At 31.0% G+C, this 57,671-nt stretch carries 59 protein-coding genes and 1 other annotated feature (2 of these 60 running past the window's edge); of the genes, 37 read left to right on the plus strand and 22 right to left on the minus strand.

Annotated features, from left to right (window positions below):
- The 3 genes in view from A7L45_RS10590 to A7L45_RS10600 are tightly spaced (at most 45 nt apart) and all read left to right on the plus strand, a layout consistent with a single transcriptional unit that may run on beyond the window.
- A protein-coding gene (locus A7L45_RS10590) for a carbohydrate ABC transporter permease (protein ID WP_071614943.1) crosses the window boundary here: on the plus strand, window positions 1-458 show its final stretch. The gene continues 475 nt to the left of window position 1, outside the view; 458 of the gene's 933 nt are visible here — the last part of the coding sequence; its start codon lies off the left edge, out of view; the stop codon is at window positions 456-458.
- 21 nt (window positions 459-479) lie between these two features.
- Entirely contained in the window at window positions 480-1,307 is an 828-nt protein-coding gene (locus A7L45_RS10595) for a carbohydrate ABC transporter permease (RefSeq protein ID WP_071612739.1), read from the plus strand.
- 45 nt (window positions 1,308-1,352) lie between these two features.
- A complete protein-coding gene (locus A7L45_RS10600) occupies window positions 1,353-3,548 on the plus strand; it encodes an alpha-galactosidase (protein WP_071612740.1) in 2,196 nt (731 codons plus the stop codon).
- A gap of 60 nt (window positions 3,549-3,608) precedes the next feature.
- Here the strand turns inward: A7L45_RS10600 and A7L45_RS10605 are convergent, their stop codons facing one another.
- Window positions 3,609-4,331 carry a phosphatase gene (locus A7L45_RS10605; RefSeq protein WP_071612741.1) on the minus strand — a complete coding sequence of 241 codons (723 nt, stop codon included), beginning with the start codon at window positions 4,329-4,331 and terminating at the stop codon, window positions 3,609-3,611.
- A 226-nt stretch (window positions 4,332-4,557) separates the two neighbouring features.
- On the opposite strand from A7L45_RS10605, the gene A7L45_RS10610 reads away from it, so the two are divergent.
- Entirely contained in the window at window positions 4,558-4,827 is a 270-nt protein-coding gene (locus tag A7L45_RS10610; RefSeq protein ID WP_071612742.1) for a carbohydrate kinase family protein, read from the plus strand.
- Between the two features lie 368 nt (window positions 4,828-5,195).
- On the opposite strand, the gene A7L45_RS10615 is transcribed toward A7L45_RS10610, so the two are convergent.
- The 8 genes from A7L45_RS10615 to A7L45_RS10650 all read right to left on the minus strand — a co-directional run bounded on the left by A7L45_RS10615 (window position 5,196) and on the right by A7L45_RS10650 (window position 14,877).
- Window positions 5,196-6,218, minus strand: a complete 1,023-nt coding sequence (locus A7L45_RS10615; RefSeq protein WP_071612743.1) for a metal-dependent hydrolase — start codon at window positions 6,216-6,218, stop codon at window positions 5,196-5,198.
- 73 nt (window positions 6,219-6,291) lie between these two features.
- Window positions 6,292-6,933 (minus strand): pentapeptide repeat-containing protein, encoded by a 642-nt coding sequence (locus A7L45_RS10620; RefSeq protein ID WP_071612744.1) that lies wholly within the window; start codon window positions 6,931-6,933, stop codon window positions 6,292-6,294.
- A 199-nt stretch (window positions 6,934-7,132) separates the two neighbouring features.
- Window positions 7,133-8,257 (minus strand): Ger(x)C family spore germination protein, encoded by a 1,125-nt coding sequence (locus tag A7L45_RS10625; protein ID WP_071612745.1) that lies wholly within the window; start codon window positions 8,255-8,257, stop codon window positions 7,133-7,135.
- A 53-nt stretch (window positions 8,258-8,310) separates the two neighbouring features.
- Window positions 8,311-9,414: a GerAB/ArcD/ProY family transporter gene (locus tag A7L45_RS10630; protein ID WP_071612746.1), complete on the minus strand. Its 1,104-nt coding sequence runs from the start codon at window positions 9,412-9,414 to the stop codon at window positions 8,311-8,313.
- Window positions 9,407-10,894, minus strand: coding sequence for a spore germination protein (locus A7L45_RS10635; protein WP_071612747.1), 1,488 nt, complete (start codon window positions 10,892-10,894; stop codon window positions 9,407-9,409). The genes A7L45_RS10630 and A7L45_RS10635 overlap by 8 nt, the downstream gene beginning before the upstream one ends.
- A gap of 155 nt (window positions 10,895-11,049) precedes the next feature.
- A complete protein-coding gene (locus A7L45_RS10640) occupies window positions 11,050-12,885 on the minus strand; it encodes an extracellular solute-binding protein (protein WP_071612748.1) in 1,836 nt (611 codons plus the stop codon).
- Window positions 12,886-12,887: 2 nt separating this feature from the next.
- The gene (locus A7L45_RS10645) at window positions 12,888-13,778 is read right to left on the minus strand and encodes an ABC transporter permease (RefSeq protein WP_071612749.1); all 891 of its coding nucleotides are present in this window, start codon (window positions 13,776-13,778) and stop codon (window positions 12,888-12,890) included.
- Between the two features lie 13 nt (window positions 13,779-13,791).
- The gene (locus A7L45_RS10650) at window positions 13,792-14,877 is read right to left on the minus strand and encodes an ABC transporter ATP-binding protein (RefSeq protein ID WP_071612750.1); all 1,086 of its coding nucleotides are present in this window, start codon (window positions 14,875-14,877) and stop codon (window positions 13,792-13,794) included.
- Window positions 14,878-15,283: 406 nt separating this feature from the next.
- On the opposite strand from A7L45_RS10650, the gene A7L45_RS10655 reads away from it, so the two are divergent.
- From A7L45_RS10655 to hisE, 10 genes are read left to right on the plus strand one after another with little or no spacing between them, the layout of a single operon-like run.
- A complete protein-coding gene (locus tag A7L45_RS10655; RefSeq protein ID WP_071612751.1) occupies window positions 15,284-16,573 on the plus strand; it encodes an ATP phosphoribosyltransferase regulatory subunit in 1,290 nt (429 codons plus the stop codon).
- Window positions 16,574-16,575: 2 nt separating this feature from the next.
- The gene (hisG, locus tag A7L45_RS10660; protein ID WP_071612752.1) at window positions 16,576-17,223 is read left to right on the plus strand and encodes an ATP phosphoribosyltransferase; all 648 of its coding nucleotides are present in this window, start codon (window positions 16,576-16,578) and stop codon (window positions 17,221-17,223) included.
- A gap of 44 nt (window positions 17,224-17,267) precedes the next feature.
- Window positions 17,268-18,515, plus strand: coding sequence for a histidinol dehydrogenase (gene hisD / locus A7L45_RS10665; RefSeq protein WP_071614944.1), 1,248 nt, complete (start codon window positions 17,268-17,270; stop codon window positions 18,513-18,515).
- A complete protein-coding gene (hisC, locus tag A7L45_RS10670) occupies window positions 18,515-19,555 on the plus strand; it encodes a histidinol-phosphate transaminase (protein ID WP_071612753.1) in 1,041 nt (346 codons plus the stop codon). Before hisD ends, hisC begins: the two co-directional genes overlap by 1 nt.
- A gap of 21 nt (window positions 19,556-19,576) precedes the next feature.
- On the plus strand, window positions 19,577-20,167 hold the full coding sequence (gene hisB, locus A7L45_RS10675; RefSeq protein ID WP_071612754.1) for an imidazoleglycerol-phosphate dehydratase HisB: 591 nt from the start codon (window positions 19,577-19,579) through the stop codon (window positions 20,165-20,167).
- 11 nt (window positions 20,168-20,178) lie between these two features.
- Window positions 20,179-20,781: an imidazole glycerol phosphate synthase subunit HisH gene (gene hisH / locus A7L45_RS10680; protein ID WP_071612755.1), complete on the plus strand. Its 603-nt coding sequence runs from the start codon at window positions 20,179-20,181 to the stop codon at window positions 20,779-20,781.
- Window positions 20,781-21,497, plus strand: a complete 717-nt coding sequence (hisA, locus tag A7L45_RS10685) for a 1-(5-phosphoribosyl)-5-[(5-phosphoribosylamino)methylideneamino]imidazole-4-carboxamide isomerase (protein WP_071612756.1) — start codon at window positions 20,781-20,783, stop codon at window positions 21,495-21,497. Before hisH ends, hisA begins: the two co-directional genes overlap by 1 nt.
- Before the next feature lie 3 nt (window positions 21,498-21,500).
- Window positions 21,501-22,262: an imidazole glycerol phosphate synthase subunit HisF gene (gene hisF / locus A7L45_RS10690; protein ID WP_071612757.1), complete on the plus strand. Its 762-nt coding sequence runs from the start codon at window positions 21,501-21,503 to the stop codon at window positions 22,260-22,262.
- A gap of 24 nt (window positions 22,263-22,286) precedes the next feature.
- Window positions 22,287-22,625, plus strand: coding sequence for a phosphoribosyl-AMP cyclohydrolase (gene hisI / locus A7L45_RS10695; RefSeq protein WP_071614945.1), 339 nt, complete (start codon window positions 22,287-22,289; stop codon window positions 22,623-22,625).
- A 56-nt stretch (window positions 22,626-22,681) separates the two neighbouring features.
- Window positions 22,682-23,017 (plus strand): phosphoribosyl-ATP diphosphatase, encoded by a 336-nt coding sequence (gene hisE / locus A7L45_RS10700; RefSeq protein ID WP_071612758.1) that lies wholly within the window; start codon window positions 22,682-22,684, stop codon window positions 23,015-23,017.
- A 122-nt stretch (window positions 23,018-23,139) separates the two neighbouring features.
- Here hisE and A7L45_RS10705 read toward each other — a convergent pair whose 3' ends face one another.
- The 5 genes from A7L45_RS10705 to A7L45_RS10725 form a co-directional block, all read right to left on the minus strand.
- A complete protein-coding gene (locus A7L45_RS10705; RefSeq protein ID WP_071612759.1) occupies window positions 23,140-23,847 on the minus strand; it encodes an MIP/aquaporin family protein in 708 nt (235 codons plus the stop codon).
- A gap of 78 nt (window positions 23,848-23,925) precedes the next feature.
- The gene (glpK, locus tag A7L45_RS10710; RefSeq protein WP_071612760.1) at window positions 23,926-25,416 is read right to left on the minus strand and encodes a glycerol kinase GlpK; all 1,491 of its coding nucleotides are present in this window, start codon (window positions 25,414-25,416) and stop codon (window positions 23,926-23,928) included.
- Between the two features lie 131 nt (window positions 25,417-25,547).
- Complete coding sequence (locus A7L45_RS10715; protein ID WP_071612761.1) at window positions 25,548-25,913, minus strand: DUF1667 domain-containing protein; 366 nt, start codon at window positions 25,911-25,913, stop codon at window positions 25,548-25,550.
- Between the two features lie 6 nt (window positions 25,914-25,919).
- Entirely contained in the window at window positions 25,920-27,179 is a 1,260-nt protein-coding gene (locus A7L45_RS10720) for an NAD(P)/FAD-dependent oxidoreductase (RefSeq protein WP_071612762.1), read from the minus strand.
- A 36-nt stretch (window positions 27,180-27,215) separates the two neighbouring features.
- A complete protein-coding gene (locus tag A7L45_RS10725) occupies window positions 27,216-28,655 on the minus strand; it encodes an NAD(P)/FAD-dependent oxidoreductase (RefSeq protein WP_071612763.1) in 1,440 nt (479 codons plus the stop codon).
- A 311-nt stretch (window positions 28,656-28,966) separates the two neighbouring features.
- Here A7L45_RS10725 and A7L45_RS10730 point away from each other — a divergent pair, with 311 nt between their 5' ends.
- From A7L45_RS10730 to A7L45_RS10775, 12 genes are all read left to right on the plus strand, one after another.
- Window positions 28,967-29,536, plus strand: a complete 570-nt coding sequence (locus A7L45_RS10730) for a glycerol-3-phosphate responsive antiterminator (protein ID WP_071614946.1) — start codon at window positions 28,967-28,969, stop codon at window positions 29,534-29,536.
- 129 nt (window positions 29,537-29,665) lie between these two features.
- Window positions 29,666-29,788 (plus strand): hypothetical protein, encoded by a 123-nt coding sequence (locus A7L45_RS24070; protein WP_257786570.1) that lies wholly within the window; start codon window positions 29,666-29,668, stop codon window positions 29,786-29,788.
- 85 nt (window positions 29,789-29,873) lie between these two features.
- A complete protein-coding gene (locus A7L45_RS10735) occupies window positions 29,874-30,512 on the plus strand; it encodes a histidine phosphatase family protein (RefSeq protein WP_071612764.1) in 639 nt (212 codons plus the stop codon).
- A 106-nt stretch (window positions 30,513-30,618) separates the two neighbouring features.
- Window positions 30,619-30,786: a hypothetical protein gene (locus A7L45_RS23205; protein ID WP_162855523.1), complete on the plus strand. Its 168-nt coding sequence runs from the start codon at window positions 30,619-30,621 to the stop codon at window positions 30,784-30,786.
- A 172-nt stretch (window positions 30,787-30,958) separates the two neighbouring features.
- The gene (gene aroF, locus A7L45_RS10740) at window positions 30,959-31,972 is read left to right on the plus strand and encodes a 3-deoxy-7-phosphoheptulonate synthase (RefSeq protein ID WP_071612765.1); all 1,014 of its coding nucleotides are present in this window, start codon (window positions 30,959-30,961) and stop codon (window positions 31,970-31,972) included.
- A 12-nt stretch (window positions 31,973-31,984) separates the two neighbouring features.
- Window positions 31,985-32,845 carry a prephenate dehydrogenase gene (locus tag A7L45_RS10745; RefSeq protein ID WP_071612766.1) on the plus strand — a complete coding sequence of 287 codons (861 nt, stop codon included), beginning with the start codon at window positions 31,985-31,987 and terminating at the stop codon, window positions 32,843-32,845.
- Window positions 32,838-33,914: a 3-dehydroquinate synthase gene (gene aroB / locus A7L45_RS10750; protein WP_071612767.1), complete on the plus strand. Its 1,077-nt coding sequence runs from the start codon at window positions 32,838-32,840 to the stop codon at window positions 33,912-33,914. The genes A7L45_RS10745 and aroB overlap by 8 nt, the downstream gene beginning before the upstream one ends.
- A 29-nt stretch (window positions 33,915-33,943) precedes the next feature.
- On the plus strand, window positions 33,944-35,236 hold the full coding sequence (aroA, locus tag A7L45_RS10755; protein WP_071612768.1) for a 3-phosphoshikimate 1-carboxyvinyltransferase: 1,293 nt from the start codon (window positions 33,944-33,946) through the stop codon (window positions 35,234-35,236).
- On the plus strand, window positions 35,217-36,287 hold the full coding sequence (gene aroC, locus A7L45_RS10760; RefSeq protein ID WP_071612769.1) for a chorismate synthase: 1,071 nt from the start codon (window positions 35,217-35,219) through the stop codon (window positions 36,285-36,287). The genes aroA and aroC overlap by 20 nt, the downstream gene beginning before the upstream one ends.
- Window positions 36,288-36,298: 11 nt before the next feature.
- Window positions 36,299-37,420 (plus strand): prephenate dehydratase, encoded by a 1,122-nt coding sequence (gene pheA, locus A7L45_RS10765; protein WP_071612770.1) that lies wholly within the window; start codon window positions 36,299-36,301, stop codon window positions 37,418-37,420.
- 30 nt (window positions 37,421-37,450) lie between these two features.
- On the plus strand, window positions 37,451-38,275 hold the full coding sequence (gene aroE, locus A7L45_RS10770; protein ID WP_071612771.1) for a shikimate dehydrogenase: 825 nt from the start codon (window positions 37,451-37,453) through the stop codon (window positions 38,273-38,275).
- Between the two features lie 3 nt (window positions 38,276-38,278).
- Window positions 38,279-38,776, plus strand: a complete 498-nt coding sequence (locus A7L45_RS10775) for a shikimate kinase (RefSeq protein WP_071612772.1) — start codon at window positions 38,279-38,281, stop codon at window positions 38,774-38,776.
- A 254-nt stretch (window positions 38,777-39,030) separates the two neighbouring features.
- On the opposite strand, the gene trpA is transcribed toward A7L45_RS10775, so the two are convergent.
- Genes trpA through trpE form a run of 7 tightly spaced genes read right to left on the minus strand, consistent with a single transcriptional unit; the run spans window position 39,031 to window position 45,346 of the window.
- Entirely contained in the window at window positions 39,031-39,822 is a 792-nt protein-coding gene (gene trpA, locus A7L45_RS10780; protein WP_071612773.1) for a tryptophan synthase subunit alpha, read from the minus strand.
- Window positions 39,819-40,994, minus strand: a complete 1,176-nt coding sequence (trpB, locus tag A7L45_RS10785; protein ID WP_071612774.1) for a tryptophan synthase subunit beta — start codon at window positions 40,992-40,994, stop codon at window positions 39,819-39,821. Before trpB ends, trpA begins: the two co-directional genes overlap by 4 nt.
- The gene (locus A7L45_RS10790; RefSeq protein WP_071614947.1) at window positions 40,994-41,590 is read right to left on the minus strand and encodes a phosphoribosylanthranilate isomerase; all 597 of its coding nucleotides are present in this window, start codon (window positions 41,588-41,590) and stop codon (window positions 40,994-40,996) included. Before A7L45_RS10790 ends, trpB begins: the two co-directional genes overlap by 1 nt.
- Window positions 41,583-42,350, minus strand: coding sequence for an indole-3-glycerol phosphate synthase TrpC (trpC, locus tag A7L45_RS10795; protein WP_071612775.1), 768 nt, complete (start codon window positions 42,348-42,350; stop codon window positions 41,583-41,585). The genes A7L45_RS10790 and trpC overlap by 8 nt, the downstream gene beginning before the upstream one ends.
- Window positions 42,347-43,348 (minus strand): anthranilate phosphoribosyltransferase, encoded by a 1,002-nt coding sequence (trpD, locus tag A7L45_RS10800; RefSeq protein WP_071612776.1) that lies wholly within the window; start codon window positions 43,346-43,348, stop codon window positions 42,347-42,349. Before trpD ends, trpC begins: the two co-directional genes overlap by 4 nt.
- Complete coding sequence (locus A7L45_RS10805) at window positions 43,326-43,916, minus strand: anthranilate synthase component II (RefSeq protein ID WP_071612777.1); 591 nt, start codon at window positions 43,914-43,916, stop codon at window positions 43,326-43,328. The genes trpD and A7L45_RS10805 overlap by 23 nt, the downstream gene beginning before the upstream one ends.
- Complete coding sequence (trpE, locus tag A7L45_RS10810; protein ID WP_071612778.1) at window positions 43,916-45,346, minus strand: anthranilate synthase component I; 1,431 nt, start codon at window positions 45,344-45,346, stop codon at window positions 43,916-43,918. Before trpE ends, A7L45_RS10805 begins: the two co-directional genes overlap by 1 nt.
- Window positions 45,347-45,397: 51 nt before the next feature.
- Window positions 45,398-45,703: a binding site (T-box leader), on the minus strand.
- Between the two features lie 354 nt (window positions 45,704-46,057).
- Here trpE and A7L45_RS10815 point away from each other — a divergent pair.
- The 11 genes from A7L45_RS10815 to A7L45_RS24075 all read left to right on the plus strand — a co-directional run bounded on the left by A7L45_RS10815 (window position 46,058) and on the right by A7L45_RS24075 (window position 56,842).
- A complete protein-coding gene (locus tag A7L45_RS10815) occupies window positions 46,058-47,746 on the plus strand; it encodes a DAK2 domain-containing protein (RefSeq protein WP_084647435.1) in 1,689 nt (562 codons plus the stop codon).
- 31 nt (window positions 47,747-47,777) lie between these two features.
- Window positions 47,778-48,545, plus strand: a complete 768-nt coding sequence (locus A7L45_RS10820; protein ID WP_071612780.1) for a DUF1295 domain-containing protein — start codon at window positions 47,778-47,780, stop codon at window positions 48,543-48,545.
- Between the two features lie 45 nt (window positions 48,546-48,590).
- A complete protein-coding gene (locus A7L45_RS10825; RefSeq protein ID WP_071612781.1) occupies window positions 48,591-48,917 on the plus strand; it encodes a DUF1475 family protein in 327 nt (108 codons plus the stop codon).
- A gap of 37 nt (window positions 48,918-48,954) precedes the next feature.
- Complete coding sequence (locus A7L45_RS10830) at window positions 48,955-49,935, plus strand: aromatic ring-hydroxylating oxygenase subunit alpha (RefSeq protein ID WP_071612782.1); 981 nt, start codon at window positions 48,955-48,957, stop codon at window positions 49,933-49,935.
- Between the two features lie 164 nt (window positions 49,936-50,099).
- Complete coding sequence (locus tag A7L45_RS10835) at window positions 50,100-50,492, plus strand: bacteriohemerythrin (RefSeq protein WP_071612783.1); 393 nt, start codon at window positions 50,100-50,102, stop codon at window positions 50,490-50,492.
- Window positions 50,493-50,659: 167 nt separating this feature from the next.
- Window positions 50,660-52,540, plus strand: coding sequence for a molecular chaperone HtpG (gene htpG, locus A7L45_RS10840; RefSeq protein ID WP_071612784.1), 1,881 nt, complete (start codon window positions 50,660-50,662; stop codon window positions 52,538-52,540).
- A gap of 139 nt (window positions 52,541-52,679) precedes the next feature.
- Window positions 52,680-53,462, plus strand: coding sequence for a Cof-type HAD-IIB family hydrolase (locus tag A7L45_RS10845; protein WP_071612785.1), 783 nt, complete (start codon window positions 52,680-52,682; stop codon window positions 53,460-53,462).
- 77 nt (window positions 53,463-53,539) lie between these two features.
- Entirely contained in the window at window positions 53,540-53,827 is a 288-nt protein-coding gene (locus A7L45_RS10850) for a putative quinol monooxygenase (protein WP_071612786.1), read from the plus strand.
- 17 nt (window positions 53,828-53,844) lie between these two features.
- Window positions 53,845-54,609: a type I 3-dehydroquinate dehydratase gene (gene aroD, locus A7L45_RS10855; RefSeq protein ID WP_071612787.1), complete on the plus strand. Its 765-nt coding sequence runs from the start codon at window positions 53,845-53,847 to the stop codon at window positions 54,607-54,609.
- 239 nt (window positions 54,610-54,848) lie between these two features.
- Window positions 54,849-56,624, plus strand: a complete 1,776-nt coding sequence (locus A7L45_RS10860) for a methyl-accepting chemotaxis protein (RefSeq protein WP_071612788.1) — start codon at window positions 54,849-54,851, stop codon at window positions 56,622-56,624.
- Window positions 56,625-56,707: 83 nt separating this feature from the next.
- Complete coding sequence (locus A7L45_RS24075; protein ID WP_257786571.1) at window positions 56,708-56,842, plus strand: hypothetical protein; 135 nt, start codon at window positions 56,708-56,710, stop codon at window positions 56,840-56,842.
- Window positions 56,843-56,879: 37 nt separating this feature from the next.
- Here the strand turns inward: A7L45_RS24075 and hydE are convergent, their stop codons facing one another.
- Window positions 56,880-57,671 carry the 3' portion of a [FeFe] hydrogenase H-cluster radical SAM maturase HydE gene (hydE, locus tag A7L45_RS10865; protein ID WP_071612789.1) on the minus strand. Its footprint extends 252 nt past the window's final position, so the window shows 792 of its 1,044 coding nt (coding positions 253-1,044); its start codon lies off the right edge, out of view; the stop codon is at window positions 56,880-56,882.

Here is a 57,671-nt window from a genome sequence, read left to right on the forward strand (position 1 = left end):
TAAAAGGACCCGATTGGCTTACAAATCCTAAACTTGCACTTTTATCTATAATAGTAGTAGGAATTTGGAGTTATCTAGGTTACAATATGATTATTTTACTTGCAGGGCTTCAGGAAATACCAAAAAGTTTTTATGAGGCAGCTAAAATTGATGGAGCAGGTCCTATTAGGCAGTTTTTCGCTATTACTTTTCCATTAATATCACCAACAATGTTTTTTGTTGTCATTACTTCTATGATAACTGGATTACAAGTATTTGATTTAATATTTATGATGATTAGTAAATCAAATGCGGTTATGGAGTCTACTCAATCTTTAGTGTACTTATTTTATAATTATTCATTCGTAATGAATGACAAAGGTTATGGTTCAACTATAGTAGTACTGTTGTTAGCAATAATTTTAGTGATAACTGTTATTCAACTTAAATTACAGAAAAAATGGGTTCATTATGAATAACTTCAAGGGGAGGTATAACTTATGAAAGGAAAATTAAAATCAAGCAATTTAATTGTTCACATAATTCTTATAATAGGTGCGATTGCAATGCTAATTCCATTTATATGGATGATACTAACTTCGTTAAAAACACTTACAGAGTCAACGTCATTACCAATTACTATTATACCTAAAAGCTTTAAATGGGGAAATTACGTAGATGTATGGAATCAACTACCATTCGCGAAATTTTACATAAATACAATGCTAATGATATTTTTTAGAGTTATAGGTTCAGTTTTCTTTAGTGCAATGGCAGCCTATGCGTTAGCCAGAATTGAATTTCCAGGAAAAAATTTTTTCTTTATGTTAATTCTTATTCAAATGATGATACCAGGACAAATATTTATTATTCCGCAGTACGCTATAATTTCAAAACTTGGATTATTAAATACTGTTACGGCTTTGGTAATACCTGGTATTATAAGTGCTTTTGGTACTTTTCTACTTAGACAATTTTTTATTGGAATTCCGAAGGAACTAGAAGAAGCAGCAATATTAGATGGATGTAACAGATGGCAAGTATTCTGGAAAGTTATGTTACCATTAACTAGATCAGGTCTAGTAGCACTTGGAATATTCACTTCAGTATTTGCTTACAAGGATTTGATGTGGCCTTTAATAGTAAATATGTCATTAGATAAGATGCCGCTGGCGGCTGGAATGGCATCATTACAAGGTCAATATTCAACAAATTTCCCTCAGCTTATGTCAGGTTCAATGATAGCTATATGGCCAATGCTTATAATATTTATTATATTTCAGAAGCAATTTATTGAAGGTGTTGCAAGTACAGGTTCAAAGAGTTAGTGATAAAATAAATTTTTATATTATACCCACTAGGAGGAAGACAAAATGCTAATTTCTTATTTTGAAGAAAATAAAATTTTTCATCTTAAAGCAAAAGACACAAGTTATATAATTCAAATAGTTGAATCAAAATATTTACAACATATTTATTGGGGTAAGAAAATAAGAAATTTTAAATTAGATTATTTGAAACCTTTTAAAGGTGATCAGTTAAACGGATTTATGTTTGCAAAGGATAACATAAATGGTTTTTCTTTAGATATTTTGCCACAAGAGTACCCATCGTTTGGGAATACGGATTTGCGTTCACCAGTATATCAAACACAATTTGAAGATGGATCTACAATTTCTGATTTGCAATATTTAAGTCATGAGATTTTTTCAGGAAAGAAAAAGTTAAAAGGATTGCCTAGCACATATGTAGAAAAAAATGAAGAAGCGCAGACTTTAGAAATAACATTAAAAGATGAATTAAGTGGCTTATTAGTAGTGCTAAGCTATACAGTCTATAAGGACTATGACGTGATTACAAGATCTTCTAAGATAATTAATTCAAGCTCCAAAGATTTAAAGGTGTTGAGGGCATTAAGTGCTAGTGTGGATTTTAGTGATGATAATTTTGATTTACTACAATTATCAGGTGCCTGGTCAAGAGAAAGAAGTATTATTAAAAGAGCTTTAGTTAGTGGAAATCAATCTATTGAAAGTAGAAGAGGTGCTAGTAGTCCACAACAAAATCCATTTATAGCTTTAATGAGAAAAGATGCAGATGAGGATAAGGGAGAAGTTTACGGAATTAATTTGGTGTATAGTGGTAACTTTTTAGCTAATGTAGAGGTTTGTCAATATGGAACCACTAGAGTCCAAATTGGAATTAATCCATTTGATTTTAGTTGGCTTTTAAAACCAGGTGAAGATTTCCAAACACCTGAAGTGGTTATGGTATATTCAGATAGTGGGCTCGGAAAGATGTCACAAACTTTTCACAATTTATATAGAAAACGTCTTTGCAGGGGAAATTATAGAGATAAAGAAAGACCAATTCTTATAAATAATTGGGAAGCAACTTATTTTGATTTTACTGAAGAGAGTATAAAAAATATTGCAAGAGAGGCTAAGAAACTTGGAATAGAGTTATTTGTTTTAGATGATGGTTGGTTTGGAAATAGGAATGATGATACTACTTCCCTTGGTGATTGGTATGTAAATAAAGAAAAGCTACCCAATGGACTCAAAAAGCTATCAAAGGATATAAATGAAATTGGTCTTAAGTTTGGATTATGGTTTGAACCAGAAATGGTTTCACAGAATAGCAATTTATATAGAGCCCATCCAGATTGGTGTATACATGTTAAAGGAAGAGAGAGATCCCTTGGAAGAAATCAATTGGTTTTAGATTTTTCTAGAACAGTAGTATGTGATGCTATAATTGAAATGTTATCAGAAAATCTTTCAACCTATAACATTTCATATGTGAAATGGGATATGAATAGATTTATGTCAGAAGTCGGATCGGCTACATTAGATGCTAATAGACAAAGAGAAACTGCACATAGATATATGCTAGGACTTTATAGAGTAATGGAGGAACTAACAACAAAATTTCCAGAGGTTCTATTTGAAAGTTGTGCTAGTGGTGGTGGTAGATTTGACCCAGGCATGCTTTATTATATGCCTCAAACTTGGACTAGTGATGATACTGATGCAATAGAACGATTAAAAATTCAATATGGTACTAGTTTGGTTTATCCAAGTATAACTATGGGGGCCCATGTATCAGCTGTTCCTAATCATCAAGTACATAGGATTACACCCCTAGAAACAAGAGGTAACGTTGCAATGGGTGGAAATTTTGGATATGAATTAGATGTTATTAAAATGACTGATGAAGAAAAACAAACTGTAAAAAAACAAATTAGTGATTATAAGGAAATTAGGCATATAGTTCAATTTGGAGATTTTTACAGATTAATAAGTCCTTTTGAAAATAATGATGCTGCTTGGATGTTTATTTCAGAAAATAAGGAAGATGTGGTTGTAAGTTATTTTAAAAAACTAGCAGAATGTAATATAAAGTTGAAAGTTTTAAAGTTTAAAGGATTAGATCCAGAAATGAATTATAGAGTAATTGGTACAGATGAAGTATATGGTGGAGATGAGCTAATGTATGCTGGTATGGTTATCCCAGAACTTAAGGGCGATTTCACAAGCTATGTTTGGAGATTAAAAAAAACATTATAATGTTTACATAGAAAAATCAGCAGTTTAATTTAATAAAGCTGCTGATTTTTATGTGCTGTATTATATGTTTTTCCCTTTTTCTTTAAGAAATTTTATCAAACTTTCTTTATTTGTATTAATAACAAGTTCTTCAGGCATATGTATCTCTGCAAGTATTTTTTCTACAGCACTAAAATTTGCAATAGAAAAACAGAAATGAGCATCACTGTTTACAATAATCCTTACTCCCAATTCTTTGCAAAGTATTGCTATTTTAGTGCAATTTTTGTCACTGCCGAGTCTTGAACTTACAAAAGAACTATTATTTAATTCTATTAGTATATTTTTTTCTTTTGCTTTTTTTATTATTTCTTCCTCATGTATAGGGAATTTAGGATTTCCTATATGTCCTAAAATATTAACATATGGATTATCCATAGCTTTTAAAATAGTAGATGTATTTAAATCTGCACTTTTTCCTCCTTCCATTAAAGGTTCATGCATGCTTACTATCATTATGTCAAGACCATTTTGAACTTCTACTGGAATATCAAGATTACCTTCATAATCAATTATATTAGCCTCACATCCGTAAAGCATTTTAACACCGAATAATTCTCTTGGAAGTACTTTAAAATTTCCGAAATACCAAAGATCAGGCGCACCTGGCATATTAGGACCATGATCTGTGGTTCCTAATATTTTAAGACCTATCTCACTAGCATATTTTGCATTTTCCATTAAAGTACTATATGCATGACCACTAACTACAGTATGGGTATGTAAATCAGCTATAAATTTCATAAAATCTCTCCTCTCATTTGTTTCTTTGTATATCTTTAATTGTATACCAAAATTGAGACTTATGGTTAAAAGGATGTTATTTTTATAAATTTATTTAAAGAAAAACTTATTATTAATTAAAGGGGGAGAAAATTGATAAATTTTTACGATACTTTTGAGTTCCAAAATAAAAATATTGATATCTTTACAATAGGGGAATTGCTTGTAGATATGATAGCTTGTAGATATGATATCAAGTGATTATAGTGAAGATTTTAAGTGTAGTAGTTATGTTAAATATTTCGGGGGGTCTCCTGCAAATATTGCAATGAATGTAAAAAGGTTAGGAGCGAATTCTACTATAGCTGCTTCAATAGGAAAAGATGGATTAGGAGATTTTTTAAAGCAACACCTAGAGGAGAATTGTATAGATACAAGTTACATTAGTAGAGTTGATTTTTCTACTAGTATGGTACTTATTACTAAGAGCAAAACAACACCAAAGGATATTCAATAAAAGTGGCTTTGGAGCTTGGATTTGCAGTAAGTGCTTATAAACTTAAGTATGTAGGTGCGGTAGTAAATCTCCCATCTATTGAAGAAATAAAGAATATTTATAACATATAGGAGTGATTTATAATATGGCAGTGAAAAACCAAGTACAGCTCATCACTTATCCCGATTCTCTTGGAGGGGATTTAAAGACTCTTAATAATGTACTTCTAAATAGATTTAAAAAACAATAATTCAGTTATTGAATATATGGACGATTTAAACAATTTAATATTATATAAAATTTAACGACAAAAGACATACAAATAATAAAGAACTAGTGTCAGCTTTTTAATACTGATACTAGTTCTTTATTAAATAGGGATGTTTTGTTTAGATTACTTTGAAATTACCGCCATAAACATTGAAACTCACTACAAATACAATAAATAATATTATAATATATATCACTTCAAATAGATTCCCAGCATCAGAACCTGTGGTAATATGTGGTGGCAATTTTAATTTTAATTTTCCTGTTTTTTCTAGTATATAAACAAATTTATTGTGAATTCCTATTTTTTTTAAAAATTCAGCAATAAACCTTGGTGTTGAGAGTATTGGTACGCCTTCCTTTGTAAATATATCAGCCCAATAGATATGACTTATATACCCAACAAAAAAACAGCCTGTTAAATACCCGTATCCTAATTTATTAAACACATATGATGCTGAAATAGTAAAAACAATAACACCCTCTATTGAGTGCAAAAATGTTCTGTGAGGGAATATTGCGATACATATTAATAAGATACAAATAAGATAAATAGAACTATCGTTCAAATTAGTGACATTGTAAAGCGCTAATATAAGACTCGAACCGATATATGTTAAGAACATGGTTGTTCTTTTGAAATTATTGGATCCCTTACTTATTATATTTGATAATTTCTTATAAACGAACCCAATTACAGGGATATTTTTGTAAATTCGCTCATTAGTAATACCTATAAGTAAAAAAATAAAAGACATAAAATATGTACATATTTTTGCATATTCACCTATAAATTTTATTCTTGATAACTGCGCTATAATAGTTTTGGAATTCCATATGATTAGTGCACATAGCCCAACACCCAAAAGCAATCTTAATAATAATTTTAACAACTTTTCTATGTCGTGGGTTACTTTATTAGTCGTACCTGTAAGTGGGTTCATATGGTTTATCTTACTGTTTTGACTATCAGCATCTACAAGCAATCCTGAAAGACATGCAGTGCCAAGACCTATAAGGCTTATTCCCATTGGAACATGAATATATCTATTATTGAATATTGCCATTGAATTAATTATGGGTACTGTAGCTACTATTGCGTATGATAACATTGCTATCTTTTGATGTGACCGCCCATTCATCTTATGTACTCCTTACTCGCTTAGATGTCATTATAATATAGTTTATTTTAAAAAAATTTGTTTTAATACGTAATTACATATTATTTTTTATATATTTAATTATGTAACTTAATGTATGAAAATCACAATTTAAATCATCACTAACAAGATTTAATCCTTTAATCAAAGTTTCTTCATCAAAGTTTTCTAGTAATATCATTACATTTATTATATTAATATCACCATTTTTTGTATCAAGGACTCTTGCCGCTTTTACATATTTATTTTTCATTACTTTTAAAATTGCGAAACGAAGATCATCACTAATTTCTAATTCTGGTATTTCATCAAAAATTCTTATTTCTGGATTTTTAAGGCTTAGATTTTTAGCTTTATGAACATCGGTTAACAAAAATATAGTGTTTTTAAATTCCGCATCTTTAAAATCTGCTCCATCTAAATTTGTAGAATCAAATAAAGTATTTTCAAATACAGTATTTTGAAAATCGCTGTCCTTTAGATTTGTTCCAATAAATTCGGCACATTTAAATGTACATTCAAGAAAAACACATGATTTAAAGTGAGCTCCTCTAAAGTTAACATAATTAAAATTTGAATCTGAAAAATCACTATTATAACAATTGCTTCTTTCAAGGTTTTTATACATAAAGTTTTTTCCGGTTTTTTCTATATTGTTATAATTAAAATTACCTTTAACACTTCTATTTGTAGCCATTATTTGCCTCCCTTAAATTGATAAACATCAAAAAACTTCTAGCCAATTTCCAAAAGTGGGTAGAAGTTTTTTATTTCACTATAAATACTATACACAATTTTAATAAAAGTCAATCTTTTATTAAAAATTTTATCAACTAAAGTATATGAACATAGGCAAATCCTTTAATTTATAGTTTTTTAGTTTAAAGCTATATCGTTTATTTATTTTTATATAAAAATTGACCTCTTCCAAGACTATCAACCTTAACAGTTACATTAACTGTAATATCCGCATTACAAACAAAGTTATTCCAATCAGTTCTAGGATTTCGCCCAAAAGCAGCTGCAGCATCACGACCAAGTTCTAGGCAATCTGTTTTATACTGATTTTGCATTTTGTATATAAATTTATTACAATTTTTTTTTGTTTCTTCTTCTAATTCATGACTGTACTTTTCTACGGTTTTGGGATTATTCATAAAATCATTATACAAAGTATTATTTACTACCTTACCTTTAAATTCTATATCAATATTAAATTTATATTTACCATTGATTTTTTCACAGTGTACTTTTCTTTTCACTTCCCCATAGGTTGATATCCAGTGTGATGAATCTTTTTTAAGTGTTAGTATTCCTTTAACTTTATTGTTCCTTAAAAAATTCATATATCTTGCTTCTTCCATTGGTATTTTTGTTACCATTTTGTCTTTATTAAAAACGGCCATGCCGCTTATTGTAATTTTTTTGTTTAGTATTTCTAGGTAAGGAATAACTAAATCTCGCCCCTCTGAATTTACTCTTACATACATATCAATAACTTTATAGTCTTTAGACATGAAATTTTGGTTTTTAGAGCTTTCTACCATATCGTTAATATGATCTGCCGAAGTGGGAGCATCATCAACTTTGAATTTTAACATATCAATGGCCTTATCCTTACAGACAACAAGCCATGCAGCATCATTCATTTCTTGATTCGTCATCAATATATCAATAAGGTGGTTTATCCCAGAGGTTGCAAAAGCTTCACTAAAAATAAATACTTTTTGTAATCCAAGAAAGTATAATTTACCACTGATAGTTTGCCTGGTTGACCTGGTATCAGGAATGTTTTTACCGGTACCCTCTAATATTTCACTTGAAATTTCATCTTTTTTATTGAAATTATATATACTTGAAACAATGTTATATTCATTTAACGGACGATTCGTTGTGAGGTCCAATGATATACCTGAGGAAATACCTATATCTTCTATAGGAACACTACCTTCACTTGAATTAAATATGATATATATAATTATACATGAAATAGATATTATTAATAAACTATATCTTTTCATTTACAGGTTTTCCTCCTTTTTTTATAAAGTATATGAAATAGAAGCTAGTATATTTACGGGTTAATTTTTTCAATATGATTAAGTTTTCTCTTATCTATTAAAAGAGTTGTTAATGCAATTATGGTCACATAAGCAATATTATATAAGGTTATCCAAGGCATAACTTTGCCCAAAATTTCTTTCCTGATTACTTCATTTCCAATTAACATTGGAAAAACAAAAATAATTGGTAATAATAAAAAGCAAATTGTTTTTCTTTTTATTTTTGTAATATTATTTAATATTTTTGTTGAGGCGTAAAATTGAATCGATATGGTTTTATATGCCATAATAGCCAATATAATAATGTTTATATATCTAAAATTATTTATCACAGGTATTTTAAAGGACTCAGCTACGAAGGAAAATGGCCATATTTCTTTTGGTATTAAATCAGGCCCAGAAAAATAAATAGATGTAAAAACTACCCAGGTATGAAAGAAAATTATTACAAAAGTGCTCAATAAAGCAGCTTTTAATATATCTTTTTTTTGCTGTACATATGGATATACTATTAATAGTAATTCCATATTTGCATAAGCAAAAGCAGATTTTACGCTTCCTTCTAAAATTTTAGGGAGACCTGCTCCAAAAAAAGGTTTTACATTTAAAATACTAGATGACTTAAAGCTTACTGTGGATGCCACTATTATAAGACATATTAAAAAAAATGTTATAGTAGTAAATCTGGCTAATACTTTTAAACCTTTAATTGATGCATAACAGGCAATAGTTGCGAAAAGTATAACCATCTTAAAATGTGGAATAAAATACATACTATACGCTCTTAATAGATTGCTTGCACCAGAAGTAACTAATACTGCATAGAATAAAAACTGGAGCATAAATAATAAGTTTAAAAAATTGCCTATTATTTTTCCGAAAAATGCTTTACTTAAATTCATTATATTACTATCAGGATATTTTCTTATTATTATTGCGGAAATTAGAACAATATATAATGGATATATCCCACCTATAATGGTAGAAATCCACCCATCTTGTTTTGCAATGCTTACTACATCTGTAGGTAGATTAGTGACCCCTATACCTACGATACACCCAACCAAGATGAAAAAAAGCTCGGTAGAAGTTATCAGTTTGTTTTTTTTATTCATCTTTTTTTCTCCTAAATTTATATCTGAAATTATTTTGTCTTTTATTATTCTGGCCTGAGACTATTGATGGACGAGAATTCATTTTCCATAATGGTGCTCTCGTAAATGTATCCTTTAAATCATCCTTTTTAAAGTCCATATATGGAACACCAAAATTCTCCAAGGAGGATAAATGAATGATAAGAAAAGTAAAGCCTGTAGCAATCCCCATTATACCCATAGCATTTGCTAAAAATAACATTGGAAATCTTAGCAGCCTTATAGAGAGAGACATATCAACAGCGGGCACTACAAAAGAAGCAACAATCGTGATACCAACTACAAGCAGAGTAGTAGGACTTACCATTTTTGATTCTACTATGGCATTTCCTATAATAATGCCTCCAACTATACTTACAGTTTGTGCTATTTTCGAGGGAAGTCTTAATCCTCCTTCTCTTAAGATTTCCATTAGTAGTTCTAGTATAAGTATTTCCATAAAGGGGGTAAGAGATATTCCTATTCTAGATTGTACTATCGGGATAACAAATTGAACGGGTATGAGTTCAGCATTATATTTGATTAATGTTAAATAAACGGAAGGAAGTGTAATTACTAATAAAACTGTTAAGATTCTAAGAAGTCTTATAAAATTCGCAGATATTGTTTTTTCGTTATAATCTTCAACAGTGTGAAAAAATTCAATAAATACAGATGGCACTGTTACCACAAAAGGAGTGCCATTTAAAATCAAAGCAATTCTTCCTTCCATAATATTTGCGGTTACTCTATCTGGTCTCTCTGTGGCCAGAGCCATTGGAAAAATACTGTATGGATTCTCATCTATAAATTCAAGTAATATCCCTATTCCAGTAATAGAATCTACGTTTACTGCATTTATTCTCTTTTTTAGTTCATCTAGAACCTCAGTATCAACTAAATCTTTAATATAAACTAAGGCTAAGTCAGTCTGTGTCCGTCTTCCAACAACAAATTTTTCAATAGAAAGGTTTGAATCTTTTATTTTCCTACGGAGCAAACTTATATTAACTTCTAGGTTTTCCACAAATCCGTCTCTGGATCCCCTAAGTGATATTTCATTGGTTGGATCAGATATTTTTCTGATTTCGCCACCAGTTGTATCAATTATAATGTAATCTTCTATATTTTCAATTATAAATAAAGTATTACCATTTTTAATCTCTTTAGAAACTTGAGTAGTATCATCTTTGATAAAAGAACACTCTGCAGTAATGTAGTTACTACACAAAAATCTGGATGTATTGTTATCTAATGTTATGGAGGTATGTATTTGAAGCATTAAAGGATTAAGAATATCCCTATTAATTACATTTTTATCTACTAGACCATCAATATATATGATAGCGCCTTGTATAGATGGATTTTTGCCAATTGCTATATTTTTGACTTTAATAGGAGCTGATGGCCCTAAGACATTTATCATATTATTTATTTTAGAGTTTATACTTTCATTCTTCATATATATCACCTTTATAGTATATTTTTCACTAAATATAATAATAGTTTATCCCTTGAAAAAAATTATATGCAGACAATATGGAAGGTTATAATTTCGCTTAGAAAATGTTAAATAAGTAAAATGGCTAGGATTTTATAAAATCCTAGCCATTTTACTTATTTAACTTCCGTCCATATCTTATCTAAATCTGTTACTGATTTTCCTATATCCTTTAAGTATTCACCCTTTTTTACAACTTCTTTAGGCGGATAAACTGCTTTATCATCTAGTATTTTTTTATCAATATATTTATATGCGGCGGTGTTAGGATTTCCATAAGGGAACTTATGAGAAATCTCAGCACTTATTTCAGGCTGCATTATAAAATTAATAAAAAGCTGCGCGGCTTTAACATTTTTTGCAGCTTTGGGAATTACAAAATTGTCCTGCTGGAGAAATAGTCCTTCACTCGGGATGACATATTTTATATTTTGGTTTTCAAGGCGTGCTAGATTTCCTTCTGCTCCCCAGGCGAACATTGCTTTTGACTCTCCATTTATAAGGCTTGTTTTGGGACTATCACTATCATAAGATTTTATATTAGGTTGAAGTTTTATAAGTGCTTCTTTTGCTTTTTTTAGAGCTGCGGGTCTAGTTTCATTTAGTGGATAACCAAGCATCTTAAGTGTCATTCCAATTATAACTCTTTCATCATCAAGTACAGTTAAAGAATTTTTAAACTCAGGTTTCCAAAGGTCCTTATATCCTTTTATTGTGCCTTCAGGGATTTTTGAACTATCATAGGAGATTACACCTGCAAGCCACATATAAGGAACACTATATTTATTACCACGATCAAAGGGTAGGTTTAAATATTGAGATCCTATATTGTTTAGATTTGTTAAACTACTTTTATTTATCGGTGTTATAAGTCCTTGTTTACTTAATATTTCAACCATAAAGTCACTAGCTACTGTTAAATCATAATTTCCACCACCTGCCATAAGTTTTGCAAGCATTTCTTCATTAGATGAAAAAGTACTATAATTTACTTTAATATTATATGTTTGTTCAAATTTATCTATAACGGATTGTGGTAAATATTCCGACCAGTTAAAAACATTTAAAACTTCCTCAGGCTGCGCATTGTGGTTAGCATAAGTGAATATTCCACCACCAATACTTCCAAATACAATCAAAATTGAAGTTATTATAGCTCCAATCTTTTTCATATTTATATTTACATTTCGAATAAAAAGAGCAAAACAAATTATAATAATAGTTAAAATTATTAGTATGGTAGATAGGGCGTTAATTTCAGGCGTAACACCAAATTTTACCATGGAAAATACTTTAAGAGGCAAAGTAACACTACCAGGTCCAGCTACAAAAAAACTAATTATTACATCATCAAGCGATAAAGTAAAGGCAAGTAATGCACCTGCAATAACTCCTGGCATAATAATTGGTAGAGTTATATTAAAAAAAGTTTTTATAGGCGTAGCGTAAAGATCCATAGCAACTTCTTCAACAGACCTATCGAAGCCGTCAAGTCTAGTTTTTACAACGGCGACTACATAAGCTATACTGAAAGTAACATGTGCAATAATTAAAGACACTCTACCTAAAGGGATTTTTGCTATGGAGAAAAAAGCAAGCAGGGATATACCCATAACTATTTCAGGTATAACTAAAGGCACATAAAGTATTGCGTCAACTAATTTTTTAGCACGAAATTTATATCTATACATTCCAATGGCGGCTAAAGTTCCTATAATCACAGAAATTATTGTACTAATTATTGCTATAATAAAAGAGTTCTTAACAGCATCTAATATGCCCGCATTATGGAGTAGACTACCATACCATTTAAATGTGAAACCGGTCCAAACTACATTTAATTTTGACTGGTTAAAGGAAAATCCGATAAGTACTATAATTGGTATATATAAAAACATAAATATTAAGATCAAATATAAAAATTTCAGTGAATTTATTTTTTTGCTTTTCATCTTTATAATACCTCCTTAGTTCCTTTAGTTCCAGTTAATTTTGTACTATATAAAATAACGGTTAACATAACAATTATTAAAATAACTGATATAGCTGAACCGAATGGCCAATCTCTTGCAGTAAGGAACTGATTTTTTATTAGATTACTCATAAGGATTACCTTACTACCTCCCATAAGGTCAGTTACAAAGAAAAGTCCAAGGGTAGGAATAAAAACTAAAATAGAACCTGATACAATCCCCCCTTTGGTAAGTGGAAGAATGATTTTGATGAATTTATAAAACGGACCTGCTCCAAGGTCAGATGCGGCATCTAATATTCTCTTGTCGAGTTTTTCTATGGAAGTATATAGAGGAAGAACCATAAATGGAAACATCATGTATAACATACCAATCATAACCGCAAAATTGTTATACATTAAATTAAGAGGTATATTTATTATATGAAAGTGTAATAGTAATGTATTTATTATTCCTTCTGTTTTAAGTAAGACTATTATTGCATAGGTCCTAACTAATGAGTTAGTCCAAAATGGTAGTATTATTAGTAAAAGTAATAGCGGCTTAAATTTTTTATTAAAATTTGCGATTATGTATGCAAAAGGATATCCAAAAATCAAACATAACATAGTAGTATATGTAGCTATTAAGACTGATTTTATGAAGATATTAATATAAAGAGGGTCTAAAAGCCTTATATAGTTTCCTAAAGTAAACTTATATATGATGTTACCAACTTCGCCTCTAGTAGAAAAACTTACAATAACTATAAATAAAAGTGGCATAACAAAAAATACTATCAGCCATATAAGAGCAGGAGAAATTGTTGTTAAATACTTTAGATGTAATGATAAATATTTTTTTATGGAATTTCTTGATTTCTTATTTTTCATGTCTCAACTTCCTTTATTCCTTAATAACTATAGTATGATTAGGATTCCATGTTACAAAATAATTTTTTGTCTCATTTAAAAATATAAAATTTTGTCCTATTGGCTCATTAACTATAATTTCTTTATTATCTTTAAGAAGCATAATAACTTTAATGGTTGAACCTACATAAATCCTTTCCTTGAATTTACAAATCAACCAAACGTCGCCTTCTTCAACGGTTTCTTTTATTTTAATCCTCTCAGGTCTAACCGAAACTATAAATTTATCACCTAAATTATAATTATGGTTAGGTATTCTAATTATATCTTCTTTTTCATAAAGCTTAAGTAAAACTTCATTCTCCTTTAATTTAATAATCTCACCTTCTAAGATGTTTGTTTCTCCTAAAAATGTAGCTACAAATTTAGTTCTAGGGTGCTCATAAAGTTCTTCTGGTGTACCAATTTGCTCAATAACACCACTGTTCATAACAACGATTCGGTCGGACATTGTTAGTGCCTCTTCTTGATCATGGGTCACGAAAACAAAGGTTATTCCAAGTATTTTTTGAAGATGCTTAAGTTCCAATTGCATTTGTTTACGGAGCTTTAAATCAAGTGCACCTAGGGGTTCATCTAAAAGAAGAACTTTTGGTTTGTTTACGATTGCTCTTGCTATAGCAACGCGTTGCATTTGTCCACCACTTAGCATAGAGGGCATTCTATTTTCAAAACCTTCAAGTTGAACCATTTTTAACATCTTACTTACATTGTCTTTTATTTCATTCTTCTTCATTTTCTTCATTTTAAGACCAAAGGCTATATTATCATAGATATTCATATGAGGAAATAATGCATAGTTTTGAAATACTGTGTTAACACACCTAATGTAAGGTGGTTTTTGCGTAATATTTTCTCCATCAATTACAATTTCTCCACTTGTAGGCAATTCAAAACCAGCAATCATTCTTAAGGTAGTGGTTTTTCCACAACCACTTGGTCCGAGTAGGGTTAGAAATTCGCCTTGATGTATGTCAAGGTCTAAGTTTTTAATGATAGGGTCATCTTGATTAAAACTCTTACAAATATTTAACAATTGAACGAAAATACCTTTTGTCACACCGTAACAGCTCCTTTTTAGTAAAATGCTATATTATGTTTTATACTTCTTTATTAAAATTTATAATTATGTATTATTTTGAATAATAATGACTTTATGAATAATAGCATAATAAATTTTAAATATCAATAACTTGATATTATATTGTAGGAAAAATTTTTATACAATGTATGAGGGGTTCGTAAAAAAAGTAGACTGAAGAGTGGGTGAATAATATAATTGCTACATAAACGATTTTTAATTAAAGAAATAATTTAATATATAAACATCAATTGTTATAATTTTTAGAAATTATAGAAATTTTAAAAAATTAAAGGTTGACTTGCCTATAGAAAGATGGTAACATTTTAACAAGATGAAGTGTTAAAGCGATAAAGCAATAAAGTGCAATTAAAGGAGTGAAATTATGAATAATTGGAAAAGACATATACCGGAAGGTTCAAGAGATATACTTTTCGAGGATTGTAATAATAAAATTAAGATTATAGATACACTTAGAAACTTGTATATAAGTACTGGTTATTTAGAAGTAATATCTCCAACACTGGAATTTTATGATGTTTTTCAGGGTGATGACGTATCAATTGAACAAGAAAAAATGTATAAGCTTTTTGATAATGCAGGAAGAATATTAGTGTTAAGGCCAGATATGACTATGCCAATAGCCAGAATTGCTGCCACAAAACTTCGGGATTCAGCATATCCGCTTCGAATATGTTATAGCGGTAATATATTTAGAATAAATGAAAATTGGAATGGAAAGGTTAGTGAAATGACCCAATCGGGAATTGAAATAATAGGAAGTGAAAGTCCAAAATCAGATGCCGAAGTAATTATAACTGCTATTTCATCATTACTTGCTATAGGAGTAAAAAAATTTGAACTTGAAATTGGTCAAGCTGAGTTTTTCAAGGGCCTTATTGAAGATATAGATCTTGATCATGAAGAAATGGAAAGATTACGAGGCCTTGTTGAAAATAAGAACTTTGGAGCATTAAGAGAATTTATAGATGATAAAGAAGTAACCGTTGGTATAGAAAATGTAGAAGCTTTGAAAAAATTGCCAGAGCTGTTTGGTGGGATTGAAATACTTTGCGGTGCAAGAATGTTAACTCAAAATAGGAGAGCACTTGCAGCACTCGATACTATAGAAAAAATCTATGAGCGAATAGTAAGCGTAGGATTTGGTGAATATATTTCTATTGATTTAGGAATGGTACAGCATATTGATTATTATACTGGGATAACATTTAGAGGATATAGTAGTGAAGTTGGAACGACAATAATTAGTGGAGGAAGATATGATAACCTAATATCAAAATTTGGTGCATCAATGCCAGCAGTTGGATTTGCCATAGATGTGGACAATATTCAGTCTGTCCTTTCAAAGCAAGGTAATGATAATGAGAAGGTCAATGAAAAATTCATGATTTATTTCGAAAATACTTTAGTAGCATGTGCATATAAGTTTGCAGAGCAAATTAGAGCCAAAGGTCTTAAGACTGAATTAAGTTTATTTGAAGAAAAAGAAGAAACTCTGCATTATGCTCAGATAAAAGGAATAGATAAAATGATTTGTATACTAGAAGGGAACAAAATTGAATTAATAGATACAAAAAGTAAAAAAAGCTTTAAGACAAGTACTGAGAAATTTATTAATGGTTTAGATATGTATATTAATATTTTGGAGGAATAACTATGAAAGTTATACGTATAGCATTAACAAAAGGAAGATTAGAAAAGTATGCTATTTCTATGTTTGAAGATATAGGAATAGACTGTACAGATCTAAAAAATAAGGGAAGAAAATTAATTCTTAAGGATGTAAAAAACAATATAGAATTTGTTTTAGTTAAGTCTACAGATGTTTTAACTTATGTAGAACATGGCGCAGCAGATATTGGAATTGTTGGGAAAGATACTTTAATGGAGCAAAATAAAGAATTTTATGAAGTAGTAGATTTAAAGGTTGGAAAATGTATGTTTGCAGTTGCAGCATTACCAAGTTTTAAAAGTTATGATGGATATAATCGCAAAAAAATAGCTACTAAATATCCAACAGTTGCAAAAGAATATTTCAAAAAAAATAATGAAGATGTTGAAATTATTAAATTAGATGGGTCAGTGGAACTTGCTCCAATCCTTGAATTATCAGATGCAATTGTGGATTTAGTTGAAACAGGAGATACTCTTCGTGAAAACGGATTGATTATTATAGAAAAAATATGTGATATTAGTGCAAGAATGATAGTAAATAGAGCTAGCATGAAGATGAAAAAGGATGAGATAGGTAATTTAATAGTTAAGGTTCAACAATATGTAGATAAAAATGAGGCGATGATATAGTGATAAAAATTACAGAGGCAAATAGCACTGATGGAATAGAATATATGAAGTTTTTAAAAAAAAGAACGGAGGATGTTCAAAAGGATGTAAATATCATAGTAGATAAAATTTTAGCAGACGTAAGAACTAGAGGCGATGATGCTATAATTGAGTACACTCAGAAATTTGATAGTAAATTTGTTACACTTGCAAATTTTGTTGTAACAGATACAGAAATTAAAAATGCATATAAAATGGTTGACCAAGATTTTTTAGATGCTATAAGACTAGCAAAAGTAAATGTTAAGGAATTTCACGAAAAACAAAAAAGAAATGCTTGGATGATGACAAAAGAAAAGGGTGCTATTTTGGGCCAAACTTTAAGAGGACTTGAAAGTGTTGGAATATATGTGCCTGGTGGCACGGCATCTTACCCGTCATCTGTTATTATGAATGCAATTCCAGCAAAGGTTGCAGGTGTTGAAAATCTAGTTATGGTAACACCACCACTTAATGATGGAACTGTGAATCCTCATATTCTTGTGGCAGCAGATATAGCTGGCGTTGATAAGATTTACAAAATGGGTGGAGCGCAAGCGATTGCCGGACTTGCATATGGAACAGAAAAAATATCTAAAGTAGATAAAATAGTAGGGCCAGGAAATATCTATGTTGCTATGGCAAAAAAGAGTGTGTTTGGCTGCGTTGCCATAGATATGATCGCAGGTCCCAGTGAAATCTTAATTATTGCAGATGAGTTTGCAAATCAGCATTTCATTGCAGCGGATTTAATGTCGCAAGCAGAGCATGATGTTCTTGCGTCTGCTATGCTTATAACTACTTCAAGGGATCTTGCAAATAGGGTAGTCAAGGAGCTAGAAATACAGATAAAAGATATGAGTAGATGCAAAATCATTAAGGAGTCTTTAGAGAAATATGGAGTTATTTTGATAGCTCAAAATATAGATGAAGCTATAGAACTTGCGAATGACATTGCACCCGAGCATCTTGAGGTAATGGTTCGTGACCCATTTAATTATTTGGGTGATATAAAAAATGCGGGTTCCATATTTTTAGGTGAGTATTCTCCAGAACCACTAGGAGATTATATGGCAGGACCTAATCATGTTCTACCAACAAGTGGAACTGCAAGATTCTTTTCACCATTATCTGTAGATGATTTCATCAAAAAATCAAGTTATATATATTATACTAAGGAAGCACTAAGTGAAGTTAAGGAAAAGGTAATAAAATTATCAGATGTTGAAGGGCTTACAGCTCATGGAAATTCTATTAAAGTGAGGTTTAAATAATGATACAAGATATTTTTAGAAAAGATTTAGGTGATTTTGAATCATATAGTGCAGGTAAAACTGATTATAAAGTAAGGTTAAACGCCAATGAAAGTTTTACTAACCTTGATTTTGAAACTAGAAAAGAAATCGGCACGGTAATAGAGAATTCCATTTATAATAGGTATCCAGATCCAGATGCACTGGAGGTATGTGATCTTTATGCTAAATATGCTAATGTTTTAGGTATAAATGTAATGGCTGGAAATGGTTCAGATGAGTGTATTCAAATAATCGCTCATACATTTTTAAATACTGGGGATAAAGTAGCAATGCAAAGTCCGGATTTCTCCATGTATGGATTATATACTAAGGTTGCTGGGGGAATTCCAATTGAATTTCCGCTAGGAGCCGAATTAGAATTGGATGTAGATGGTTTTATTTCCATGGCTAATAGTGAAAAGGTTAAAATCGTATTTTTATCTAACCCTAATAATCCTACTGGTAATATTATTAAAAGAGAGGATATTATTAAAATAATAGAAGGTTGCAAATGTATTGTAGTAATTGATGAGGCATACTTTGAATTTTATGGCGAGAGTATCTTAGATAAAATAGATTTTTATGATAATTTAATTGTACTCAGAACTTGCTCAAAAATTGGTCTTGCAGCTATAAGGCTCGGATTTATGATTACGAATAACGTTTTAATGTCTGAGCTTAAAAAAGTAAAACCACCTTATAATGTGAATTCTATTACTCAAAGTATAGCATGTGTTATATTAAAAAAACCAGAAATAATATATAACAACGTTAAAAACATACTTGCAGAGAGAGTTTACTTATGGGAAAAATTGAGTTGTATTAATGGAATAAAGCTTTATAAAGCTAAAGCAAATTTTATACTAGTTGAGATCCCAAATGCTTTAGAAATTAAAGAAAAACTTTTAAAGCAGAGTATAAATGTGCGAAGTTATACTTCAGGGAAATTACTAAACTGTTTGAGAATAACAATAGGAAGTAGAGAAGAAAATAACTGTTTATTAAAAAATATTATTTAAATTCACAAAGGAGCGAACTATATGATTCAAAGAGAAGCAAAAATATTAAGAAAAAGTAATGAAACTAATATTGAGGCACGTATAAATTTAGATGGAACTGGGAAATTTGAGGGTAATACAGGTATAGGCTTCTTTGATCATATGTTAAACCTTTTTGCAAAACATGGACTTCTAGATTTATATGTTAAGGCTGTGGGAGATTTATTTGTAGATTCTCATCATACTATTGAAGATGTAGGAATAGTGCTTGGACTTGCAATAAAGGAATCACTAAATGGCAAAGATGGGATAAAACGATATGGAACTAGTTTTGTACCTATGGATGAAACATTGGCTACAGTGTCACTAGATTTGAGTGGTAGACCTTACCTTGTATTCGATGCAAATTTTACAGTAGATAAAATTGGAGATTTTGATACCGAAATGGTGGAAGAATTTTTTAGGGCTTTAGCTATGAATAGTGGGATAACACTTCATGCAAGAATAATTTATGGGAAAAATAATCATCATATGGTTGAAGGCTTATTCAAAGCTTTTGGAAAAGCATTAAGTGAGGCCTCAACATATGACAGTAGGATAAAAGGTGTTATGTCTACAAAGGGATCTTTATAAGGAGGAAAACTATGATAGCAATAGTGGATTATGGTGTTGGAAATTTGAATAGCGTTCAAAATGCACTTAAATCATTGAATATTTTGTCGATTATATCATCAAATGCTGAGGAAATATCAAAATGTAGAAGCATTATTGTTCCAGGGGTAGGTGCCTTTCCAGATGCAATGAAGAATATGAAAGAGACTGGAATAGATGAGGTAATTAAACAGGCTGCTAAAGAAGGGAAACCAATACTTGGCATATGTCTTGGTATGCAACTTTTCTTTGATGAAAGTTGTGAGGTAGAGAAATGCCAGGGACTAGGATTATTAAAAGGAAACATCATAAAACTAGAGGGTTCTATAAAAATTCCACATATGGGATGGAATAGTTTATCCTTTGAAAATAATTCTCCCTTGCTTAGAGGTATAGAAGAAAATCAGTATGTATATTTTGTACATTCTTATTATGCAGTAAATTGTGAGGAGGGTATTGTAAATGCATATAGTATATATGAGAAAAAGATACCTGCAATTGTAAGTAAGGGCAATATATTTGGTATGCAGTTTCATCCAGAGAAAAGTGGAGATTTTGGGATGAAATTACTTAAAAACTTCGCGGAGGTAGTGTAATGAAAATATTTCCAGCAATAGATTTAAAAGATGGAAAATGTGTTAGACTTTTTAAGGGTGAATTTATGTCAGCGAAAGTTGTAGGGGAAGATCCACTACAAACTGCCTTAAACTTTATGAATAAGGGAGCAGAATATTTGCATATGGTAGATCTAGATGGAGCATTAAGAGGATCTATTGAAAATTTAAATAGTATAAATAAAATAATAAATGATTTGAAAATCCCTATACAACTTGGCGGTGGAATTAGAAGCATAGATACCATAGACATGTTAATTAATAAAGGATTAAGTAGAGTTATACTAGGTACTGCAGCTTTAAATAATCCATCACTTGTAAAAGAAGCTGTTAAAAAATTTGGAGATAAAATTGCAATTGGAATAGATGCAAGAGAGGGTTTTGTAGCAGTAGAAGGTTGGCAAAAAAGTAGTAAAGTTGAATATATAGATTTTGCAAAACAAATGGAAAACATAGGCATAAAAACTATAATATTTACTGATATAAGTCGTGATGGAACTTTGACTGGACCTAATTTTGAGGCAACCGGGAAAATTAATGACGAGGTTTCTTGCGATATTATTGCATCTGGTGGCATGAAAAACATTGATGATATAAAGAAGCTTAAGGAAATGAATATATATGGAGCAATTATAGGAAAAGCTATTTACAGTGGAAATATATCACTTGAAGAAGCAATACTTGCGGGGAGGGCCTAGTCGATGCTTACTAAAAGAATAATTCCTTGTCTTGATGTAACTAATGGGAGAGTAATGAAAGGAATAAACTTTGTGAACTTAACTGACGTAGGAGATCCTGTTGAAATTGCAGAGTTCTACAACAGCGAAGGTGCAGATGAAATTGTATTTTTAGATATAACAGCCACTCATGAGGGAAGAAAAACAATGATAGATGTTATAAAAAGGACTGCTGAGAAAGTATTTATTCCTCTCACTGTAGGGGGAGGAATTAAAAGCTTAGAGGATTTTAAAGAAATACTTAGAGCAGGAGCTGATAAAATATCTATAAACTCTGCTGCAATTCGTAATCCTAAACTTATAACGCAGGCAGCATCAAAATATGGAAGCCAATGCGTTGTGGTTGCAATAGATGGAAAGAAAAATGAGAATAATATAGGATGGCATGTAGTTATAAATGGTGGAAGAATAAATACAGGGCTCGATGCAGTTAAATGGGCAAAAGAAGTTGAAGAACTAGGCGCAGGTGAAATACTTTTAACAAGTATGGATGCAGATGGAACAAAACAAGGGTATGATATAGAGTTTATAAATGCAATAACAGATATTGTAAATATACCTGTAGTTGCATCAGGTGGATGTGGGAAAATAGATGACTTTTATGATGTTTTTGAAAGGAGTGGAGCAGATGCTGCACTTGCGGCTTCTTTGTTTCATTACAAAGAACTATCAATTAGAGAAGTAAAAGAGTATCTTAAACAGAAAGATGTTGAAATTAGAATTTAGGAATAAAAAAAATAAAGAAATGTGGTGGTTAATTTGGAGAGTATAAACGAAATTCAATTTAATAATGGGTTAATACCTGCAATTATTCAGGAACAGTGTAGTGGAGAAGTTTTAATGCTTGCATATATGAATGAGGAGTCTTTAAAAAAAACAATGGAAACTGGAACTACTTGGTTTTTTAGCAGATCAAGAAATAAGCTGTGGAACAAGGGAGAAACTTCAGGGCATTTTCAATATGTAAAAAGTATAAGTTTCGATTGTGATGGAGATACAATTCTTATTAAAGCAAAGCAAGTAGGAGTTGCTTGTCATACTGGGAATAAAACTTGTTTTTACAGAGAAATATGGAAGCAGAAACCATAACTGAAAAAGCAATAACAATTAATGCTTTAAAATAAATATAAAAGGAGAATTGTAAAATGAGTGAAACTAATGTAGTACAGGAACTTTATAAGATAATTGAGGAAAGAAAAGCTAGCCCTATAGAAGGGTCATACACTAGTTATCTTTTTGAAGAAGGAATTGATAAAATTCTTAAAAAAGTTGGAGAAGAAAGTGCGGAAGTAATAATTAGCAGCAAAAACGATGACGATAATGAGACTGTTGGAGAAATATCAGACTTATTTTATCACACATTAGTACTTATGGTGGCAAAGGGTATAAAAATAGATGATGTTGTAGCTGAACTAGAAAAAAGACGTGGGAAGATATGCAATAAAAAACAAAAGAGAGTAGATATTGAAAGTATACACTAGGCTATTAAAAACTAATCTTAAAAACAAATAAAAACATCCAATATTGCAATTGGATGTTTTTATTTGTTTAGTTATTTATATTAATTAAGTTATTATTTCTTACTTAAAATTTTAAAACTAAATTAACCAAACATAGCAACGACTGCGAATGCTCCAGCAAGACCACCACAAATTGGAGCTACTACTGGTATCCAAGCATATCCCCAATTAGAATCACCTTTACCAGCGATTGGTAATATTGCATGAGCTATTCTTGGTCCTAAATCCCTTGCAGGGTTAATCGCATATCCAGTTGGACCTCCTAAACATAAACCAATTACTAAAATTACAAATGCTGCAATAAGTGGACCAAATCCAGGAGATGATTTTGTTTGAGCAACTCCTAGTAATGCAAATACTAATACAAATGTACCTATAAATTCTGATAAAAAGTTTGCTGGTGTACATTTAATTCTAGGTGCTGTGCAGAATACAGCAAGTTTTCCTGCTTTGTTATCTGTAACTGCCCAATGAGGGTAATACATAAGCCAAACTAGAACTCCACCGACTATTCCTCCAAGCATCTCAGCTGCGATATAACCAGGTACTACTGACCATGATAAATTACCAATAGCAGCGAGTGCTATAGTAAGTGCAGGATTAAATGACGCACCACTAGCTGGTCCGAAGATGTAGGCCGGAATACCGACTGCAAATGCCCAACCAAAAGCTATAACTATTAATCCACCATCATGTCCATTTGTATCATCTAAAACTACATTTGCAACTACGCCATCACCAAGAAGAATTAGTAATGCTGTTCCGAAAAACTCTGCATAATATTGTAACATAATATTATCCCCCTATATAAATTATTTAGTCCAGAAGTAAAATACATTAAGCATTCTACTTCTGATAATATGTTATATTTATTCTTCCCAATCCCTAGATCTACCGACAGCCTTATGCCATCCTTTTAAAAGTTTAGCTCTTTTTTCTTCATCCATTTTTGAACGGAAAGATTTTGATAATGCCCAGTTTTTTGAAATTTCTTCTTGACTCTTCCAATATCCAACTGCAAGGCCTGCTAAATATGCGGCACCTAAAGCTGTTGTTTCAATAACTTCTGGTCTATCAACTTGAACGTCTAATATATCTGACTGGAACTGCATTAAGAAGTTATTAGCACATGCACCACCGTCCACCCTTAATGATTTAAGTGTAATGCCTGAATCCTCTTGCATAGCTTTTAAAACATCATTTGTTTGATAAGCTAGAGATTCAAGGGCTGCTCTTATAAAGTGCTCCTTTTTAGTTCCACGAGTTAAACCAACTATTGTACCTCTTGCATAAGGATCCCAATATGGTGCACCAAGTCCAACAAAGGCAGGTACCATATATACACCGTCTGTATCTTCAACAGCAGTAGCGTATTCTTCTGATTCAGGTGAACTCTTAATCATCCTTAATTCGTCTCTTAACCATTGAATTGCAGCTCCTGCAACAAATACACTTCCCTCGAGAGCATAATTAATTTTACCATCAATACCATAAGCTATAGTTGTAAGTAAACCATTATGTGATTCAACTGCTTTTTCACCAGTGTTCATTAATAAGAAACAACCAGTACCATAAGTATTTTTAGCTGTTCCAGCCTCATAACAGGTCTGTCCAAATAATGCAGCTTGTTGATCTCCTGCAGCACCAGCTATTGCTATTGGAGAGCCAAATATTGAACTGTCAGTATATCCATAACAATAACTTGATGGTTTAACGTCTGCAAGCATTGATTTTGGTATATCTAGAGTTTTAAGTATTTCATCGTCCCATTTCAATTCATGAATGTTGAATAACATTGTTCTAGAAGCATTTGTATAATCGGTTACATGAACCTTTCCATTTGTTAATTTCCAAATCAACCATGTATCAATAGTACCAAATATTAAATTACCTTTGTTTGCTTCTTCTCTTGCGCCAGCAACATTATCTAGTATCCATTTAACTTTAGTACCAGAAAAATAAGCATCAAGTATGAGACCAGTTTTGTCTCTTGCTATTTTATCAAAGCCTGTAGCTTTTAGTTCATCACATATACCAGCTGTTCTTCTGCATTGCCAAACAATTGCGTTATAAACTGGAACACCAGTGTTTTTATTCCAAACTACTGTAGTTTCTCTTTGATTAGTTATACCAATGGCAGAAATATCTTTTGCTGTTACACCAATTTTGGCCATAGCTTCTTGTGCTACCCCTAATTGAGTAGCCCAAATTTCCATAGGATCGTGTTCAACCCAACCTGGTTTAGGAAATATTTGTGTGAATTCTTTTTGAGCTACACTTACAATTAGTCCTTCTTTGTTAAACAAAATACATCTTGAACTTGTTGTTCCTTGGTCTAATGCAATTACATACTGAGCCATAATTTTTACACCCCTCATTAATTTAATTTGGTAACCGTTTACTTAGAATTTATAAAAACCACGATATTATATTGAATAATATCGTGAATCTTTCATTAATATAATACTAATATATTGTAATGATAATCGTATTATACCACGTAAATATTCTTAGTGGCTATAATATTTACTCCTGTATTAAGTACATTTTCGAGAACCACATCACCTATATGAATAGGAGCTTTCATTACAATACCTTTTAATGCTTTTACACAATCAAACATTAAATCCTTTGGTATATCACTCTGCGTTTTTACAGGAAGTACTTTAGCGTTTCCTCCAGAAACAAAAACAGATGAAGTGACAATTCTTGTAGGATTAGTACATTCTTTCTTACCGTAAGTCTCACCAATTTTGCAATTATTTCCTGATACGCTTATAACTTCTTTGCCCTTAAGTTCTACTGTAAGAGCACAACCTACAGGACAGCCTATGCACGTCAATTCCCTTGTACTCATAATATATTACTCCTTTTCAACTTTAATAGTAATTTTTTTGCAGTCACTATATTTATCAAAAACTGCCTTAGTTAATTTAACACTTTCCATTTCACCTGGTGTAAGTATCTTTTTCTTTAAATGCATCTCTCGAACATCATCAAAGTAGACAGATATATAAGCAGCTGTATGGACTTCGCCTACTCTAAATCTAACATCTATTGCTTTACCTATGTTTTTAGGATTAATAGTACTTGGTACTGTATACCTAACTCCACCAGTTGCGATTACTTCAACACTCTGTCCCTCCTGGTGAATTCCTTTTATACAATCAGCAGCATTTTTACCAGCAGTATAACTTTCAGTGGTTACATTATCTACTAAATCATGAACGTGAAGCACATTACCACAGGTAAATATTCCAGGAATACTTGTCTGCATACTTTCATCGACTATTGGTCCACCTGTAACTTTATTAAGTACGATATTTGCTTTTCTAGAAAGCTCATTCTCAGGAAGAAGTCCAACAGATAATAATAGGGTGTCACAAGCAATGTATTCCTCAGTCCCATTTATTGGTTTTCTGTTAGCATCAACCTTGGCAATAGTAACGCCGCAAAGTCTGTCATGACCATGTATATTTATTATAGTTGTGCTTAATTTTAAAGGAATGTTAAAATCATCTAAACACTGTACGATGTTTCTCTTAAGTCCGCTTGAATGGGGCATTAATTCTACACAAGCTTTTACTTTTGCGCCTTCAAGAGTCATCCGTCTTGCCATTATAAGACCAATATCTCCAGAACCAAGGATTACTACTTCTTTTCCTGGCATTAATCCTTCAGCATTAACATATTTTTGCGCTGTCCCAGCAGTATAAATACCTGCACACCTTGAACCTGGAATGTTTAAAGCTCCTCTTGGTCTTTCACGACATCCCATAGCTAGTATAATAGCGTTTGCCTTAAGTTCTAAAATACCATCTTCTGTATTTACAGCTGTAACTTGTTTATCCGAATTTACATCTAAAACCATTGTATTTAGTTTATACTCAATTTTAAGATCAGTAGCTTTATCTATAAACCTTTGTGAATACTCTGGTCCGGTAAGCTCTTCTTTAAATGTATGCAAACCAAATCCATTATGAATACATTGGTTTAAAATGCCACCTAGTTGATTATCTCTTTCTAAAATTAAAATACTGTCTATTCCTTGGTCCTTTGCAGAAACTGCAGCTGCAAGTCCTGCTGGACCTCCACCAATTATGATTAAATCATATTCTTGCATATTTATTCCTTCCTCTCTATACTTAAAATTTATCTTTTATAAAGATTGTTTATTTGTTCCAGTTATCAAAATAGAATTTCCACCGGATTTTGTAACTTCAGAGCGAGGTATATTAAGTTCTTTTGCTAAAATGTCTACAACTTTTGTTGAACAGAAACCAGATTGACATCTACCCATTCCAGCCCTTGTACGAAGCTTAACTCCATCAAGTGTTCTTGCTCCTAGAGGTCTTCTTATAGCGTCTATAATTTCGCCTTCTGTTACAGTTTCGCATCTACAAATAACTGTTCCATATTCAGGTATTTCTTTAATGATTGCTTTTCGCTCTTCATTAGACATTTCTCTGAATTTTCTTATACCTTTTCTTATTGGATTAAATTTTAAGTTTTTTCCTGGATTTAATTTATTTGTTACCATATCAACTACCATTAAAGCTATACTTGGAGCACTACTTAATCCTGGGGATGCTATTGATGCTACATTGATAAAGTCCTTAGCATCAGATGCTTCTTCAATAATAAAATCATCTGTTTCAGTATGAGCTCTATTTCCTGCGAAAGAAGTTATAACCATATTCATAGGGAATTGCATTTCAATGCTTAATTGAGCCTTTTTAATAATATCATCAATACCATCACGAGTTGTATCCAAATCTGCTTTGTCTTCTAAATCAACTGCATTAGGTCCAATTAGCAGATTACCATCAACAGTTGGTGTAACTAGAACTCCTTTTCCAAGTTTAGTTGGAAGTTGAAAAATAGTATTTTTTATTAAAGATCCAGCAGTTCTGTCAAATAAAACATATTCGCCTCGTCTTGGTATTATATTGATTTTGTTCTTGCTAACCATATTATTCATTTCACCTGAATATAAACCTGCAGCATTTATTACAATTTTTGTTTCAATATCACCTTTATTAGTTTTTATAATATATCCACTTGAGCTCTTTTCAATATTTTTAACTTCAGTTTCAAATTTAAATTCTACACCGTTATTATATGAATTTTCAGCTAGAGCAATAGTCATTTCGTAAGGACAAACTATTCCTCCGTTTGGAGCATAAAGTGCACCAACACAATGCTTTGTTACATTTGGTTCCATTTCTCTAACCTGATCACCATCAAGAATGACTAAATCAGGGACTCCATTTACTTTACCTTGTTCTAGTAAAAGTTCAAGATCAGGCATATTCTTGTTATCGAAACACAGAACCAAAGAACCATTCCTCTTAAATGGGAAATCTAATTCCTTTGCAAGGTCCGTAAACATTGCATTACCTTTTGCGTTTAATTTTCCTTTCAAAGTACTTGGCTTAGCATCAAAACCACCATGTACAATTGCACTGTTTGCTTTTGTTGTACCAGAAGCAACATCACTAGATCTTTCAATTACACAAGTTTTTACATTATATTTAGATAACTCTCTTGATATTGAGCAGCCTATAACACCTGCGCCAATAATAGTTACATCAAACATCATTTAACCTCCTAAATGCAAATAAAAAGAGAACCTTGATTAATGGACATAACATGTCCATAGATCAAGGCTCTCTTTTCTCCGCCTTTACTTATTTAAATACATATTATCATACTAATTAGACGATTACAAGGGGAAATACTAAAAAATACGTAAATTCTAAACGATAACATAATAATATAAAATTCTTGAATGAAAAATAATACTGTGATAAACTGAGCATAATAAAATAAACATGACTATAATTGAGATACAATTTAAGGTAACATAAATTATGGTCTAAAATAAATTTTTTGGAGGAAATATCATTGGTGAATTTGGAACAACTGTTAATAGAAAACCCAGTTATTGCGGCAATAAGAAATGATAAAGATTTGGAAAAAGTAATTCTTAGCAAAGTTCTTATTGTGTTTGTCTTATATGGAAGCATAATGAACATTAAGGAAATATGTGAGAGACTTAAAGAAGCGGGGAAAATAGTATTTATTCATGTTGATTTAATAGAAGGAGTAAAGGGTGATTATGCAGGACTGCTCTTTATAAAACAATGTGGAGATCCATATGGAATAATAAGCACAAGGCCTACTAATATAAAAAACGGAAAAAAATTAGGGCTTAGCGTTATTCAAAGAATATTTGTATTAGATTCTTTGTCACTTGAGACAGGAATAAGAAATATACAATCAATTCTCCCAGATGCTGTAGAACTTTTACCTGGCATTGCAAGTAATATTATTAAAAGTATGGAAAACGAAGTACGAGTACCTATTATAGCAGGAGGATTAATTCAAACTAAGAAGGATATAATGCAGGCAATTGGTGCAGGGGCAATGGCTATTTCAACATCAAAACAAGAATTATGGGGTTTATCAGAGCAGTAGTTTAAATATAAAGAAAAAAAAGTAATAGACGATACAAAACATATAGGTTGAAATATAGAAAATAACAACTATATCAATAATATGATATAGTTGTTATTAATTATATACTAGGGTAGGGGACGTTAAATTATGTTAGAAATTGATGATAAGGCTTTAAACTATGTTCAAGGAAAAAATTTATGCTTTGTTGTAAGTGTTGAAAATACAGCTGTAGAGTGTGATTGTTCGAATACTAAAGGTATCACAACTTAGTATATTTTGTACGTTTGGTATATGCTATATAATATTTTATTATATTATGAAAAAACTAATAACTAATAATAGGAAGTGAATAATATTGAATACAACAATAACATTAGTAAGACATGGTGAAACCAACTGGAATGTTCTAGGGAAATTCCAAGGGTGTAAAGATATTATTCTATCAAATGAGGGAATACTTCAAGCACAATATTTAAATGAAAGATTTCAAAACAAATTTGATTATATTTATACAAGTCCGTTAAAGAGAGCACATGAAACAGCAGAAATCATATCCAAAGGTAGTGATATTATACCTATGATTGAACCAGGTATAAAAGAAATAGATTTTGGAGAGTGGGAAGGTCTTACCATTAAGGAAGTTGAAACAAACTATCCAAAAGAATTGGTTTTATGGAGATCCGATGAACTTAATGGCCCTATGTGCGGTGGAGAAATAAGTCTTAAAATTGCTAGTATGCGGGCTAAGAAGGCAATCTTAAAAATCGCAACTAAGCATCCTGGGAAAAAAATTATAATAGTAGCTCATGGCGGAATTATTAAAGCTGGGCTACTAGGCATATTTGACCTTAAAATGACTATGTATCATAAAATAATTTTAGGTAATACCTCAGTATGTAAAATAATTTTTGATAATGAATTAAATCCTAAAATAATTACATTAAATGATACAAGCCATCTTCCTGACAACTATAGGATAAAATCTTATGTTTAGAATATTAAGAATTTAAAGGCAAATCCTTGACAAATACTCCAGTTTGTTATAGTATTTAAACATTAAAGAATTTACAGGTACTAATTATAATTTGTGAGGTATTATTATGAAAAATATCATTATTAAAGAAATCACTAAAAAAGTATATTTTTATTTTAGCTGGGGCTATCGTTATTTTAGCATTGGTTACTTTTTGTGCAAAAAAATATATAAGATTTCTTTAAATAATGAGTTTAGAAATAAAACTATAATACCGGCTTATGCTGAATTATAGAAAGTAAACTAAGTCTGTACGCAAGGAAGACTCATTATAGGGGTTCCATCTTTTTAACAAGGAGGTCCCATTATAATGGGGCTTCCTTTTTTTTATAATTCTTTATAACAAATTATAAGTTAAGTATATTTTTTAAGCTAAGTTTAAAGTAATATTTTAGGAGGAGTTTTATATGGTAATCGTAATGAAAGCAAATGCGAAAGAGAATCAAATTTTGGCTATGAAGAAAAAATTAGAGGAATTAGGTTTCATGGTTCATGTTTCTAAGGGAGAAAGTCATTGTGTTTTAGGGCTCGTTGGAGATACAACTACAATAAACGAAAGTCAAATTGAGGCAGTAGAGTGTGTTGATAAGGTTATGAGAGTACAGGCACCTTACAAAAGAGGTAACAGACTATTTCATCCAGATGATTCAATAATAAAGGTAGATGAGCTAACAATTGGTGGAAAAGAACTAGCGATAATAGCGGGGCCTTGCGCTGTTGAAAGTGAAGAGCAATTAATACATATTGCAAAAGATGTAAAAAGAGCAGGAGCTAATTTCCTAAGAGGAGGGGCTTACAAACCAAGAACTTCACCATACAGTTTTCAAGGAATGGAAGAAGAAGGGCTAAAAATATTATTAGAGGCTAAAAAAATAACAGGACTCCCAATAGTAACCGAAGTTATGAGTGTTGAACTTGTTGATAAAATATCTCAATATGCTGATGTTTTACAAATTGGTGCTAGGAATATGCAAAATTTCGATCTTTTAAAGGAAGTAGGAAGATGTAATAAAACTATTTTATTAAAAAGAGGTATGAGTGCAACAATTGAAGAGTTACTTATGTCTGCTGAGTACATAATGTCTGAGGGTAATGAAAAAGTAGTTTTATGCGAAAGAGGAATTAGGACATTTGAAACTTTTACAAGAAATACTTTGGATTTAAGTGCAATTCCTGTACTTAAGAAACTTAGTCATTTACCAGTTATAGTAGATCCAAGTCATGCTGCTGGAAAATGGTGGTTAGTAGAGCCACTTGCAAAAGCTGCTATAGCAGTTGGTGCAGATGGTCTTGAAATTGAAGTACACTATGATCCTGCTAATGCACTTAGTGATGGCCCTCAATCTTTAAAACCTGAAAAATTCGAAGCTCTTATGGACTCAATAAGAGTAATTGCAAAAACACAAAATAAAATAGTTTAAGAGGTGGTAAATTTGGATTGTACTGACTTTAATATTACAATTGTAGGCTTAGGACTTATAGGGGGTTCCTTTGCTATGGCACTAAGAAAATTAAATCCTAAAAATATTTGGGCAATTGACATTGATAAAGAAACGCTAAGAGTGGCGCAGGAAATGAATATCATTGATAAAGGATATTTAAATCCAGAAATACCGCTTAGTAATTCAGATATTGTTATACTTGCAGTTTATCCTCAAAAGACTATAAATTTTGTAAAAAGCAATATGAGTTCATTTAAAAGTGGGGCAGTTATTACAGATACTGCTGGAATTAAGAGTAATTTAATACATGAAATTATGCCTGTACTTAGGAAAGATTTAGATTTTATAGGTGGACATCCTATGGCAGGAAAAGAAGAATCAGGGCTTAAGGCTGCATCAAAAGATATGTTTAAAAATGCAAATTACATTATAACCCCGATTAATGGAAACAAAGAAGAAAATATAAATTTAGTAGGGACTATTGCTAAAGGTATGGGTTGCAAAAGAGTAGTGTATCTTACCCCGAAAGATCATGATGATATAATTTCTTATACGAGTCAGTTACCGCATATTATAGCTGTTTCGTTAATAGATTGTAATAGTTTAATTAAAGGGACATCCAGGTTCATTGGAGGAAGCTTTAGGGATACAACTAGAGTTGCTACTATAAATGGTGAATTATGGCCTGAATTACTCTTATATAATAAAGAAAATATAATTAGTAAGATTGAAGATTTTGAAAAAAATATAAAAGAAATAAAAACCGCAATAATAAATAATGATGATGTTTTTCTTGAAAAAAGGTTTGAGGATGCGACGAGGAAAAGAAAGGAGATAGTTAAAGATGTTTAATATAGAAGTTAAGGCTTCAAGCGGAAGTTATCCAATATATATTAAAAATGGATTGTTAGGTGAAATTGGAGTACAAGTTAAGAAGATATATAAAGGAAAAAGAATAGCTGTTGTAACAGATTCTAATGTTGATGAGTTTTATGGGCAAAAGACTATTAATTCATTAAAGGAGTCAGGTTTTGAAACTTTTAAAATTGTGGTAAAAGCAGGAGAAGAAAGCAAGTCATTTAAAACACTACTCGAGGTGTATGATAAACTTTTAGATTTTAAGATAAATAGAGGAGATATTATTATTGCATTAGGCGGTGGAGTGGTTGGCGATATGGCTGGGTTTGCAGCCTCAACTTTCTTAAGGGGTATTTCCCTTATACAAATTCCAACTACACTACTTGCACAAGTGGATAGTAGTGTAGGAGGGAAGGTGGCAGTAGATTTGCCACGTGGGAAGAATCTAGTGGGAAGCTTTTATATGCCTAAGGCAGTTTTTATCGATCCATTACTTCTTAGAACACTTAATGATAAATATTTAAATGATGGTATGGGTGAAGTTATAAAATATGGTGCTATCAAAAATAGTGGCTTATTTAATACCTTGATGAAATATGAAAATAAAGAAGCACTTTTGAGCGAAATAGATAAAATTATATATACTTGTTGCTCTATTAAAGCAAATCTTGTTGAATTAGATGAGAAGGATACAGGAGAAAGAATGTTATTAAATTATGGCCATACCATTGGACACGCAATTGAGCAGTTCTTTAATTTTAAAAAATATTCTCATGGAGAGGCAGTAGCAATGGGTATGTATTCTATAACTAAACTCTCAGAAGAACTAGGATTAACTAAGATAGGGTCATCTATTGCTATAAAAGATATTTTAATTAAGTATAATCTGCCATGGGAGTTGCCTGAAATAAGAACTCAAGCTATAATTGAAACTATTAGTCATGATAAGAAAAATATTGGGGGATCCATGAATTTAATATTAATAGAATCCATCGGGAATAGCTTTATTGAAAAAATTGATAAAACTAAGATAGAGAATTATCTTCATAAAATCATAAAATGATTTATTATATTGAATTGGGGTGCTGAAAAATGAAATCAGTTATAATTAAACCTTCTTATTTAAATGGAAAAGTTAAAATTCCACCGTCAAAATCATTATCTCATAGAGCAGTTATAGCAGCAGGATTAAGTAATGGAGAATGTTCTATTGATAATATTAGTATGTCTGAGGATATAATAGCCACTTGCGAAATAATGGAGAAACTTGGAGTTGATATTAAAAGATTACCAAGTAACATTAAAGTATGTGGGAAAGGTAAGCCGATATTTAAACTCAGTGAAAATCTAAGTGATGAACTACAATGTAATGAGAGTGGATCAACTTTAAGGTTCTTAATTCCTATAGCGATGCTTACTGGAGAAAAAATAGTATTTAATGGTAAGTCTAAACTAGTACAAAGAACACTTAAACCATATTATGATATTTTTGATAACCAGAACATAAAGTACACTACAAATAACGGTAATCTGCCCTTAACGGTAGAAGGAAGCCTTAAGCCTGGTGTTTTCGAACTTAGAGGGGATGTAAGTTCTCAGTTTATTACTGGACTTATTTATTCACTTCCTTTATTACACGGGGATTCAATAATTAAGATTACTACTAAAATGGAATCTATTGGATATATAGATTTAACTTTAGATGTACTTTCTAAATTTGGTGTAAAAATAGAAAATAATAATTATAGAGAATTTAAGATAAAGGGTAATCAACATTACAATAGGATAGATTACAGAGTTGAAGGCGATTTTTCTCAAGCTGCATTTTATCTTGCTGCAGGTGTATTAGGCGGAGAAGTTGAATGTATGGATTTAAATATGGAATCTCTTCAAGGAGATAAAGTAATTGTAGATATAATTAAAAACATGGGTGGAAATATTACTATTAAAGATGGTATTTTAAAGGCATCAAAATCAAATTTAAAAGGAACTATTGTTGATGCATCTCAATGTCCTGACCTTGTACCAATAGTTGCTGTTCTTGCTGCATTAAGTGATGGAACAACGGAGATTATTAATGCCGGTAGAGTTAGAATAAAGGAATCGGATAGATTAAAGGCTATGGCAACAGAGCTAAACAAAATAGGAGCAGAGGTTATAGAAAAAGAGGATTCACTGATAATTCACGGGAAGCCAAATCTTTGCGGCGGAGTTGTAAGCAGTTGGAATGATCATAGAATAGCTATGGCTATGGCTATTGCTTCAATTAGATGCAGTGAGGAGCTTACAATTGACGACAGCGGAGCAGTTAAAAAATCTTACCCAGGGTTTTATGAGGATTTTAAGAGTCTAGGAGGGGAAATTAATGAGCGGACAATGGGGTAAAAAAGTTAAGTATTCTATATTTGGAGAATCTCATGGGAGAGGAATAGGTATAACTATTGATGGATTACCACCAGGCATTAAGCTTGATATGGATTTTATAAATGGTGAAATGCAAAGAAGGGCACCAGGACGTGATGAATTTTCAACTAAAAGAAAAGAAGGCGACAAAGTTGAAATATTAAGTGGATATTTTAATGGTTATACCACAGGGGCACCTCTTTGTGGCGTTATTTTTAACGAAAATCAAAATTCGAAAGATTATGACAAGTTAAAAAACTTAGCAAGGCCAGGTCATGCAGATTTCACAGGAAAAGTTAAGTATTCAGGTTTTAATGATTACAGGGGTGGAGGTCATTTCTCAGGAAGAATTACAGCGCCACTTGTTTTTGCAGGGGCTGTCGCAAAACAAATACTTTTTGATAAGGGCATTGTAATAGGAAGTCATATTTTAAGTATTGGGAATGTATTTGACAGCTATTTTGATGGTGTTAATTTAAAGATACAGACGTTAGCAGATGTTCTAAGAAAAGATTTTCCTGTACTTGATGATTTAAAAGGGAAAGAAATGAAGAATATTATATTAAAAGCTAAGGAAGAAACTGATTCAGTTGGAGGGATAATTGAAGGCTCTATATTAAATCTGCCTTGTGGACTAGGAGAACCATTCTTTGATTCACTAGAAAGTAATTTAGCACAATTGCTATTTTCTGTACCTGCAGTAAAGGGTGTAGAATTTGGAATGGGCTTTGAAATAACAAAAATCCGGGGAAGCAAGGCAAATGATGTTCCTTTTGTATATGAAGAAAAGGTACTTACTAAAACAAACAACAATGGTGGAATAAATGGAGGAATATCTAATGGAATGCCTGTAATTTTTAGAGTTGCAATGAAACCTACACCTTCAATCGCGAAAACTCAAAATACTATTGATATGGCAACTGGTGAAAATTCAGAAATATCAGTTATTGGTAGACATGATCCTTGTATAGTTTTAAGGGCACTACCAGTAATTGAAGCTTGCGCAGCAATGAGTATTTTAGATTTTATATAGGAGGTGTGCTAATGGATAATTTAGATGATTTAAGAAATAAAATTGATAAAATTGACGCTAGTCTTGTATCATTATTTGAAAGGCGTATGGAAACAGTTTTAAAGGTAGCTGAGTATAAGAAGGTAAATGGTATTGCAATTCTAAATCAAGGACGAGAGGAAGCGGTTATAAAGAAAAATTTAGATATTGTTAAAAACAAGGATTTATACTCAGAGGTAGAAGAATTTTTCAAATCGGTTATGGGAATAAGTAGAGGGTTTCAAGATAAAACTTTAAATAAAAGTCAAGTTTTACCTGATGATAAGAATTTGACTGTTGGTTTTTATGGTGTTACAGGTTCATTTAGCGAACAGGCATTAAAAGAGTATTTTGGAGAAAAGGTGGACACAAAAGAAATAAGTGAGTTTGAAGATATATTTTTAGATCTTAAATATGGAAAAATAAATTATGGAGTTATTCCTATAGAGAATTCTTCAACTGGTGCAATATCTGAGGTTTATGACCTCCTTAATAAATATGATTTTTATATAACAGGAGAAAAATATCTGAAAATAAGTCAGAATTTAATGGGAATTAAAGGTTCAACATTAGATAATATCAAGGAGGTTTATTCCCATCCCCAAGGACTTGAGCAAAGCATGGAATTTTTAAAAGGGTATAAACAATGGAAGCTTATTCCTTATAAGAGTACTGCTAAAAGTGCAGAATTAGTTAAAAATAAAAACGATAAAACGCTAGCTGCAATAGCTAGCACCAAGGCATCAGAGATATATGATCTTGAAATATTGCAAAAAAATGTAAACTCTAATGCAACAAATATGACTAGATTTGTTGTCATTGGCAAAGAGATGGAGTCAAATACGAAAAGCAATAAAACAAGTTTAGTTTTATCAACTACTCACAAGGCAGGTTCGCTGTATCATGTCTTAAAGCATTTTGCAGAAAATGATATAAATCTTATGAAAATTGAATCTAGACCAATCAAAGATAAACCATGGGAATATTTTTTTTACATTGATTTCCAGGGAAATATTAACGAAAATAAAATTATAAATGCAATTGATTTAATAAAAAAGAATAGTCGTTATTTTAAAATATTGGGTAATTATAGAAGTGATATAATCAATATTTAATAATTGCTATTTAAGAGATGAGGGGAAGTTATGTCAGAGTTATATGGTCTACTTGGAGAAAAACTATCACATAGTGTTTCACCGCAAATACATTCAAAAATCTTTAATAAATTAGGAATGAAGGGTTATTATCATTTGTTTGAAGTAGAAAGTAGGGATCTTAAAGCGGTTATGGAAGGGTTTAAGGTTATTAAACCAAGAGGTATTAATGTAACCATTCCTTATAAAATTAAAGTTATGGAATTCCTTGATGATGTTAGTACAGAGGCAAAAGCAATAGGAGCTGTAAACACCATAAAGTTTGAAAATGGTAAGACTATTGGTTATAATACAGATTACTTTGGAATTGGTATGTTATTTAATAAAAATGATATACAAGTGGGAAATAAAAAAGCAACGATATTTGGTAATGGCGGGGTAGCGGTTGCTATGGTGAATTACCTTTTAAATAATGGAATCAGTGAAATTACTGTAGTAACAAGAAATGTATCAAAGCTTAAGGAGAATAGTAGCTTTAAGTCTTGTAGAGTGATTTCTTATGATGAAATTCAGGAAATTAAAGAGCCTAGTATAGCGATAAACTGTACACCACTTGGAATGTATCCTAACCTAAACAATTCACCTATTGAAAAAAAATATATTGGTAAATTTACAAGTGCCGTGGATATGATCTACAATCCTAAAGAAACTCTATTTCTAAAGTATGCGAAAGAGGCGGGTCTAAAAGCAGTTAATGGTCTTTATATGCTTGTTGGTCAGGCAACTTGTGCTCAGGAAATATGGAATAATATTAAAATTCCAAAGAAAACAATTGATGAAATTTATGAAGAATTAGGTAGAGGAGTAGAGAATTAGAATATGAAAAATATAGTTCTGATTGGAATGCCCGGTTGTGGTAAAAGTGAAATTGGAGAAATACTTGCAGATAAAATAGAGATGAACTTCATAGATGTAGATGTCTTTATTGAGTCTAGTACAAGCCGTTCAATTACTGAAATATTTAAAAATGGTGAGGATGCATTTAGAGATATAGAATCTATTGCAGTTAGGGACTTATCGAAAAAAAATCATGTAGTTATTTCAACTGGTGGTGGAGTAATTAAAAGATATGAAAATATACTTCATCTTAAGAAAAATGGCATTATTATTTACATCAATCGTCCAATTCAAAATATAGTATCTGATATAAATATTGAGGGGCGACCATTACTTGCAAAAGATCCAGGTAGAATATCTAAATTGTTTGATGAGAGAGGACCACTTTATAAAAAATATTGCGATTATGAGGTAATGAATATTACTGAAATAAATGATGTAGTAAATAGCATTATACAAATCTATAACAAAAGTGTGTAGTCATTATTATAGTGATACAATAGTTTCCATAGCTAAAGAATCATTAATTTAATAAATCAAACTAAAAAGCTGTTGAGATCCAACAGCTTTTTAGTATTCAGATATTATTAGATGCATAATAGTATAAATTTTCTCTATAGTTACTAGAAATAAGAAGTGTAGAAACATTGTAATTAGAATTTCTTAATTGAATTTCACGTTTCAAGCCCTTATTCTAGTTACGCAAGAGAAATGTTATATGGATCACATCTTGTTTAATTTATTGCATTTTTTATACCTAGTGCAAAATCGTATACTCTTTTTAATATTTCCGTTTGCGAGCCACCCTCAGCAACCAATTTAATTATTGCACTTCCAACAATAATGGCTTCACAATAAGGGGCGTATGCTTTTGCCATTTCAGCATTTGATATTCCAAAACCAAGTCCTTTAGGCATATCCGTGTACGTAGAAACTAAATCCATATACTCTTTAATGTCTGTATTAAGTTTTTGCCTTGTTCCTGTAACCCCGTTTATGGAGACACAATATACAAAGCCTTTTCCCAGCTTAGTTATAGCTTTTATTCTGGATTTCGATGTGGGAGCAACCATTGGTATTATGCATACATCATATTTATCTGCGATTTTTATTACTTCAGCTCGTTCCTCCAGTGGAAGATCTGGAATTATCAATCCATCAATACCAACTTCATTGCATTTTTTAAAAAATGCAACATCACCATATTTAAATATTGAATTATAATAAAGTAGATATACTAATGGAATTTGCGTTTGCTCTCTTATCTCATGAACTTTTTCCATAATAGATTTTATTTTAGTTCCATGGGCTAAGGATCTTGTAGAGGAGGCCTGTATTACTGGCCCATCTGCCATAGGATCGGAATATGGAACACCGATCTCTATTATATCAGCACCAGATTTTTCAAGAGTTAGAACTAATTCTAAGGTGGTATCTAAATCTGGATCTCCACCTGTTATAAAAGGTATAAATGCTTTTTCGTTTTTTGATTTAAGATAATTAAATTTCTCAACTATTCTATTCATAACTTTACCCCCATAATTTGCGCAATTGTATTTATATCTTTGTCACCACGTCCTGAAAGATTAATAATAATTATTTTATCTTTTGAAAGTGTTGGTGCCAGTTTCATTGCATAGGCAACTGCATGAGAACTTTCTATAGCCGGAATTATTCCTTCGATTTTTGTGAGTTCCATAAAAGCATTTACGGCTTCGTCATCTGTAGCACTAAAATATTGAGCACGATGTATGTCATGAAGATGAGCATGTTCAGGTCCTATTCCAGGATAATCAAGACCTGCGGATATTGAATAAACAGGCATTATTTGACCGTCTTCATCTTGAAGTATATATGTTTTCATTCCGTGAATTATACCTACAGTACCCTTAGTGATAGTTGCTGCATGTTGATCTGTATTTAGCCCTTTTCCTGCTGCTTCAACCCCAATAAGTTTTACATCTTTATCCTCGATGAAAGGGTAGAATATGCCCATAGCATTACTCCCTCCACCAACGCATGCTATTATATAATCAGGTAATCTATCCTCGGAATCTAATATCTGTCTTCTAGCTTCATCTCCAATAACCCTTTGGAAGTCACGAACCATTGTTGGATATGGATGTAATCCCATGGTAGATCCTATAACATAAAATGTATCTTCCACATCACCGACCCAATTTTTCATAGCTTCATTAACAGCATCTTTTAAGGTACCGGTGCCAGTAGTAACTGAGGTAACCTTAGCACCTAACATCTTCATTTTAAATACATTTAGAGATTGTCTTTGTATATCTTCCTCGCCCATGAATACTTCACACTCAAGTCCGAACATTGCAGCTACAGTAGCTGTTGCAACTCCATGTTGGCCTGCGCCGGTTTCGGCTATTATTCGTTTCTTTCCCATTCTTATTGAAAGTAGTATCTGTCCTAGTGCATTATTAATTTTATGAGCTCCTGTATGGTTTAAATCTTCTCTCTTTAAATATATTTTTGCTCCACCCAACTTTTTTGTGAGATGCTCTGCATAATATAATGGAGTTTCACGACCAGCATAGTTCTTAAGATAATATTTGTATTTAGCTATGAACTCAGGATCCACTTTAGCTTTTTCATATTCTTCCTCTAGTATTATAATTGCATTCATTACTGTTTCGGGGGCATATTGACCACCGTATTCTCCAAATCTACCTTTCATTATAAATTCCTCACTTTCTTAATAAATTCTTTTATTTTTTCATAATCTTTAAATCCATCTGTTTCTACACCACTTGATACATCAACTCCATAAGGGCTTAATGTTGTAATCCCTTGCTTAACATTTTCACTAGTTAATCCACCAGCTAGCATTATTGTGTTCCCATCAACTTTTTTATAAGCAAGGTTCCAATTAAAGCTTTCTCCGGAACCGGAAGTGCTATTATCTAAAAGAAATTTCGCACAGGCATAATGGTTTATTTCGGAAATACTTTCAATATTATTAATTTTGAGCGCTTTCCAAATTTCATATCTTTTAAACTTATTTATATATTCTTGGTTTTCATGGCCATGAAACTGAAGAACATCAAGATGCAATTTTTCTGCGATATCTATTACAACTGATGAATTTTCATCAACAAAAACACCAACTTTTTGAATGCATACACTTAAATTTTTTATTAATTTACATGCATGCTCGCAGTCTAATTGCCGTTTGCTTTTAGCAAAAATAAATCCAACGTATTCTGGGAGGAGATCATTAACGTACTCTATGTCACAAGGTCTTCTGATTCCGCAAATTTTAATTTTAGTCATGGCAGGCATTAAGGAAGGTTTCAACACTATCGGGGTTTCTCATAAAGGATTCCCCGATAAGTACTGCGCTTGCTCCGATTGATTTTAAATACAAAATATCATTTATTGAACTTATTCCGCTCTCAGACACTACAATTTTATCATTTGGTATATACTTCATTAGCTTTTCAGTAGTGTGAATATCAACATTGAAATTACTTAAATCTCTATTGTTTATACCTATTATTTTTGAGCCACATTCAAGGGCAAGTTCTATTTCAAAGCTATTATGAACCTCTACCAAACAATGAAGACCTAAAGAGGTTGCAAGTTCGAAATAAGATTTAAGTTTATCCTTAAGAACAGCAGCGATTAGTAGAATAGCATCAGCACCAAGAGCAACAGATTGATATATTTGATATTTATCTATAATAAAATCTTTTCTTAATATGGGCATAGATGTATTTTCTTTAACCAAAAGAACATTTTTATCATTCCCTAAGAAATAATTTTTCTCAGTAAGAACTGAGATAGCATCAACGCCATATTTTTCATAGTTTAAAGCTGTTTTAATAGGATCAAAATTTGGATCGATAAGACCCTTAGAGGGAGAAGCTTTTTTTACCTCAGCAATAATAGACAGTCCCGTCATATTAAGTGCTCCTCCAAAATCTCGTATTACTCTGTGCTCTATATTAATTAAGCTTTTTAATGGTTTTTGAATCTTTTCATCTTCAATTTGAAGTATTTTATTTTTAACAATTTTATCTAATATATTCATGATAATCTAAGCTCCTCAAGTTTCTTTAGTGATTTGCCTGAGTCAATTAATTCCCCTGCGAGTAATACTCCAGTTTTTATAGTTTCACATTTTTTCCCGATATATAAGGCTGCAGCTGCATTTATTACTACAATATCTCTTTGAGGTCCTTTTTTTCCTTTTAAAATATTTAGAATAATAGCTGCATTATCCTTAGCGCTGCCTCCAACTATATTTTCAAGTATTGTTCTTTTAATGCCAAAATCTTCTGGGTATATTTTATAATCAGTTACAATTCCATTTTTTAATTCGCTGACATAAGTAAAACCTGTAGTAGTTATTTCATCAAGTCCATCCTCGCCATGAACTACAAGAGCTCTCTCTGATCCAAGATTTCTTAAAACCTTGGCAACTGGGTTCGTTAGGTCTTTACTAAAAATACCAAGGGTCTGTCCACGGACAAGAGCTGGATTTGTTAATGGTCCTAAAATATTGAAAATAGTTCTAGTTCCTATTTCACGCCTTGGTAATGCTGCATTTTTCATAGCTGAGTGGTAGTTTTGAGCAAATAGAAAAGCCATACCTTTTTCCTCGATTAAGTTTGCAGCAAGACTTGGGTCTATATTTATATTTATCCCAAGCTGCGCTAGTACATCCGCACTTCCGCTTTGACTAGAGACTGCTCGATTACCATGTTTAGCTACTTTTACCCCGCCAGAGGAGGCAATTATAGCGCAGGCGGTAGATATATTAAAAGTTTTACCTCCGTCACCACCAGTGCCACAGGTGTCAATAGCATAATTACTAATTAAATTTACATGTTTTGCGTTATCCATCATAGCTTTTGCACAACCTGTAATTTCATCAATTGTCTCACCTTTTATCCTTAACCCAACAAGGAATCCTCCTATTTGGGCCTGAGTTGCTTCTCCCTTCATTATCCCATTCATAAAATCATAAGCTTCTTTCTGCGTTAAATTTTGATTTTGTATAATTTTACTTAGCACCATCTTTAACATTACAAATCACCTCCACGAAATTTTTTATTATTTCTTTTCCTCCTTCACTAAATATAGATTCGGGATGAAACTGTAGCCCATATGTTTGGAAATTATTATGCTTTATAGCCATTATTAATCCATCTTTTGTTTGGGCAGTAATTTTTAAATCTTTTGACAAGGTAGATTTCTCAACAATTAAAGAATGATATCTCATTATTTTTAGATTGTCTTTTAAACCATTAAACAATCCTTTTTTATTATGGCTAATAATAGAGGTTTTCCCATGCATTATTTCCGGTGCCTTTATAACTTTTGAGCCATAGGCATAACCTATAGCTTGATGTCCTAAACAAATGCCCATAATAGGTATAGCGCCTTCAAAAGCTCTTATTACTTCAACACTTAAGCCTGCATTTTCGGGCCTTCCGGGCCCAGGAGAAATAATAATGCCTTCTAGCGGTAGTTTTTTTAGGCATTCTATAGTAAATTCGTCATTTCTTAAAACTTTTACGTCTTTATACAATTCTCCTACATATTGATATAAATTATAAGTAAAGGAATCGTAATTATCAATTATTAGAAGCATTACAATACCTCCATTAAAGCCATAGTTTTATTTAATGTTTCGGTGTATTCTGTCTCTGGCACAGAGTCATAAACTATTCCTGCACCACCTTGAACATAAGCAAAATCATCCTTAAATACTATTGTTCTTATGGCTATACAGGTATCCATATCGCCGCCATATGAAAAATAACCAATGGCGCCTGAATATATACCACGCCTTGTATTCTCTAATTCATCAATGATCTCCATTGCTCTTATCTTAGGGGCCCCTGAGACTGTGCCTACAGGTAAACAAGACTTAAGCGCATCAAAGCAATTTAATTTATTTTTTAAAGTGCCTGACACCTTTGAACATATATGCATTATGTGAGAGAAGGCTTCCACCTCCATAAATTTATCTAGCTTTACAGATCCAAATTCACTTATTTTTCCTATATCATTTCTACCAAGATCAACTAGCATTAAATGTTCTGCAAGTTCTTTCTCGTCATTTAACAATTCTTCTTTTAATAAATCATCTTCTTTTGCGGTTTTGCCTCTTGGCCTTGAGCCGGCAATAGGATTAGTCATTACCACGTTACCTCTAACTTTAACTAAACTCTCAGGTGATGCACCAGCTAACTTAAAATCTTCAAAGTCTATATAAAACATATAAGGGGACGGGTTGCTACGGCGTAGTTTCCTATACACTTCAAATGGGTCTATGCTATTTTCAACCTTAAATCTTTGAGATAAGACTACTTGAAAAATATCACCCGATGTTATATAATCTTTTGCTTTATCAACAAGTTTACAAAAATCCTCTTTTTTATAGTTATAAATCAATTCTTTATTTTGTGAATTTTCAATTAATTTATGATGTACGTTCTCGCAACTTATCATTGATTTCATAATGTTTAGCTTATTTAAAACAGTATCGTAATCCTCATCTTCCTCTGGAAACACATTATGAATTAACATTAATGTATTTTTAAAATGATCAAAGCATATAAATTCTTTATAAAAAAGTAAACATGTCTCTGGTAAATTTAATTCGTCTGGATTATTATCGGGTAAATTCTCATATTGACGTACTACATCATAACCAATATATCCGATTGCACCTCCAATGAAAGGCAGTTCTAAAACATTCCTATCGTACTGCTTAAGTAAGTGACCCTCTGCAAAATCTAATATCTTACCTGTTTTATTTTTAACTTCGTTTTCTTTTGTTATCGTTATATTTTTACCGTAGCTGCTTAATATCATATAGGGACTGCTGCCAAGAAAGGAATACCTTGATTCCTCTTTCGATGATGAAGCGCTTTCTAGTAAAAATTTATATTTACCTTTTAGTTTGTAGTAAATATTTACTGGTGTAAGTTCATCACCATTAATTTTAATAAACATTGGAAAAATTACGTTCAAAGATTTTTTATCTTCAAATTCTTTCTGAGTTAAATTAACCATATTATAACCACCCCTTTATTTTTTTGTACAACAAAAAACACTTCATCCGTATAATGGGACGAAGTGACCGCGGTGCCACCCATATTAGTTATTTAGTAACAAAAAAATAAAAACACTTCATCCTACTAAAGGACGAAATGTTAAATTTCGCTGTACCACCTAAATAATTATCTTTGCCAGGCACGGATTTCTCGATTGCCCTGTCTTTGTAACGGTAGACATACCGGTTAATGCTACTACTAGTTCGCATCACATCTCACAGACCCATTCAATAACGGCTACAGTACCCAGCTCTCACTAATCCAGGTTCGCTTAAACTAAATTCCCTTATCTACTATTTCTGCTCATTGATATTATTTAATATAATACAGTGTTAATTAATACTTGTCAACATTTATTTTTATGGATTATTTTATGTATAATTGTGCTTGATAATCAAAAATATTATTTTCTTATTAATTTACATAATATTTAATATAATAAAAGGTATATATTAACAAATAAATATATTAACAAACAAATATATTTATTAATATAATTAATTAGTCGAAAAGTATGCTATTATATCATTAATAGCTATTATTTGTAGATAGATTCTATTGCATAGGAGGAATTAAAATTAATATTAATATTATAACAGGCGAAGTATTATATTATGCATTTTTATCAGGCGTCATCCAAGTTAGGAAACAAAAGAATATTTTAAATAAAATGAATGTTTTTCCTATTCCAGATGGAGATACTGGTAGTAATCTTGTATCTACAATGAATGCAATTGTTGAAGATATGAAGATTCACAAATCTATTAAAGATACAATTAATTCTATGGCGGATGCAGCATTAATTGGTGCCAGAGGAAATTCCGGAATAATTTTTGCTCAATTTTTGAATGGTATTAATGAAGAAATTAGCGATAAAGAACCTTTAACTATGGTAACTTTTGCAGAAACATTAAAAAACGCTGTACCTTATGCATATAAAGCTATCTTAAATCCTATTGAGGGGACTATGATAACCGTTATAAGAGAATGGACAGAAGCCGTTTATAAATTGAAAGATGTAACTGAGAGTTTTGAATCAATAATAATTAGAACCCTAGAGGATGCTAAAATATCACTTGCAAACACACCAAATATTCTTGAGATATTGAAAAAATCATCTGTGGTAGATTCTGGAGCAAGTGGTTTTGTGAGTTTTCTCCAGGGAGTTGTTTATTTCCTTAAGGATAAAAACATTACAAAAATAAGTCGAAATGAAGATGAAATAGTATTTGAAGAAGAAATTTTTGATTTTACACCAAATATAACTTATAGATATTGTACAGAAGCTTTAATCTCAAATGAGAATATAAGTACTAATGAAATAAAGAATGCAATAAAACATTTGGGAGATTCTTTGATTATAGCAGGAAATAAAAGTAAAGTTAGGATACACATACACACAAATAAACCAGATGAATTATTCTATATACTAAGAGGAAAAGGTGAAATAGTTCAGCAAAAAGTTGACGACATGAAGAAACAATATGAGGTGGTGCATAACAGAATTAATAAAACGGCTATACTTACGGATTCAATTGCCGATTTACCACAAGAACTAATAGAAAAATATCAGATTCACGTTTTACCATTGAATTTAATTATTGAAGGTAGCACATACCTGGACAAACTTACAATAAAACCGGATAAGTTTTATTCTTTGATTGATAAGTTAAAAGAATATCCGACAAGTTCGCAACCAACAATAAAAAATGTGCAAAATGTATTTTCTTTTTTAACTAGTCATTATGAATCAGTAATTGCAATAATAGTATCTAAGGAAATGAGTGGAACGATTAATATTGTAAAAAAAGCTGCAGAAAAGTTTATACAAGGAGGCAAAAAAATAACAGTAATTAATTCTAAATTAAATTCTGGTGCAGAAGGGTTAATAGTATTAGAAGCAGCAAAAGAATTAGAAGCCGGGAAAAATTATGAGGAAGTTGTAGCTATAATAGAAAATAAGATTAAAAAGGCAAGAATATATGTTAGCGTTAATACTTTTAAATATATGGTAAGGGGTGGACGAGTTTCTAAAATGAAAGGGTTTATTGGAAGGGTATTAAACTTAAAACCAATAATATCAATAAACGTGGATGGAAAAGGAATTGCATTTGGCAAAACTTTTAACGCAAAATCAAATACTAAGAAAATACTTGCGATAGTTAATAAAGCAAATGAAAATAACAAAATAGCATCTTATAACATTGTACATGCAAGTGCTCCAAAAAAAGCTAATGAATTGAGCTTGAAATTAACAGCAATTTTGGGGAAAGAACCAGAATATATAACTGAAATATCGCCTATTGTTGGATTAAGCGCCGGAATTGGAGCAGTAGCTGTATCATTTATAAGTTCTTAATGTTTATAATATAAATTTAGGAGGGGTCGATATGAATACTTATGTGCAAAGCACAATACTAGTTTTTATCTACATGGTCATCTTTTTTATTATTGCTCAAATGAAGAAAAATAATTCATTAGTTGACATGGGTTGGGGGCTTGGATTTGTTTTGATATCAATATATACATTATTTACTGGAGGAAATTATAATTTAAGAGCCATTATAGTTACAGCATTAGTTTTCGTCTGGGGAATAAGATTGTTTTATCATATATTAAAAAGGAATTTAGGAAAGCCTGAAGATTTTAGATATGTAGCATTTAGACGGGATTGGGGTAGATGGGTAATGCCTAGAGCATTTTTGCAAGTGTTCATGTTACAAGGAGCAATTATGCTTTTAATAGCATATCCAATTATAATGAATAATGCTACATCTAAAGGAAATTTAGGCATATTAGAATTTGTAGGCATTGCAATTTGGATAGTTGGTTTTGTTTTTGAAGCATTAGGGGATAAACAGCTAAAAAACTTTATTACAGATAAAAAAAATAAAGGTCATATAATGAAAAGGGGGCTTTGGAAATTCACAAGGCATCCAAATTATTTTGGAGAGGCTACAATGTGGTGGGGAATATTTATAATTACTTTACCTTCAAAAAGTGGCATAGCGGGAATCATTAGCCCTATAATTATAACCTTATTGCTTATATATGTTTCCGGAGTACCAATGCTTGAAAAACATTATAAGGATAACGATGAATTTCAGGCATACGCGAAAATCACTAGTAAATTTATACCTTGGCTGCCTAAAAAATGATTAATAACATTAATAATAAAATATAATGAGAGTAGGATTGATTTTATGAAAATCGGAAAAGTATTTTCTTTTATTGGTTTTTTATTAATGCTGGGAATGCTTATATATGGATTTGCTATTGGAAATTTTACTGGTGAAGGTAAAATATTATTAGGTATGCCTTGGGGACAAATATCATTAGTAGATATTTACATTGAATTTATTATAGTATGTTCGTGGATAGTGTATAGAGAGAATAATATTGCTAAATCATTAATTTGGGTTTTGTTAGTTTTAACTTTAGGAAGTATGATTAGTTGTTTATATATTTTCCTATCATTTAATAAAAGTAATGGAAACTGGCAAAAATTCTGGCAAAAAAATAGATTGTAATTACAAAAATTGAATTGTTAAAAAAGGATGGCTGAGCATGATTAAAAATCAATGGTATGGAATATTGGAATCAAAAGAAGTGAAGAGTAACAAACCGATTGGAATAACAAGACTGGGAGAAAAACTAGTTTTTTGGAGAAGTGAAAGTGGTAAAGTCAATTGCATTTTTGATAAGTGTTGTCATAGAGGCGCAGCAATAAGTGCGGGCAAAGTAATTCACGATAAAATGATGTGTCCATTTCATGGATTTGAATATGATTCTTCTGGAAAGGTAACTTTAATACCGGCTAATGGCAAAAATACACCTGTTCCAGAAAGGTATAAGGTTCAATCTTACTTAGTAGAAGAAAAGTATGGTCTGATTTGGTTATGGTATGGAGAAATCTTAGATAATATGCCAGAAATTCCTTTCTTCAAAGAACTACGCGAAGGTTTTTCTTATGGAGGTTTTTCAGAGATGTGGTCAGTTAATTACACGAGAGCAATTGAAAATCAATTAGATGTCGTTCATTTACCGTTTGTTCATACATCTTCCATAGGTAGAGGAAATAAAACCTTAGTAAATGGTCCTGTTGTTAAATGGGAAGATAATTTAATGACTTTTTATGTAAATAATGTAGTGGATGACGGAAAAACAAAACCTCTAAAACCAAATGAAATAAAGAACTATAAAAAATTATTTAGTCTTCAGTTACAAATGCCAAATATTTGGCAAAACATTATTAGTAAGGATATTAGGATAGTTGCAATATTTGCACCAATTGATGAGAATCATACTCATATTTATCTTAGATTTTATCAAAAATTCATGAAAGCACCTATATTAAAACAAATAGTTAATGGAATGAGTACTTTTAGTAATAAATATATACTTCATCAAGATAGGAGGATTGTTTTAACTCAAACTCCTATAAAATCCGAACTGACAATGAATGAAAATCTTATTCAAGGAGATATGCCTATTATTGAGTACCGTAGGAGAAGAGCTTTTTTGAAAGGTGAAATAGAGAAAAAGTAATATGCTTTAATGAGGTAATGTAGAATGAGAAACAATGATATAAATAGAATATTAGGGAAATTATTCTTGTAAAATAAATTAAAACAAAGTAATATAGATATATGAATTTAATTTAAGTGTGAAAGACAAGTTGTATTATCAAATTTGAGGGGGGAAATTAATTAATGTTTGAGATGAAGGAAAAATACATGACAAAAATTCCTAAAATAAATGCGGAGCATGAAAAACTGTTTGAAATAGGGGAAAGAGCTTACCAATTATTAATAGATAAATACGATACAGATAAATATGATAAAATAGTAGCGGTAATTGAAGAATTAAAAGCATATACAATATATCATTTTAACGCTGAAGAAGAGTATATGATTAGCATAAATTATAAAAGATTATTTACACAAAAGATAGACCATGCATTTTTTATTAAAAAAATAGATGAGGTTAATTTAAATAATATTGATAATAATCAAGATGAAGCTATAATGAAAATACTAACTTTCTTAAATGAATGGTTAATTAATCATATAGTTGAGAAAGACTTACTAATTCCAGTAGAGTAAAATCATGTTGCTATTAGATTTACCGCTTTAAATTATAGAAAGTATGGAGTGAAACATTGACAAATCATAAAAAAAGGTGTATTTTATAATTATCATTAGCACTCATAAGCATAGAGTGCTAACAAAATATAAAATTAAAAAGATTTGGTATGAAAGGGGAATTTTAAATGGAAAAAAAACAATTTAAAACAGAATCTAAGAGAATCCTAGATATGATGGTAAACTCAATATATACTCATAGAGATATATTTTTAAGGGAACTTGTCTCTAATGCTAGTGATGCTATTGATAAAATTTATTATAAGACATTAGCGGATGACACATTAACTTTTGAGAAAGATAAATACTACATTACTATAGCGAGTGAAAAAGAAAATAGAATAGTAAAAATTTCTGACACTGGTATTGGAATGACCGAAAAAGAACTAACTGATAATCTAGGTGTTATAGCTAAAAGCGGATCTTTAGCATTTAAAAAAGAAAATGAAATAAAAGATGGTTATGATATAATTGGACAATTTGGTGTAGGATTTTACTCTGCATTTATGGTAGCTGATAATATTACTGTTATAAGTAAATCTTTTGGTAGCGATAAAGCTTATAAGTGGGAATCTACAGGTGCAGATGGGTATACTATAGAACCTTGCAATAAAGATTGTGTTGGTACAGAAATCACACTTAAAATAAAAGAGAACACAGAAGATGATAATTTTGATGAATTTCTTGATGAAAATGGATTAAAATCTATCATAAAGAAATATTCAGATTTCATTAGATACCCAATTAAAATGAATATAAGTAATTCAAAACTTAAAGAAGGTAGTGAAACAGAATACGAAGATTTCGTTGAGGAAAAGACAGTAAACAGTATGGTTCCTTTATGGAGAAAAAATAAAAGTGAATTAACTGATGAAGATTATAACAATTTTTATGCTGAAAAACATTATGGTTTTGATAAACCATTAAAGCACATTCATATAAGTGTTGATGGCGTTATAAGTTATAATTCTATTTTATATATTCCAGAAAAAACACCATATGATTTCTACACAAAAGAATATGAAAAAGGTTTAGAGCTTTACTCAAATGGTGTCTTAATTATGAACAAGTGTGCAGACTTATTGCCTGACTATTTTAGTTTTGTAAAAGGAATAGTAGATTCAGAGGACTTATCCCTTAACATATCAAGGGAAGTATTACAACATGATAGACAACTTCAATTAATAGCTAAAAACATTAAAAGTAAAATAAAAAGTGAGTTAGATACTTTACTTAAAAATGAAAGAGACAAATATGAAATATTTTACAAATCATTTGGAAGACAATTAAAGTATGGTATTTACTCCGATTATGGTAGTAATAAAGATACTTTGCAAGATTTGCTACTGTTTTATTCATCAACGGAGAAAAAGAATGTTACTTTAGATGAGTATGTTTCTAGAATGCCAGAAGATCAAAAATATATCTATTATGCTTCTGGTGAAACGAACGATAGGATTGAAAAATTACCACAAATAGAAATGGTATCAGATAAAGGGTTCGAAATTTTATACTTCACGGATGAGGTAGACGAATTTGCGGTTAAAATGATATCTAAATACAAAGAAAAAGAATTTAAATCTGTATCAAGTGGTGATTTAGGAATAGATGTTGAAGAAAAGGAAAACCCATCTATTGCTGATGATAAGGAAAATAAAGAGCTGTTTGAATATATGAAAACTACTTTGTCTGGTAAGGTTAAGGATGTTCGTGCATCTAAAAGACTTAAAAATTACCCAGTATGTTTATCAAACGATGGTGAACTCACAATTGAAATGGAGAAAACATTAAATTCTATGCCTAACAATGAAAATGTTAAAGCAGACAAGGTACTTGAAATAAATATAAATAATGATATGTTTAAAGTACTTAAAGGTTGCTTTGACACTGACAAAGATAAATTAGATTTATACACTAATATATTGTATAATCAGGCTCTACTAATTGAGGGATTACCAATTAGTGATCCAGTAGAATTTACAAACAATATATGCAAAGTAATGTTATAACTTAAGTATATTTTAATTAAAATCGAAACAAATTTATGAGCAATAAATGGATATTAATTCATTTATAGCTCATTTTTACTAGTGAGTAAAATTTGTTCTTGAATATGCTTATTTAACATTATAAGGGAGGTAAATACTTATTATAAAACTCATCGCAACTGATATGGATGGTACATTATTAAACGATAAAGGGAATATAGATGAAAAAATATTTGATTTGATACGTGATTTAAAAAAGAGAAATATAAAATTTGCAGCAGCAAGTGGTAGATTTTATTCACAACTAAGCGTAAATTTTAAAAAGGTAAATACAGATATGATATTTATTGCTCATAATGGGGCTCTTGTTAAGTATAATAACAAAGGAAAGACCATCTATTCAAATAATATTGCTAAAGAAGAAATAGAACACGTAATAAATCTAAACCCAAAGCTCGGAGAAGAAGTATTTTTAGCTGGAGAAAATGAGGCATTTATAGTAAATCCATCAGAAGTTATTTTTAATGAACTTACAGCGGTTGATGTTCCTGTTGTAAAACTAGAATCATTTAGTAAATTAAAAAGTCCCATATATAAGATTACTTATTATATGGCAGATGGAGTAAATCTGTCCATAGTAAATCTTCTAAAAGAAAAATTGCATGAGAAACTTGAATTTGTTGTATCTGGGGATAAGTGGATAGATATAATGAATAAAGGTATAAGTAAAGGAAGCGCAATAAAAATACTTCAAAAAAAATTTGAAATAGATCAAAAAAACACAATGGTTTTTGGTGATTACTATAATGATTTGGCTATGTTTAAAGCTGCTCATTACAGTTATGCAATGAAAAACGCACCTGAAGATGTTAAAAAGCATGCGAAATTTATTGCAGAAAGTAATAATGACCATGGAGTTTATAATGTTATAGCATCTTTGTAGAAACTATAAAAAAGAGGACAAGTAGTATAATTATGTAATATAAAATTTTAAAATAAATCATAAGAAGGAGAAAGTATATGATTACTATAGTTGCAAAAAATTCAATAAAGCAGGGAAAAACAGAGGAATTTAAAAACTTAGCAGAAAAACTTATTAATGAAAGCAGAAAAGAAAAAGGAAATGTATCATATAACTTATATCAAGATGCTAATGATAACAATATATTTACATTCATTGAAGAGTGGGAAAATGAGGATATAATTAAGAGTCATAACGCATCAATACATTTTACTTCTATTGTACCTAAATTCGCAGATTTAATAGAAAAAAAATCAGAGATTAACTTATATAAAAAAATAAAATAAATAGTAAGGGTGCTCAAATGAAAAAAATAGTTAAACTTAAAAAAGTTACAATTGGTGAGGGGCTACCTAAAATTTGTATTCCTATGGTAGGAGAAACTATTTCAGAACTTTTAGAGGAAGCAGAAATTTTAAAAGATATCGATTTTGATGTGTTAGAATGGCGTGTAGATTTTTTTAAAGACGTTGCCAATATAGATAAGGTAAAACAAGCATTACAAGGGATTAGAGCAGTACTAGGTGAAAAACCAATTATATTTACTTTTCGCACAGCTAAAGAGGGTGGACAGAAAGAAGTTACTACAGAATTCTATTTCGCTCTAAATAAAGCAATTATCACGTCAAAACTTGTTGAAGTTATAGATGTTGAGTTATTAAGTGATGAGAAAGATATATTAGGATTGGTAAATATAGCTCATAAGAATGGCGTATTTGTTATTATATCTAATCATGATTTTGAAAAAACACCACGAAAAGAAGAAATTATATCAAGGTTATGTAAGGCTCAAGAATTAGGTGGAGATATTCCTAAAATTGCAGTAATGCCTACTTGTGCCGCGGATGTGCTTACGCTTTTAGATGCAACTCGTATTATGAATGAAAAATATGCTAATGGTCCCATTATATCAATATCAATGGCGGGAAAAGGAATTATTAGTAGATTATCAGGTGAATTATTTGGTTCAGCACTAACATTTGCTGCTGCTAAGAAGAGTTCAGCACCGGGACAAATTTCAGCATTAGAGTTACGCAAAATAATGCAGTTGCTTCATAACGATATATAAAAATATGACAACACAATATAAACGAAAAGAACTGCTTAATTTGAGCAGTTCTTTTCGTTTATATTGTAGAAATTAATAATGACCAAGGGAGTTTTTATGTTAATTTAATTATAAAATTATTATTTATTAAAATATGTATTAAGATTTATAAAAAAGATACGATAACAATGTAACCGTTATTTTCTCGGAACATTAAGAAAATTATGGATAAAATATTAAAGAGGATGGAGTGATTTATTGTGAAAAAAATAAGCACTAAGATAATAGCTCTAAATATTTCAGTTGTATTATTAACTGCACTTTTAATTGGAGGATTTGCAACATACAGAATGTCAGTCTTGAGTAAAAACACTATATCGACAATTGATACTACAGTTAGGAAAGATTATGATGAAAAAATTAAATATCAAGTTGAAAATGTCATAACAATGCTAGGAGGCATTGATAAAAAATATCAATCTGGAAAAATAAGTTTGATAGAAGCTAAAAAACTTGGCGCAGATTTAATACGTGAGATGAAATATGGCGATGGTGGTTATTTTTGGGTAGATACAGTTGATGGAGACAATATTGTGCTTCTTGGTGGTGCATCAGAAGGTAAAAACAGATATGATTTAAAGGATGTAAAAGGCAAAAGCATAATTAAAGAAATTATTGCAAATGGTTTAAAAGAGAACGGTGGATATACAGATTATTGGTTTGCTAAAAAAGGGGAAGAAGTTGCATCTCCAAAGAGAAGCTATAGTAAGGCTTTTAAAGACTTTAATTGGGTTATAGGTACAGGAAACTATGTTGATGACATTGACAAATTTGTTGGGACTGAAAAGGCTATTCTACTCAAAGCTTTTATAAATAGTGTAACTAATTTTATAATTTTAGCAGTTGCTGTTATTGGATTATCAATATTTATATCCTTTTACTTTAGTAAGAAAATATCAAATCCTATTTTAAAAATAAGTAAGCTTGTGGATAAGACAGCGAAACTTGATTTGTCATATGATGAAAATCTTGAATTGATTTTAAAATATAAAGATGAAACAGGGATTATTGCAAAAGCAGTTATTGATCTACGAAGTGCTCTTAGAGAAATAATCATTAATTTGAAGGAAAATTCCATAGAGGTTCTTCAGTATTCAAAAACTATGGCACTGGTTACAAACGAAACTGTTCAATCTATAGAAGCTGTATCTGTGGCAATTGAAGAATTAGCAAAAGGAGCTACAAATCAAGTGCAAGATGCTCAAAGTGGTGCAAATGAACTTACAAGTCTTACACTCGAAATTAGTACTGCTGTAAATAGTTCTGTGTTATTAAAAGATTATTCTAATGAAACTAAGTTAGTTAATACTAAGGGACTTAATTCTATGAAATCACTTACTGAAAAATTTAAGGAAAGTAGCAATTTAAATGAAGAAGTCGTAGAAAATATATCTACACTTCAAAATAAATCAAACTCTATCGGAAAAATTATAATTACTATAAAAGAGGTAGCAGAACAAACAAATCTTTTGGCATTAAATGCTGCAATTGAAGCCGCTAGAGCTGGTGAAGCTGGAAAAGGATTTGCAGTAGTAGCTGATGAAGTAAGAAAGCTAGCAGAAAAGACCGAAGAAGCCACAAATGAAATTACAAATATGATTGGTGAAATTCAAGGAGAAATCAGTAAAGTAACAATGAATATAAATAAGGGAGTAAATATTAATAAAGAGGCAAATTTATCGATGGATTTATCACAAAAATCATTTAATATCATAGAAAAATCTATTATTAATATGATTACTCAAATAGACACTTTGGTTTCTAATATTAACAAGGTAGATAAAAATAAAGACAAGGTATTGTTATCTATAGAAGGTATGTCTGCAGTATCTGAAGAATCTGCAGCTTCAACTCAGGAGATATCTGCATCTATGGAGGAGCAAACGAGTGCTATGGAGGATATATCAAATACTGCTGATAACTTTGAGAAGATTGTAGCTAAGTTAGATGAAATAGTACAGAAATTTATACTGTAATATGAATAATTTCAAAATATCAGAAGTGTAGAATAAAAATTAGCTTTCTAGGTTAATCTAATATTAGAAAGGGGAAGTTTTTAATGCCAAATAAAGCTACAAAAATGAATATACAGCATGATCTAAACAAGAAACATAATAAACCGGGAATTAAGGACGCACAAGGTGAAGCAGTTAATAATAAACCAATTAAAGAAGCAAAACATACTTTTCGTTAAAAAAAGAGCCTATAGGGCTCTTTTTTATGTTATAAAATCATTTGTTGTTTTTATTTCCGCGAAATCCATAATTAGTTGAAACATTTCTTCCAATACTGTTAATTTTACCGGTTATGCATCCCCTACAATGAGATGGAGTATCTCCAGTACAAATTTTACCAGGGTATAATGCATAATATTTTCTATATTCACCTTCTGTAACATTAGGCATAACTACGTTAGCACCACTTTGAAGTGCCATCAGCCTTCCATTTTTATTTAAAGACTCCATAGCAGTTGTTGCAGGTATGTTAATATCTGGTAGAAGTAATCGTGTTATAGCCATAACCTTAAGGGCCATAATTAGCTCACGACCATGGCAATTTGCAAGTGGTGTATCTTCATTAGGAATGAAAGGACCTATTCCTAACATGTCAGCATTAATTTCTTTGAAAAACAATATATCATCTGCATATGATTCTATGGTTTGATTTGGGAGACCAACCATAACACCTGTACCTACTTCATAACCTAATTTTTTTAGGTTCTTTAAACAATTAAGTCTGTACTCGTGACTCATGCCAGGATCTAGATCTTCATAAAGTTTCTTATCAGTTGTCTCAATTCTTAAAAGATATCTATCAGCACCAGCCTCTTTAAAGGCCTTATACTCATCATAAGTTTTTTCACCTAGACTTAGAGTTAGAGCTAAACCTAAAGCCTTGATATCTTTTATTATTTTGATGATTTTGTCCACGGTATAGTAATCATCTTCTCCACCTTGAAGTACAATGGTTTTATAACCAAAAGATTTAGCCTTAGTTGCAAAGTCTAAAATTTGTTCATGTGT

The sequence above is a fragment of the Clostridium estertheticum subsp. estertheticum genome (genome assembly GCF_001877035.1).
Classification (GTDB): Bacteria; Bacillota; Clostridia; order Clostridiales; family Clostridiaceae; genus Clostridium_AD; species Clostridium_AD estertheticum.

Excerpts from the sequence above, each read along its gene's own strand:
- A7L45_RS10595 (WP_071612739.1), top strand. The coding sequence starts at position 480 with ATGAAAGGAAAATTAAAATCAAGCAATTTAATTGTTCACATAATTCTT.
- A7L45_RS10600 (WP_071612740.1), top strand. The coding sequence starts at position 1,353 with ATGCTAATTTCTTATTTTGAAGAAAATAAAATTTTTCATCTTAAAGCA.
- A7L45_RS10605 (WP_071612741.1), bottom strand. The coding sequence starts at position 4,331 with ATGAAATTTATAGCTGATTTACATACCCATACTGTAGTTAGTGGTCAT.
- A7L45_RS10610 (WP_071612742.1), top strand. The coding sequence starts at position 4,558 with ATGATATCAAGTGATTATAGTGAAGATTTTAAGTGTAGTAGTTATGTT.
- A7L45_RS10615 (WP_071612743.1), bottom strand. The coding sequence starts at position 6,218 with ATGAATGGGCGGTCACATCAAAAGATAGCAATGTTATCATACGCAATA.
- A7L45_RS10620 (WP_071612744.1), bottom strand. The coding sequence starts at position 6,933 with ATGGCTACAAATAGAAGTGTTAAAGGTAATTTTAATTATAACAATATA.
- A7L45_RS10625 (WP_071612745.1), bottom strand. The coding sequence starts at position 8,257 with ATGAAAAGATATAGTTTATTAATAATATCTATTTCATGTATAATTATA.
- A7L45_RS10630 (WP_071612746.1), bottom strand. The coding sequence starts at position 9,414 with ATGAATAAAAAAAACAAACTGATAACTTCTACCGAGCTTTTTTTCATC.
- A7L45_RS10635 (WP_071612747.1), bottom strand. The coding sequence starts at position 10,894 with ATGAAGAATGAAAGTATAAACTCTAAAATAAATAATATGATAAATGTC.
- A7L45_RS10640 (WP_071612748.1), bottom strand. The coding sequence starts at position 12,885 with ATGAAAAGCAAAAAAATAAATTCACTGAAATTTTTATATTTGATCTTA.
- A7L45_RS10645 (WP_071612749.1), bottom strand. The coding sequence starts at position 13,778 with ATGAAAAATAAGAAATCAAGAAATTCCATAAAAAAATATTTATCATTA.
- A7L45_RS10655 (WP_071612751.1), top strand. The coding sequence starts at position 15,284 with ATGAATAATTGGAAAAGACATATACCGGAAGGTTCAAGAGATATACTT.
- hisG (WP_071612752.1), top strand. The coding sequence starts at position 16,576 with ATGAAAGTTATACGTATAGCATTAACAAAAGGAAGATTAGAAAAGTAT.
- hisD (WP_071614944.1), top strand. The coding sequence starts at position 17,268 with ATGAAGTTTTTAAAAAAAAGAACGGAGGATGTTCAAAAGGATGTAAAT.
- hisC (WP_071612753.1), top strand. The coding sequence starts at position 18,515 with ATGATACAAGATATTTTTAGAAAAGATTTAGGTGATTTTGAATCATAT.
- hisB (WP_071612754.1), top strand. The coding sequence starts at position 19,577 with ATGATTCAAAGAGAAGCAAAAATATTAAGAAAAAGTAATGAAACTAAT.
- hisH (WP_071612755.1), top strand. The coding sequence starts at position 20,179 with ATGATAGCAATAGTGGATTATGGTGTTGGAAATTTGAATAGCGTTCAA.
- hisA (WP_071612756.1), top strand. The coding sequence starts at position 20,781 with ATGAAAATATTTCCAGCAATAGATTTAAAAGATGGAAAATGTGTTAGA.
- hisF (WP_071612757.1), top strand. The coding sequence starts at position 21,501 with ATGCTTACTAAAAGAATAATTCCTTGTCTTGATGTAACTAATGGGAGA.
- hisE (WP_071612758.1), top strand. The coding sequence starts at position 22,682 with ATGAGTGAAACTAATGTAGTACAGGAACTTTATAAGATAATTGAGGAA.
- A7L45_RS10705 (WP_071612759.1), bottom strand. The coding sequence starts at position 23,847 with ATGTTACAATATTATGCAGAGTTTTTCGGAACAGCATTACTAATTCTT.
- glpK (WP_071612760.1), bottom strand. The coding sequence starts at position 25,416 with ATGGCTCAGTATGTAATTGCATTAGACCAAGGAACAACAAGTTCAAGA.
- A7L45_RS10715 (WP_071612761.1), bottom strand. The coding sequence starts at position 25,913 with ATGAGTACAAGGGAATTGACGTGCATAGGCTGTCCTGTAGGTTGTGCT.
- A7L45_RS10720 (WP_071612762.1), bottom strand. The coding sequence starts at position 27,179 with ATGCAAGAATATGATTTAATCATAATTGGTGGAGGTCCAGCAGGACTT.
- A7L45_RS10725 (WP_071612763.1), bottom strand. The coding sequence starts at position 28,655 with ATGTTTGATGTAACTATTATTGGCGCAGGTGTTATAGGCTGCTCAATA.
- A7L45_RS24070 (WP_257786570.1), top strand. The coding sequence starts at position 29,666 with ATGTTAGAAATTGATGATAAGGCTTTAAACTATGTTCAAGGAAAAAAT.
- A7L45_RS23205 (WP_162855523.1), top strand. The coding sequence starts at position 30,619 with ATGAAAAATATCATTATTAAAGAAATCACTAAAAAAGTATATTTTTAT.
- aroF (WP_071612765.1), top strand. The coding sequence starts at position 30,959 with ATGGTAATCGTAATGAAAGCAAATGCGAAAGAGAATCAAATTTTGGCT.
- aroB (WP_071612767.1), top strand. The coding sequence starts at position 32,838 with ATGTTTAATATAGAAGTTAAGGCTTCAAGCGGAAGTTATCCAATATAT.
- aroA (WP_071612768.1), top strand. The coding sequence starts at position 33,944 with ATGAAATCAGTTATAATTAAACCTTCTTATTTAAATGGAAAAGTTAAA.
- aroC (WP_071612769.1), top strand. The coding sequence starts at position 35,217 with ATGAGCGGACAATGGGGTAAAAAAGTTAAGTATTCTATATTTGGAGAA.
- pheA (WP_071612770.1), top strand. The coding sequence starts at position 36,299 with ATGGATAATTTAGATGATTTAAGAAATAAAATTGATAAAATTGACGCT.
- aroE (WP_071612771.1), top strand. The coding sequence starts at position 37,451 with ATGTCAGAGTTATATGGTCTACTTGGAGAAAAACTATCACATAGTGTT.
- A7L45_RS10775 (WP_071612772.1), top strand. The coding sequence starts at position 38,279 with ATGAAAAATATAGTTCTGATTGGAATGCCCGGTTGTGGTAAAAGTGAA.
- trpA (WP_071612773.1), bottom strand. The coding sequence starts at position 39,822 with ATGAATAGAATAGTTGAGAAATTTAATTATCTTAAATCAAAAAACGAA.
- trpB (WP_071612774.1), bottom strand. The coding sequence starts at position 40,994 with ATGAAAGGTAGATTTGGAGAATACGGTGGTCAATATGCCCCCGAAACA.
- A7L45_RS10790 (WP_071614947.1), bottom strand. The coding sequence starts at position 41,590 with ATGACTAAAATTAAAATTTGCGGAATCAGAAGACCTTGTGACATAGAG.
- trpC (WP_071612775.1), bottom strand. The coding sequence starts at position 42,350 with ATGAATATATTAGATAAAATTGTTAAAAATAAAATACTTCAAATTGAA.
- trpD (WP_071612776.1), bottom strand. The coding sequence starts at position 43,348 with ATGTTAAAGATGGTGCTAAGTAAAATTATACAAAATCAAAATTTAACG.
- A7L45_RS10805 (WP_071612777.1), bottom strand. The coding sequence starts at position 43,916 with ATGCTTCTAATAATTGATAATTACGATTCCTTTACTTATAATTTATAT.
- trpE (WP_071612778.1), bottom strand. The coding sequence starts at position 45,346 with ATGGTTAATTTAACTCAGAAAGAATTTGAAGATAAAAAATCTTTGAAC.
- A7L45_RS10815 (WP_084647435.1), top strand. The coding sequence starts at position 46,058 with ATGAATGTTTTTCCTATTCCAGATGGAGATACTGGTAGTAATCTTGTA.
- A7L45_RS10820 (WP_071612780.1), top strand. The coding sequence starts at position 47,778 with ATGAATACTTATGTGCAAAGCACAATACTAGTTTTTATCTACATGGTC.
- A7L45_RS10825 (WP_071612781.1), top strand. The coding sequence starts at position 48,591 with ATGAAAATCGGAAAAGTATTTTCTTTTATTGGTTTTTTATTAATGCTG.
- A7L45_RS10830 (WP_071612782.1), top strand. The coding sequence starts at position 48,955 with ATGATTAAAAATCAATGGTATGGAATATTGGAATCAAAAGAAGTGAAG.
- A7L45_RS10835 (WP_071612783.1), top strand. The coding sequence starts at position 50,100 with ATGTTTGAGATGAAGGAAAAATACATGACAAAAATTCCTAAAATAAAT.
- htpG (WP_071612784.1), top strand. The coding sequence starts at position 50,660 with ATGGAAAAAAAACAATTTAAAACAGAATCTAAGAGAATCCTAGATATG.
- A7L45_RS10850 (WP_071612786.1), top strand. The coding sequence starts at position 53,540 with ATGATTACTATAGTTGCAAAAAATTCAATAAAGCAGGGAAAAACAGAG.
- aroD (WP_071612787.1), top strand. The coding sequence starts at position 53,845 with ATGAAAAAAATAGTTAAACTTAAAAAAGTTACAATTGGTGAGGGGCTA.
- A7L45_RS24075 (WP_257786571.1), top strand. The coding sequence starts at position 56,708 with ATGCCAAATAAAGCTACAAAAATGAATATACAGCATGATCTAAACAAG.